A 57,671-nucleotide genomic window follows, 5' to 3' on the forward strand; every position below is an offset into this window, starting at 1 on the left:
GTTCTCCGCAGGCCGCAACCGCTAAATGACAGAAAAATGACTGACTGCTGCATTACACAGCAAAACCCCGTCTTATACCTTTTTACACACAGACTTATCCACAGACGCCCCTTAAATCCACTATACTAGCGACAAATATTCCCCCTGCAGGCTCCTCCCATGACCACACAACGTCTCACCCGTGACTGGCGCATCCCCACAGCAGGGCTGATGGTGCTGGTACTTCTCTTTGCAGGTTTTACGCTCCATACGCACTGGAATGCCTTTATTCAGTGGTGCCTCGCCACCCAGATCACCTTACATCGCTATCTGGTGATGTACTTGCTCCAGCTGAATAACCATCAGTACAGCGGCGGTCTGTGGCTACTCACCGGTGCCTTCCTTTATGGCGTACTTCACGCCATCGGACCGGGGCATGGCAAATTCATTGTCACCACCTATCTCAGTACAAATAAAGAAAGCGAATTGGCCGCCCGGGTTGTGCCGTTTCTCGGCAGCCTGATGCAGGGCGTCAGTGCCATACTCTTTGTCTTTATACTGGCGATAGGATTTAACCTCGCCTCGGGGGATATCAGCACCAGCCGATGGTATGTAGAGAAGGTCAGCGCCGTCCTTATTGGCGCATTCGGCGCATATATGATTTATCAGGCACTGAAAAGCCTGCGTCCGCGTCGAATGACAATCTCCTCGATCAAACCCTTCCACCAGCATGATGAGCATTGCGGTTGTGGTCATCATGGCGTAGGAGCCGAACTGACAAAAGGCGACTGGAAAACGCGTCTGGGCGTGGTAATGGCGATTGGCGCGCGCCCGTGCAGCGGCGCGATCATGATCCTGATGTTCTCGAATGCGCTCGGCATTGTCACCTGGGGGATCGCCGCGGTGATGACCATGTCACTGGGTACAGCGCTTTCTATTATGGGTCTCTCGCTGGCAGTACGTTATGCCCGTGAACGCACGGTGGCATATTTCGGCGGCGGGTCAACGCTGAGCTGGCTGGTCCCGGTCGTGAAAATATCGGGAGGGATCGTGCTGATTCTGTTCGCCACCGTCCTGTTCCTGACGGTAATCCCCATCAGCGCCAACGGCGACTACATTGCCGCCGGATGCTAATAAAAGAAAACCCGCCAGCGGCGGGTTTCATTATTACTCGTTAATCCGTGGATGTTGATCAACAAGGCGAGAGCGTTTCTTCTGCAGCTCTTCAATTTCTGCGTCAATATCCTCGATCTTCTGCTCTACGTTATCGTAGTGCTCACGCAGGATCTCTTTTGCTTCCTGAATATCGGATGCCGCAGGCGTCGCCCCTTTCAGAGGACGGTTCGCCGTCTCCTTCATGGTAAGACCGGTTGCCAGACCAATGACTGCAATAACCATCAGATAATAAGCAGGCATCATCAGGTTCTGCGTGCTTTCCACCAGAGAGGCGGCAAGCGTCGGCGTCAGGCCCGCAATCAGAACCGAGATGTTGAACGCCGCCGCCAGCGCACTATAACGAATGTGCGTCGGGAACATCGCAGGCAATGTTGACGCCATCACCCCGATAAAGCAGTTCAGGATCACCGCCAGCATCAGCAGGCCCGCGAAAATCAGACCCAGCACATTACTGTTAATCAGAATAAAGGCCGGGATCGCCAGCGCAAACAGCGCCACACTGCCGAGGATGATGAACGGTCGACGGCCAAAGCGGTCACTCAGCAGCCCCATAATCGGCTGCACAAACAGCATACCCACCATGATCGCGATAATAATCAGCACACCGTGATCTTCCGAGTAGTGCAGGTTATGCGACAGGTAGCTCGGCATGTAGGTCAGCAGCATGTAGTAGGTCACGTTGGTGGAAATCACCAGACCGATACAGGTCAGCAGGCTACGCCAGTGTTTGGTGGCAATCTCTTTGAACGATACTTTCGGGCCTTCCTGTAGCCCTTCTCGATCTCCCTGCTCCAGCTTTTCAACGTGCTGCTGGAACGCTGGCGTCTCTTCCAGCGCATGACGCAGGTAAAGACCGATGATGCCCAGCGGCAGCGCGATAAAGAACGGAATACGCCAGCCCCATTCGAGGAAGTTCTCTTCACCCACCACGGTTGAAATCAGCACCACGACACCTGCGCCCATCACAAACCCGGCAATCGAACCGAAGTCCAGCCAGCTGCCCATAAAGCCACGCTTACGGTCAGGTGAATACTCCGCAACGAAGATCGACGCACCGGTATACTCGCCCCCGACGGAGAAGCCCTGCGCCATTTTACAGAGCAGCAGCAAAATCGGTGCCCAGATGCCTATGGTGGCGTAGGACGGTATCAGGCCGATACAGAATGTACTGATCGACATAATAACAATGGTGATAGCGAGTATTTTCTGGCGACCGTATTTATCACCGAGCATACCGAAGAACAGACCACCCAGAGGGCGAATCAGAAAGGGAACGGAGAACGTACCCAGCGCGGCAATCATCTGCAGGCTTGGGTCGGCACCGGGGAAGAACACTTTACCTAATGCATAGGCAACAAAACCGTAGACACCAAAATCGAACCATTCCATCGCATTACCGAGCGAGGCGGCGGTGATCGCTTTACGCAGTTTTGCGTCATCGATAATCGTGACATCGCGAAGCGTAATGGGTTTAACCTTTTTCCTTCTTAGCATAGCTTTCCTCGTAGACTCAGCCCTGTCCGTTCCACAGCTAACTCGCGTTCTGTGAACCTGGGATTCGCTCCATGCGAATCGCCTTATTCAAGCGTAGCAGGTTTACTTACATTGACGTTTCACGTCGATACAACCGAACCTGTTGACGCCTGCCTGGGCAGTTAATGACCTTTTTACCCTACCAGTGTTTATATATGTGATCAACTTCACATATCTTTTTCCTGTTCGTCAAATGACGTCAGACTTTGTCAATTCCTGCGAATGCGTACTTACTCAAGCGGCCGAAAAAATATGCTTACGTACGTTATTATTCGGGTCTCAGCAAAAGATTAAGCCACAATCCTTCACATCAGATTTACATAAATTTTAATAATAAAATGCCGCATCCTTTGTTTACATTCATTATGTGATCGAGATAACTAAAACACTGTTTTATTTTCATTGAATCGCAATTCCAAAGATCGCATCATAAATCCGCAAACATCATCTTCAGTGCTTTCGAACAAAAGAAACGGAAGACACTCATTTAATTTTATTGCATGGATACCAAGTTAGCCCCTCAAAAAGGCCGGTAATTCATTGAATTTATTTATTTATTTTTTTGAAGCTTTCCGCCAGATACGCGGGGCGAGATGCGAGGGTTAAACATGAAGATTAAAGCCACAATAGAACGTATCCCCGGCGGAATGATGTTGGTTCCGCTGGTACTTGGTGCGATCTTAAATACACTGGCACCGAATACCGGTGCTTATTTTGGTGGATTCACAAAAGGCATGATTAGCGGAACGGTACCGATTCTGGCGGTATGGTTCTTTTGTATCGGCGCATCCATTAATTTACGTGCCACGGGGACGGTATTACGCAAATCAGGCACACTGGTTATCACAAAAATTGCCGTCGCCTGGGTTGTTGCAATGATCTGTGCGATGTTCATTCCGGAGAACGGCATTCAGACCGGATTCTTTGCCGGATTATCCGTGCTGGCCATCGTGTCAGCGATGGATATGACCAACGGTGGCCTGTATGCCAGCCTGATGAATCAGTACGGCACCAAGGAAGAATCCGGTGCGTTCGTGCTGATGTCGCTGGAGTCCGGCCCGCTGATGACCATGTTGATCCTGGGCTCTGCCGGTCTTGCCTCCTTTGAACCTCACCACTTTGTCGGTGCGATCCTGCCATTCCTGATCGGTTTTGCGCTGGGTAATCTGGATCACGATTTACGCGACTTCTTCAGCAAAGCTACGCCGGTGCTGATTCCGTTCTTTGGCTTCGCACTGGGTAACACGATCAACCTGAACGTGATCCTGGATACCGGCCTGCTGGGTATTGTGCTGGGTGTTGCCGTCATCATCATCACCGGTATTCCGCTGATTATTGCTGACCGCGTGATTGGGGGCGGAAATGGAACCGCGGGTGTCGCCGCGTCTTCGGCCGCCGGGGCTGCCGTCGCAAACCCGGTGATTATTGCCCAAATTAACCCAGCCTTCGAACCGGTCGCCGCGTCAGCCACAGCGCTGGTTGCCGCCAGCGTGATCGTCACCGCGATTCTGGTCCCCATCATCACGGCGCTGTATGCGAAACGCTACGGAAATGTGCAAGAGACCCAGCCTGAACCGAAACCAGTAGAAATGAATCATTAAACCGCACCACACCATCCCCTCTCCCCTGCGGGGAGAGGATTAGGGTGAGGGGGAAGGGATCAGCCAAAAATCTCTTCCACCATCCCCTCCACCAGCCGTTTTGCCGAACAGAGCCTTGGCATGCCCAGCGCGACAGTCTGCCAGCTCTGCGTCACCGACCAGCACACCGGATGTTTATCCGCCAGGCACCAGTCCCCCAACCAGCCCAGCATATCCTTGTAATCCATCAGACCGGGGGAGGCGGATGTTGTCAGCCATTGAGGGTAAAAGTGTCGAGTGGTGGGAGAGGCATTAATACCCTGAGCAAGATAATTCGCCGCCATGCTGCGCAGGTTATCCTTGAGCATGGCCGCCACATCGTCATTTGCCAGCCGGCACGCATCACCAAACGGCCCCCAGCGCAACTCTTCCAGAACAACGTAACAGCGGCCAGCCAAAGACCAACTGTCGTATTGACCGGCACGCCAGCGGGTAAAAATCTGCTCGCTATGCTCACCCGCCTGAACCGTGAGCCCACGCTGCGTCAGCGCTTTCTCTTTATAAGCCGCACGCTGGCTAAAGTGAGCGGTGAGTTCTTCATACTGCTGTATCAGACCAGGAGGCTGAACGGTGCGCGGGTTCGTCTGCTGCCGAAGCGCCAGCAATTTATCGGACATACGGGTCAGTGCCAGATGGCCAGGATCGAGCATTCCGGCCAGCTTCTCCGCCAGCCCCAGGCGCAATGCCGTATTTTCGGTGAACATTCCCGACATCGCCCACGGCCGTAGCCGGGTGTGCGTCATGATTTCCTGAGTCAAACGTTCACGAAACTGCAGCTGCTGCGGCCCCAGATGGGGATGACGCGCAGCGTCCACACCCTGAACCAGATCGACCATAAATTTGGGATGAATACACTCCAGCGTCCGCCCGGGACCGTCCAGTAGCTGTGTTGTCATGGTTGCTCTGCCGCGAATAGGGTTTGAATATCATCGCGTAACAGTCGGGTATCTTCCTGAATCCACGTTGCAGTCGTAAGACTTTGCTTCAGCATCTGGCTGAGCGCTCGTGTCGAATGCTCATTTTGCTGACGCACTGCGAGGCTATCACGCAAGCTTTCCTGTAACCCGGCCAGGCATAATGAAAATTCCGCAAAGAATGTCGCCATACCTGCCGTAACAGAAACATCGACCTGCGCGGCCAAAGCTTTACCTATTTGTTCACAAAACTGGTCGATATGTTGCTTAAATTTGTCATGAAGCTGCGCGATATCGATGACGTATCGTGTACGCGTCGCGACAGCGTCCTCCCAGCCCCAGCCCGGATTGTTCAACCAGCGCGAGACGGTTTCACGCATGCTGCCCGTCCCCGAGGTTCGCCCTGCCGGACGGCTATCCATCGCAATGGCATCGTTAAACAGCGCACGCGTGTTGAAGTTCAGCTGATTAGGCTGAAACGCAGGGAAACTGATCCGCGCCCGAAAACCCGCATGGCTCAGCTGCGCTTTAATCCGCGTCTCTATGGGGCGCATGGCCTCATTCAACGAGCGTGCCAGCGTGGATTCCAGCTGATCGAAGCGCAACGCCAGCTCTCGACAGATCTTATCCTGCGCATCCAGCATAATCAGTTCACATGAGGAGCTGATCTTACTCAGTACAATCTGCGCCTGTCCTTCGTCGTCCAGCACCAGATGATGTGCCTCTTCCACTGCGTCATTTCGCACATTCAGCGGATCGATACCGGCGACCCCCATGATATTGCCGTGACTAAAGACCTGCCCAATCGCCTGTTGCAGCGCGTGCTTTTGCCGCGCCATGAACTCATCTGTTGCGCTAAGCGCCTCTTCAACTTCGTGTTGCACTTCATCGCTGACCACGCTCTGGCGTGTTTTTATCAGCGCCATGTCGTCCTCGAGCCGGGCAATATTCAACTCCAGCTCGTCGAAGGCCACGGTCAGCCCCTGATAGCGAAAATCGAGATACTCCCGGGCATTCTGCGCATAGTTGAGGAGCTTGTGGGACGCCGAACGCAGGGCAAACAGCGAGGCGTTGGCATACGCGGCGTAAATCAGCTTACGGATGGGTTGTTCAAACAACGAGTCTTCCCACAGCAGGTCCGCGGCGTGACGGATATGGTCGATATCGTCCAGATCGGCTGTTCGCCAGCGACGTCCCAGCGCCGCCTCGGCAAAATCCTGCACCCAGCGCTGCGCCTGATGGTCAGGGAGCCGTCCGTTAGCAGCCATCTCATAGCGGGCACGATTGGCCAGGTAGGCCCACATCGAGGAAACCGGGTAAATCTGCCCAGGCGAAATATTCCCCTTCATTAATGTGCCGGAAATCAACGCCCGGACCTGTTCCTCGTCATCGCTGTTACGGTCTTTCTGATCGAACTTATTGACCAGCGCATACAGGGGGACCGATTTACCCGCCACCGAGATCGCCTGACGGACCTCTTCATCGGAAATCGATTTGAGCTGGGTGTAGTCCATCACCGCCAGGACAGCCGAGGCGCGAGCCAACTGCTCGCTGAGCATTTTTTGCAGATGCGGCTGTCCGGCTTCATTTGGCCCCGGTGTGTCGAGTAACGTCAGTTGACCCAGATGGGCATCCAGCCCTGCGAGATGGACAAACTCCACCTCAATGACCGGAATATGTTCAATGGCCGTGTATTCGGAAAACGGAAAATCCACGCCCAGCGCCAGAGAAAGGCGTACCAGGTCGTTAAGGCTTTTCAGACAATGGAATATCGGCTCTGCGCCCAGATGATGTTTTTCAAATGGCTCACCTTTTTCGATACGCTCCAGCAGGGTATTCATGTCTTTATCTATTTCCAGACGCTGGGCCAGCTTACCGCGATCGTCATCGCAGAGCTTTTTCTGCAATTGCAGAATCAACGCATCAATAGGAGAGACATGCGAGAAATGAAGTACAGGCTCCTTTTGACCCGGCGTATGGCGGATCAGCGTCGGGAGCGCGGTCATTGGCCGGTTGCGGTTCGGCAATACCTCGGTACCCACAATCGCATTAATGGTGGTTGATTTACCCGCCTTCATGGTCCCGACAATGGCCAATACCATTTCGAGACGGGTTATTTTGCGCAATTCATTATTTAGCATCGCCTGCTGAGCATCGACGCCACGGGCGCTGAAATGTAAAGGCAATACATTATTATTACCGCCTCTCAATGCGGCCGTCGCGCTATCCAGCATCGTACCTGGCATTGATTTCAACGTCTCAAGATTCTGTAGCGCGAGCTGTAACAGACGCTCAGCTTCCTGGCTTAATTCAAAAATGGTCTGTGTGTGCATGATAAAAGCCTTTCCTTAACGCAAATTTATTACTTTTATTAAGCCACTTTGTTTTGATTATGCTGTTTCGGCTTATATGATCACGTATGGAAAACATGTTCGCAAAATATAACCAATTGATGGCAATAAGAAATAAATAACCATCCTTGCAAGGCGCGTAAAACGGCCCCCTTGGCGGAAAGCCAAAAGATAAAAAGCGTAGCTCATTTTCAGGAAACATCAGGATATATCATTGCTATTTACCCACCTAAAAAGAGAGGTAATTCCCCGCCACCATGGGATGAATGGCGTTGGTGAACGTGGATAAATAACAACTTGTTGCTTAACCTTATCCGAAATGGAAGAGCGTAGCAATTTGATGCAATAAAATATTCGATATATTTAGCATCATTTCTTTCCATCGTCTTAATGCGTCAAGCATCGCTTAACTGACTGACAGCAAGTGTCACTCGCCACACAATTTTTGCCTTTTTTTTATTATGCAATAGCACCGACAAAAGTGTGGATTTGCGTTATACTTGCCGCCTTTTTCGGCACTCTGCCGTCATTTAGCTGGCACTTTCCAGCGTGTTAACACTTTTTTGAGGATACCGACATGCAACTCCCACACTGCCCGAAATGCAATTCTGAATACACTTACGAAGATAATGGCATGTTCATCTGCCCGGAATGCGCACATGAATGGAATGACGCAGAGCCGTCGCAGGACAGCGATACCCTCATCGTAAAAGATGCGAACGGCAACCTTCTGGCCGACGGCGACAGCGTCACCGTGGTGAAAGATCTGAAGGTGAAAGGCAGCTCTTCCATGCTGAAGATCGGCACCAAAGTGAAGAATATCCGTCTGGTTGAAGGCGACCACAACATCGATTGCAAAATTGACGGTTTCGGTCCAATGAAACTGAAATCTGAGTTCGTTAAAAAGAACTGATTTATCCGCCCGGTGGCGCTTCGCTTACCGGGCCTACAATAACTAAACTTAATGGGCTTCTCTTACCTGAGGTAATGATTATGCCGTTAAGTCCCTACATCTCTTTCGCCGGTAACTGTGCTGAGGCCACCGCCTTCTATCAGCAGGCCGTCGGCGCAGAACTCCTCTATAAAATCACCTTCGGCGAAATGCCAAAAGACGAAAACAGCGAAGAAGGCTGTCCGTCCGGCATGCAGTTTCCGGATTCCGCCATCGCTCACTCCAACGTTCGCATTGCGGGCAGCGATATCATGATGAGCGACGGGTTGCCGCCCGGCAGCAGCGCGCAGTACGCCGGGTTCACGCTGGTGCTCGACACCCAGGACGTGGCAGAAGGTAAGCGCTGGTTCGACAGTCTTGCCGCGGGCGGAAATGTCGAAATGGACTGGCAGGAAACCTTCTGGGCGCACGGCTTCGGTAAGGTCACCGATAAATACGGTGTGCCGTGGATGATTAACGTCGTTAAATCGTAGGTCGGATAAGCGCAGCGCATCCGGCAACAGCGCCCGGTGGCGCTGCGCTGACCGGGCCTACGGTGATTGTCATCAAACTCCCCTCAACTCTTCAAATTCCCGCAACCCAGACTTAACCCAAATGTCATATTGATGCGCCAGCATGAGGCCACATTTATTGTGAGGCCCAGCCCATGCAAACCGTCATCCGCGTCGAGAAACTGAGCAAGACCTTCCATCACAACAAGGCGCTGCATGCCGTTGATCTGACCGTCCAGCAGGGCGACATGGTGGCGCTTCTCGGGCCTTCTGGCTCAGGCAAATCCACCCTTCTGCGCCATTTAAGCGGCCTCATTACCTGCGATAAAACCCCGGAAAGTCACGTCGAACTGCTGGGTAACACCGTGCAGCGTGCAGGCCGTCTGGCGAGCGATATTCGCAAAAGCCGCGCCCAGACGGGCTACATCTTCCAGCAGTTCAACCTGGTGAACCGCCTGACGGTGCTGGAGAACGTGCTGATTGGCGCGCTCGGCAGCACCCCGTTCTGGCGCACCTGCCTGCGCTGGTTCTCCCCTTCTCAGAAACAAGAAGCGCTGCAGGCGCTAACGCGCGTCGGTATGGCGCATTTTGCCCACCAGCGCGTCTCCACCCTGTCCGGTGGACAACAACAGCGCGTCGCCATCGCCCGCGCGCTGATGCAGAAAGCCAAAATCATTCTTGCCGATGAACCCATCGCCTCGCTGGACCCGGAATCGGCGCGCATCGTGATGGAAACCCTGCGCGACATTAACCAGCACGACGGCATCACCGTGGTGGTGACGCTGCATCAGGTGGATTACGCACTGCGCTACTGCGAGCGCATCGTCGCCCTGCGACAGGGGCACGTGTTCTTTGATGGCGCAAGCCATCAGTTTGATAACGAACGTTTTGACCATCTCTACCGCAGCATTAATCGCGTCGAAGAGAACGCGCAGGCTGCTTAACGTCCCCATAACGAGGAATGGAAATGAGCTATAAAACGGTTGCCGCGCTGGCCTTCACCAGCATGTTCAGCATCAGCACTCTGTTAAGCCCGGCCTACGCCGAGGAGCAGGAAAAAGCGCTGAACTTTGGCATCATTTCGACGGAATCACAGCAGAACCTGAAACCCCAGTGGGAACCGTTCCTGAAAGATATGGAAACCAAACTGGGGATCAAAGTAAACGCCTTCTTCGCCCCGGACTACGCGGGCATCATCCAGGGGATGCGCTTTAATAAAGTGGACATCGCCTGGTACGGCAACCTCTCCGCCATGGAGGCAGTAGACCGCGCGAACGGACAGGTCTTCGCCCAGACCGTAGCAGCAGACGGTTCTCCGGGCTACTGGAGCGTGCTGATCGTGAACAAAGACAGCCCGATCAACAACCTCAACGACCTGCTCGCTAAACGCAAAGAGCTGACCTTCGGCAATGGCGATCCGAACTCCACCTCCGGCTTCCTCGTCCCGGGCTACTACGTCTTCGCCAAAAACAACGCCTCCGCCAGCGACTTCAAGCGCACCGTCAACGCCAGCCACGAAACCAACGCCCTCGCCGTGGCCAACAAGCAGGTGGACGTTGCCACTAACAACACCGAAAACCTCGACAAGCTGAAGACCTCCGCGCCGGACAAGCTGAAAGAGCTGAAGGTTATCTGGAAATCGCCGCTGATCCCGGGCGACCCGATCGTGTGGCGTAAAAACCTCACCGAAAGCACCAAGGAGAAGGTGTACGACTTCTTTATGAACTACGGCAAAACGCCGGAAGAGAAAGCGGTTCTTGAACATCTGGGCTGGGCACCGTTCCGCGCGTCAAGCGACCTGCAGCTGGTTCCGATTCGCCAGCTGGCGCTGTTCAAGCAGATGCAGGGCGTGAAGGACAACAAAGGCCTCAAGGAAGACGAGAAGACCAGCAAAGTCTCTGAAATTCAGGCCCAGCTGGACGATCTCGACCGCCTGACCGCCGCGCTCGGTGCAATGACCAGCGTGAATAAAGCGGTGCAGTAATGCTTTTCTCCCTCTCCCTGTGGGAGAGGGCCGGGGTGAGGGCATCAGCGCGCACATTTCCCCCTCACCCTAACCCTCTCCCTCAAGGGAGAGGGGACTAAACCTAAAGGAGCCAACATGCAAACCATCACCCTCCCACCGCCAAAGCGCAGCTGGTTCTCGCTCATCAGCTGGGCCATCCTGCTGGCGGTGCTGGTTATCTCCTGGAAGGGCGCGGAAATGGATCCGCTGCTGCTCTTCAAAGATTCCGGCAACATGGCCACCTTCGCCGCCGACTTCTTCCCGCCGGACTTCAGCCAGTGGCAGGACTACCTTGGCGAAATGGCGACCACCCTGCAAATCGCCGTCTGGGGCACCGCTCTTGCCGTCATTCTCTCCATTCCGTTTGGCCTGATGAGCGCCGAAAACATCGTGCCGTGGTGGATATACCAGCCGATGCGTCGCCTGATGGATGCCTGCCGCGCCATTAACGAAATGGTGTTCGCCATGCTGTTCGTGGTCGCCGTCGGCCTGGGTCCGTTCGCGGGCGTGATGGCGCTGTTCATCCACACCACAGGCGTGCTCTCCAAGCTGCTCTCCGAAGCGGTCGAAGCCATCGAGCCCGGTCCGGTAGAAGGCATTCGCGCAACGGGCGCCAACAAAATCGAAGAGATCCTTTACGGCGTCCTGCCTCAGGTGATGCCGCTGCTGATCTCCTACTCCCTGTACCGATTTGAGTCCAACGTCCGCTCCGCCACCGTGGTCGGCATGGTGGGCGCAGGCGGGATTGGCGTCACCCTGTGGGAAGCCATTCGCGGTTTCCAGTTCCAGCAAACCTGCGCCCTGATGGTGCTCATCATCGTCACCGTCAGCCTGCTGGATTTCCTCTCTCAACGTTTGCGTAAGCACTTCATCTGAGAAGCGAGGCTTTGTTTTCTATGCACTTATCCAGACATCCGACCAGTTACCCCACCCGCTGGCAAGAGATTGCGGCAAAGCTCGAAGTGGAGTTGCGCACGCACTACCGCTGTGGAGACTACCTGCCCGCCGAGCAGCAGCTTGCCGACCGCTATGAGGTGAACCGACACACCCTGCGCCGCGCCATTGACCAGCTGGTCGAGCGCGGCTGGGTCCAGCGCCGCCAGGGTGTGGGCGTGCTGGTACTGATGCGCCCATTCGACTACCCGCTAAACGCCCAGGCGCGCTTTAGCCAGAACCTGCTGGATCAGGGTAGCCATCCGACCAGCGAAAAGCTGCTCTCGGTATTGCGCCCGGCCTCCAGCCACGTGGCGGACGCGCTGGGCATTCAGGAGGGCGATAACGTCATTCACCTGCGCACCCTGCGCCGCGTTAACGGCGTGGCGGTGTGCCAGATCGACCACTACTTCGCGGACCTCGCCCTCTGGCCCGTGCTGCAAAACTTTGCCAGCGGTTCCCTGCACGACTTTCTTCAGGATGCGACCGGCATTGCGCTCAAGCGTACCCAGACGCGCATCAGCGCCCGCCGCGCGCAGGCGAAAGAGAGCAAGGTGCTCGAAATTCCCAACATGGCCCCGCTGCTCTGCGTACGCACCCTCAACCACCGTGACGGCGAGATCAACGCGACGGAATACTCCGTCAGCCTGACCCGCGCCGACATGATCGAATTCACCATGGAGCACTGAATGCACTTCGACATCTCCACCCGACAGCGCTGGATGCGCGTGCTGGCCCACAGCCAGCCTGCTGCGCTCTCTGCCCGCATGAGCGCCCTTAGCCTGGCACCTGATTACGACACCCTCCGCGCACCGGAGATTGGCCTGGTACAAATCCAGGCGCGGATGGGCGGCACCGGCGAGCGCTTCTTCGCCGGAGACGCCACCCTCACCCGCGCAGCAATCCGTCTGAACAGCGGCACGCTGGGCTACAGCTACGTGCTGGGGCGCGACAAAGCCCACGCCGAGCGTTGCGCGGTGATCGACGCGCTTTTACAGGAACAGCCGCATTTCCAGACGTTAATGGAAACCCTTATTGCCCCGCTGGAAGCCGACCGCGCCGCGCGCATTGCCGCACGTCAGGCCGAAGTGAACACCAGCCGGGTCGACTTCTTTACGCTCGTTCGCGGAGACAACGCATGACGCTTCAACCTGCTTTTACCCTGGCCGTCCAGGATGCCCAACACAGTTTTCGTCGCCTGCTGAAGGCGATGAGCGAGCCGGGCGTGATCGTCTCGCTGCACCAGCTTTCACAGGGCTGGCTGCCGCTGAACCTGGCGACCACCAGCGTGCTGCTGACCCTTGCCGACAACGACACGCCTGTTTGGCTTTCAGGCGCATTATCCAACGATATCGCCAGCCAGAACCTGCGTTTTCACACCAGTGCCCCGCTGGTCGATCAGCCCCAGCAGGCAATCTTTGCCGTGGCCGATGAACAAATCAGCCATGAGCAGCTTAACGCCCTGAGTGAAGGCAGCGCCGTTGCTCCGGAGACCAGCGCCACGCTGATCCTGCAGGTTTCCAGCCTGAGCGGCGGCCGCATGCTGCGCCTGACGGGCGCAGGCATCGCCGAAGAACGCATGGTCGCGCCGCAGCTGCCGGAGTGCATCATTCACGAGCTGACCGAACGCCCGCACCCGTTCCCGCTGGGCATTGACCTGATCCTGACCTGCGGCGAGCGCCTGCTGGCGATCCCGCGGACCACCCACGTGGAGGTGTGCTGATGTACGTTGCCGTCAAAGGGGGCGAAAAAGCGATCGCCGCCGCCCATGCGCTGCAGGCGCACAGACGACGGGGCGATGAACGGCTTCCCGAGCTGAGCGTCGCCCAGATTGAGCAGCAGTTAAACCTCGCCGTCGACCGCGTGATGACCGAGGGCGGCATCGCCGACCGCGAGCTGGCGGCGCTGGCCCTGAAGCAGGCCAGCGGCGATAACGTCGAAGCCATCTTCCTGCTGCGTGCCTACCGCACCACGCTTGCCAAACTGGCGGTGAGCGAGCCGGTCAACACGGCACAGATGCGCCTGGAGCGCCGCATTTCTGCCGTTTATAAAGACATTCCCGGCGGCCAGCTGCTTGGCCCCACCTACGACTACACCCATCGCCTGCTGGATTTTACCCTGCTGGCGAACGGCGAAGCACCGCAGCTCAGCACCTCTGACGCCGAACAAGAACCGTCTCCGCACGTCTTCAGCCTGCTGGCGAAACAGGGTCTGGCGAAGGCGGAAGAAGATTCTGGCGCGCAGCCGGATGACATCACCCGCACGCCGCCGGTTTACCCGTGCTCGCGCTCGTCCCGCTTGCAGCAGCTGATGCGCGGCGACGAAGGCTATCTGCTGGCGCTGGCCTACTCCACCCAGCGCGGCTACGGGCGCAACCACCCGTTTGCGGCCGAAATCCGCAGCGGCTACATCGACGTCGAAATCGTGCCGGAAGAACTGGGTTTTGCGGTGAACGTCGGTGAACTGCTGATGACCGAATGCGAAATGGTGAACGGTTTTGTCGCGCCCGAAAATGAAGACCCTCACTTTACCCGCGGCTACGGGCTGGTGTTCGGCCTCGGCGAGCGCAAAGCCATGGCAATGGCGCTGGTCGACCGCGCACTCCAGGCACCGGACTATGGCGAACACATTGCAGGCCCGGCGCAGGACGAAGAGTTCGTGCTGGCCCACGCGGATAACGTTGAGGCCGCCGGTTTTGTCTCGCACCTCAAGCTGCCGCACTACGTCGATTTCCAGGCTGAACTGGAACTGCTGAAACGCCTGCAACGGGAGCGCGCCAATGGCTAACTTAAGCGGCTACAACTTTGCCTATCTGGACGAGCAAACCAAACGCATGATCCGCCGCGCGATACTTAAAGCGGTGGCCATTCCGGGCTATCAGGTGCCGTTCGGCGGCCGCGAAATGCCGATGCCCTACGGCTGGGGCACGGGCGGTATTCAGATTACCGCCAGCGTGATCGGCGAGTCTGACGTGCTGAAGGTCATCGACCAGGGCGCCGACGACACCACCAACGCCGTGTCGATCCGCAGCTTCTTCCAGCGCGTAACCGGCGTAAACACCACTGAAAAAACCGAAGACGCGACGCTGATCCAGACCCGTCACCGCATCCCCGAAACCCCGCTGACGGAAGATCAGATTTTGATTTTCCAGGTGCCGATCCCGGAGCCGCTGCGCTTTATCGAGCCGCGCGAAACGGAAACCCGCACCATGCACGCGCTGGAAGAGTACGGGGTGATGCAGGTGAAGCTGTATGAGGATATCGCCCGCTTCGGCCATATCGCCACCACCTACGCCTACCCGGTGAAGGTGAATGGGCGCTACGTGATGGACCCGTCGCCGATCCCGAAATTCGATAACCCGAAGATGGACATGATGCCCGCCCTGCAGCTGTTCGGTGCCGGGCGCGAGAAACGCATCTACGCCGTCCCGCCTTACACCCGCGTGGAAAGTCTCGATTTCGACGATCACCCGTTTACGGTGCAGGAGTGGGACGAACCGTGCGCCATCTGCGGATCCAAACATAGCTATCTGGATGAAGTGGTGCTGGACGATACGGGCAAACGGATGTTTGTCTGCTCCGACACCGATTACTGCCGCCAACAGAGCGAGGCGAACGGCCAATGAAACCGCTGCTTTCGGTTAATCACCTGACTCACCTTTATGCGCCGGGCAAAGGCTTTAGCGACGTGTCGTTCGAGCTGTGGCCGGGCGAAGTGCTGGGGATCGTCGGCGAGTCCGGCTCCGGCAAAACGACGCTGCTGAAGTCCATCTCCGCGCGCCTCGCGCCGCAACACGGGGAGATCCTGTATCAGGGACGCTCCCTCTACGGCATAAGCGAGGCCGAGCGCCGCCGCCTGCTGCGCACCGAGTGGGGCGTGGTGCATCAGCACCCGATGGATGGCCTGCGCCGTCAGGTCTCTGCGGGAGGCAACATCGGCGAACGCCTGATGGCCACCGGCGCGCGCCATTACGGCGACATCCGCGCCACCGCCCAGCACTGGCTGGAGGAGGTGGAAATCCCCGCCTCACGCATCGACGACCTGCCGACAACCTTCTCCGGTGGAATGCAGCAGCGTCTACAGATCGCCCGCAACCTGGTCACCCACCCGAAGCTGGTGTTTATGGATGAACCCACCGGCGGGCTGGACGTCTCCGTGCAGGCCCGCCTGCTCGACCTGCTGCGCGGTCTGGTGGTGGAACTGAACCTGGCGGTGGTGATTGTCACCCATGATTTAGGCGTTGCGCGCCTTCTGGCGGACCGCCTGCTGGTGATGAAGCAGGGTCAGGTGGTGGAAAGTGGGCTAACCGACCGCGTGCTCGACGATCCTCACCATCCGTACACCCAGCTGCTGGTGTCGTCCGTGTTGCAGAACTGAGGGCGCCACCCCGGCAAAACGAACACCGCACCTTGTAGGCCGGGTAAGGCGAAGCCGCCACCCGGCAAAACGAATCGCGAGGCCAACATGATCCACGTACAAAACGTCAGTAAAACCTTTGTGCTCCACCAGCAAAACGGCGTGCGCCTGCCGGTGCTGCAAAACGCCTCGTTAGAGGTCAGCGGCGGCGAATGCGTGGTGCTGCACGGCCATTCCGGCAGCGGTAAATCCACCCTGCTGCGCTCCCTGTACGCTAACTACCTCCCGGACGAAGGCCATATCCGCATTCGCCACAACGATGAGTGGGTCGATCTGGTGCAGGCTCCGGCGCGCAAGGTGCTGGACGTGCGCCGCACGACGATCGGCTGGGTTAGCCAGTTTCTGCGGGTGATCCCGCGGATCTCCGCCCTGGACGTGGTGATGCAGCCGCTGCTGGATCTCGGCGTGCCGCGCGAAACCTGCGCCGCCAAAGCCGCCGGCCTGCTAACGCGCCTCAACGTGCCTGAACGCCTGTGGCACCTCGCCCCGTCGACCTTTTCCGGCGGCGAGCAGCAGCGCGTTAACATCGCGCGCGGGTTTATCGTTGACTACCCGATTTTGCTGCTGGATGAACCCACCGCCTCGCTCGACGATAAAAACAGCGCGGCAGTGGTTGAGCTGATCCAACAGGCCAAAGCGCGCGGGGCGGCGATCGTCGGGATCTTCCACGACGAAACCGTTCGCAGCCGCGTCGCAGACAGATTGCACCCGATGGGGACAAACGCATGATTATCAATAACGTCAGGCTGGTGCTGGAAAATGAAGTGGTTAGCGGCTCAATCGAGATCCAGGACGGCGTTATTCGCGCCTTTGCCGAAACCCAGAGCCGCTCACCGGAGGCTATGGACGGCGAAGGCGGTTGGCTGCTACCGGGGTTGATTGAGCTGCATACCGATAATCTGGACAAATTCTTCACCCCGCGCCCGAAGGTGGACTGGCCCGCCCATTCGGCGATGAGCAGCCACGACGCGCTGATGGTCGCCAGCGGCATCACCACCGTGCTCGACGCGGTGGCCATTGGCGACGTGCGCGACGGCGGCGATCGCCTGGAGAATCTGGAGAAGATGATCAACGCCGTGGAGGAGACGCAAAAACGCGGCCTCAACCGCGCCGAGCACCGTCTGCACCTGCGCTGCGAGCTGCCGCACCACACAACCCTGCCGCTGTTTGAAAAGCTGGTCGGGCGCGAGCCGGTCTCGCTGGTCTCCCTGATGGACCACTCGCCGGGGCAGCGCCAGTTCGCCAACATTGAAAAGTATCGCGAATACTATCAGGGCAAATATTCTCTCAACGATGCGGAGATGGCGCGCTACGAGGAAGAGCAGCTGGCACTTGCGGCACAGTGGTCGCAGCCTAACCGCCTTAAGATTGCCGCGATGTGCCGTGACCGCAACATCGCGCTGGCCAGCCATGACGACGCCACGCACGATCACGTGCGCGAATCCCACCAGCTTGGCAGCGTGATCGCCGAATTTCCCACCACGTTCGAAGCCGCGGAAGCCTCACGCAGGCACGGCATGAACGTGCTGATGGGCGCACCGAACATCGTGCGCGGCGGATCGCACTCCGGTAACGTGGCGGCAAGCAAGCTCGCCTCCCTCGGCCTGCTGGATATTCTCTCGTCCGACTACTACCCCGCCAGCCTGTTGGATGCGGCGTTCCGGGTGGCGGACGACGAAGGCAACAGCTTTACGCTGCCGCAGGCGATTCGCCTGGTGACGAAAAACCCGGCCACCGCGCTCAATCTTCACGATCGCGGGGAAATCGCCGAAGGTAAACGCGCGGATCTGGTGCTCGCCCACCGCAAGGGCGAACACGTTCATATCGACCACGTCTGGCGTCAGGGAAAAAGGGTGTTCTGATGGGAAGACTCATCTGGTTAATGGGGCCGTCCGGCTCCGGGAAAGACAGCCTGCTGTCGGCGCTGCGGCAGCAGGAACACACGCGACTGTTGGTCGCGCACAGGTACATCACCCGCGCGGCCAACGCCGGAAGCGAAAACCATATCGCCCTGAGCGAGCAGGAATTTTTTACCCGCGCCGGGCAAAATCTGCTGGCGCTGAGCTGGCACGCCAACGGCTTTTACTATGGCGTGGGCATCGAAATCGATCTCTGGCTGCACGCGGGTTTTGACGTGCTGGTTAACGGCTCGCGCGCGCATCTACCGCAGGCGCGTTCCCGATATGAAGCGGCGCTGCTGCCGGTCTGTTTAGAGGTGTCGCCGGAGATCTTGCGTAACCGCCTGCAAACTCGTGGCCGCGAAAGCGCAAAAGAGATAGACCAGCGCCTGGAGCGTGCGGCGCGCTACACCCCGTCGGGCTGTCACGTCCTCAATAACGACGGAAGTTTGCTACAGTCAGTCGAGACCTTTTTAACGCTGATCCGCCAGAAGGAGAAACAGCATGCCTGACTGCCAGCTTCGCCCCGCCACCGCCGACGATGCGCAGAGTGTTTACGCCCTCATCTGCGAACTTAAGCAGGCAGAATTCGATCATCAGGCGTTTCACGCGGGCTACCTTGCCAACCTGCAGGATCACAACATGCGCTACCAGCTTGCCGAATTGGACGGGCAGGTCATTGGCATGATCGGTCTGCACATGCAGTTTCACCTGCACCATGCGCGTTGGATCGGCGAGATCCAGGAGCTGGTGGTGATGCCGCAGGCGCGTGGGCACAAAGTGGGCAGCCAGCTTCTGGCATGGGCGGAAACGATCGCTCGCCAGGCGGGTGCTGAGCTAACGGAGCTCTCCACCAGCGTAAAGCGCACTGATGCCCACCGTTTTTACGTGCGTGAAGGATATACGCAGAGCCATTTCCGATTCACCAAACCGCTGTAGAGGTGCGTTATGAGTCTGACCATCACGTTGACGGGTACCGGTGGCGCCCAGCTGGTGCCGGTCTTTGGCTGCGACTGCGCGGCCTGCCGCCGGGCGCGCCTGCAGGTCAACTATCGCCGTCGCCCCTGCAGCGCGGCAGTCAAATTCAACGATGCAGTGACGCTGCTGGACGCGGGCATTCCGCACCTGATGGACGACTGGCCCGCGGGCAGCTTTCAGCAATTTTTACTCACGCACTACCATATGGATCACGTTCAGGGGCTGTTTCCCCTGCGCTGGGGCGTGGGCGCGACGATTCCGGTTTACGGTCCGCCGGACGAAGCGGGATGCGACGACCTGTTTAAACACCCGGGGATTCTGGATTTCAGCCACACGCTGGAGCCGTTTGTGATGTTTGAACTCCAGGGGCTGCGGGTCACACCGCTGCCGCTCAACCATTCCAGACTGACCTTCGGCTATCTGCTTGAATCGGCCCACAGCCGGGTGGCCTGGCTTTCCGACACCGCCGGACTGCCGGAGAAAACGGTGAAGTTCCTGCTCAACAACCCGCCGCAGGCGATGATTATCGACTGCAGCCATGAACCGCGCGAGGAAACGCCGCGCAACCATTGCGACTTAACTACCGTGATTGCGCTGAACGAGGTCATTGGCTGCCCGCAGGTGATCCTGACGCACATCAGCCATCAGTTTGACGTGTGGATGATGGATAACCCGCTGCCGCAGGGCATAGAAGCGGGCTATGACGGGATGGTTTTGGTACTCGACTGAGTTTTGCCGGGTGGCGGCTGCGCCTTACCCGGCCTACGGCCCAGGGTTTTGTAGGCCTGCGTAAGCGAAGCGCCACCAGGCTTTAGCCTCGATCGTAATCGTCTTCTAACCTGCGCTCATCTTCTTCTAACCGACGACGATCGTCATCCAACTGGCGCTGGCGCTCATCTAACCGACGACGCCTGTCCTCAAGCTGCCGACGGCGATCGTCGTACTGGCGGCTGTCGGTCTGGCGGCTGCGATCGTAACGATCGTCGTCGTCATCGCTGCTGCGACTGCTGCTGGGGTTATAAGCATCGTTGATCGCCTGTTGAATGTTGCCAATAGCATCATCAACAATATCGGCATGAGCCAGCTGGCTGGTGAGTGACAGCAGACCAAATAACAGAGCAGTTGAGTAACGTTTCATAAGGCCAGACTCGCAGGTGAACTGGCCTTACGATAATGAACGGTGGGGGGCCGGGGTAGCGGAGGAATCTCAAATTACCATGACCTTCCGCAGCGCCTGTGCCAGCTGCACACGTGTAAACGGCTTACGCAGTAACTGAACGTCGGGCAGCTGCGGATTATGCGTGGGTCGCAAATCCTGACCGCTGATCAGCAGAACCGGAAGCTGCGGATACTGGCTGCGCACCTGGTTTATCACCTCAGCGCCGCTCAGGCTTCCCGGCAACATCAGGTCGCTGATAAACATGCCAATATCCGGTGACGCCGCCAGCATGTTTAGCGCCTGCTCCCCGTTGTCCGCTTCGAGCGTCAGATAGCCGAGCTGATGCAGCTGCTCGCACAGGGTCTGGCGGACATCGGCTTCGTCCTCCAGCACCAGTACAAGCCGCTCGTTCTCAACGGTAGCGGTGGTTGAGAGCGCTTCATCCTCGGAAGCGGCGGGAAGCGTCGATCGCGGAAGGTGAAGCCGCACGGTGGTGCCCTGTCCCGGCGCGCTTTCAATCTCCACGCGACCGCCGGACTGACGCACAAATCCATAGACCATCGACAGGCCTAACCCGCTCCCGCTTCCGGTCTGCTTGGTGGTGAAGAACGGTTCAAAGACCCGGGATTTCACCTCCTGCGACATGCCGCTGCCGTGGTCAATGACCTCCAGCGCCACCATGTCCTGCCTGCGTCCGTCGCTGCGGGTCACGCGCTGGTTCCAGGTGCGAATTTTTATCACCCCGCTTTGCCCTTCCATCGCATCACGCGCGTTCATCACCAGGTTGATAATGGCGTTTTCAAGCTGGCTGACGTCTATCCACGCGGGCCACGCCGGGGTTTGTGCTTCAATCTCCAGGGTCAGGGTGGCAGGCAGTGAGTGACGCATCAGTTCCCGGAGGTTCTCCAGCAGCGGCAGCATCTCTACCCCATGCGGCGTCAGGGATTGCTTGCGGGAAAACGCCAGCAGGCGCTGGGTCAGCAGCGCGCCGCGTTCGGCCGCCTTCAGCGCCCGGGTAATGCGCGGCGCGTCTTTTGATTCGGTGTCGGTGAGCTCAAGGCTGCCGATGATCACCGCCAGCAGGTTGTTAAAATCATGCGCCAGCCCGCCGGTCAGCTGCCCGACCGCCTTCATCTTCTGGCTGTGCAGCAGCGCCTCTTCCAGCCCCTGACGCTCGATGCGGTCAATCTCCATCTGCATGGTTTTCTGTTTCAGCAGGCGCGTGGTGTGCTCAAGCGAGGCGGTGTTGCGGGCAAAAACGTTAAACGCGCGCGCCAGCTCGCCCAGCTCATCGCGCCGCTGCAGCGCGGGCACCGAAACATCCTGCTCGCCGTGCGCAAGGCGCGACATCGCTCTGGAGATAGCCGTCAGGTTAGAGCCCAGATTGCGGTAGATATACCAGCAGGCGCACCCGGTGATGATCAGCGCCAGCACGGCGAAAATGCTGATAAACACGCTGATCGAGCGCAGCTCCTGATGGCTCTGGGCAGTACGCAATGTGGAGGCGTTCGCCACCTGCTCGACGTACTGATTGATGTCGCTGTTGAGGATCGCCACCAGCGCCTTGATGTGGAACATATACCAGCTGATCGCCAGATCGCTCTCTTCCAGCTGCTTCGACAGAGGGGCGAGTTTATGCAGCTCGACGTTAAAATCAGGCAGAACCCTGTTCACGACAGGCTGGATGGCGCGCCGGGGAAGGGTTGCCGTCACGGCGTCAAGCTGCTGAACGGTCGCGCGCGGCGAAGGGGTGTCGATGGCGGCAGCGATCAGCCTGTCCATTTCCATCAGCTGCTGCGCGTCCGGTACGTTGCTGCTGTAGCGGCGGTTGATGTCCTGCAGATGACGCAGATAGCTCTGGCTTTGATATAGCGAGCTGAGCAGCGCGTTACGCTCCAGATGGCGTCGCTGCCCCCGCTCCAGCATCTCCGTTACGCTTTGCTGTAATTCATTGCTCCTGCGAATAATGCGCGCCACCAGCGCCGGCTCCTGCTGCGCCAGCGGCGCATCGGCAAGCTGTTCCAGCGAGTGTCGCAGCGCCATCTGGGTCTGCTTCAGCCGCTCGGCTTCGCCTTTGTACTCCAGCGCCCCGACGACCTGGGAGAGCCGCACCGCCGCCGTCGCCACGTTGGCGGTATCACGGGCCAGGTTCATGCTGCCGGTCATGTCATCCAGCGTTTGCTGCTGCACCTGCTCCTGGATCTGGCTGGCGTGACGAAAGCCGAGCACCGCCACGCCGCTTACCATCAGCGTTACCGCCACCACCAGCAGGTTAAATATCAGCAGGCGACCGCGGGCGCTGGTGAAGAACGGGGGGCGTGAAGACATGTTGACTCCGTAACTGTGATCCACATTCGCTATTCATAACTATGACAAATATGAACAGCTTCTGACATTTTGCATTTACGCACCTGTGATGAAGTGCAGATATCGACATTCGCAGGAGATCCGCCATGAGCAGAACCCCGGTTTTAGAGATGCGCAATATTGCCAAGACGTTTGGTAATTTCCACGCGCTCAAGGGTGTAGATTTGACGGTTTTCCCCGGTGAGATCCACGCGCTGATGGGAGAAAACGGCGCGGGAAAAAGCACGCTGATGAAAATCCTCGCGGGAGCCTATACCGCCACCAGCGGCGAAATCCTGATCGACGGCCAACCGTTTCATATCAAAGGCCCAAAAGATGCGCTGGCCGCAGGCATTACGCTGATTTATCAGGAGATGCAGCTCGCGCCCAATCTGACCGTTGCCGAAAATATCTTTCTCGGCAGCGAGCTGTCGCGCGGCGGGATGGTGCAGCGCAAAGAGATGGCCGCCCAGGCGCAGGCGGTGATTGACCGTCTCGGCGCGCAGTTCAGCGCCACCGACCTGGTGATGAAGCTGACCATCGCCGAGCAGCAGCAGGTGGAAATCGCCCGCGCGCTGCACCGCAACAGCCGCATTCTGGTGATGGACGAACCCACCGCCGCCCTCTCCTCGCGGGAAACGCACCGCCTGTTCGAACTGATTTTGCGCCTGCGCGACGAAGGGATGGCGATTATCTACATCAGCCACCGCATGGCGGAAGTGTATGAACTCTCTGACCGCGTCAGCGTCCTGCGCGACGGGCAGTACGTCGGCAGCCTGACGCGCGACAAGCTGAATGCCTCTGAGCTGGTGCGCATGATGGTCGGTCGCCCGTTAAGCGATCTGTTTAACAAAGAGCGCGACATCCCGTTAGGCAGCCCGCGTCTCAACGTCCACCACCTCACCGACGGCAAAAAAGTACAGCCGTGCAGTTTGCAGGTACGTTCCGGCGAAATCGTCGGGCTGGCGGGACTGGTCGGGGCCGGACGCTCCGAGCTGGCGCAGCTGATCTTCGGCGTGCGTAAAGCCACCGGCGGCATGATTGAGGTAGACGGCGAGCCGGTGGTGATCCACTCCCCGCGCGCGGCCATCGATAACGGTATCGGTTTTCTCACCGAAAACCGCAAGGAGCAGGGGCTGTTTCTGGAGCTGGCGGCGCAGGAGAACATCACCATGGCGACGCTGGAGCGCGACGCCACCTTCGGCATGCTAAACCGCAAAAAAGCCCAGTCCATTTCCGATGACGCGATTGCCCTGCTCAACATCCGCGTGCCGCATTCTCAGGTGCGCGCGGGCGGGTTGTCCGGCGGTAATCAGCAAAAGCTGCTGATCTCCCGCTGGGTGGCCATCGGCCCGCGCATTCTGATTCTGGACGAACCCACGCGCGGCGTGGACGTCGGCGCGAAAAGCGAGATCTACCGCATCATGAACCAGATGGCGCGCAAAGGGGTGGCGATTTTAATGATCTCCAGCGAGCTGCCGGAAGTGGTGGGCATGAGCGACCGGGTGTACGTGATGCGCGAAGGCAGCATCGCGGGTGAACTGCACGGGCGCGACATCTCTCAGGAAAACATTATGACGCTGGCAACCGGCGTGAACGACACTCATCATCAGGCGGTGCAATCATGACAACTCCTACCCATCCGCAGCAGGTGGCGAAATCCGCCTCCGCCAAAAAAATGCTGATGAGCGATCTGATGCAAACGGTCGGTATCCTGCCGATTCTTATCCTGATTGTGGCGGTATTTGGCTTTATCGCCCCTAACTTCTTCACCGAGAGCAACCTGCTTAATATTACCCGCCAGGCGTCGATCAACATCGTGCTGGCGGCGGGAATGACCTTCATCATTTTAACCGGCGGGATTGACCTCTCCGTGGGCTCGATTCTGGGTACTACGGCGGTTGCAGCGATGGTGGTCTCGCTTATCCCTGAATTTGCGATGCTCTCCATTCCGGCCGCGCTGATGCTCGGCATGGTGTTGGGCCTGTTCAACGGCGCGCTGGTGGCCTTTGCCGGACTGCCGCCCTTTATCGTGACGCTCGGCACCTATACGGCACTGCGCGGCGCGGCCTACCTGCTGGCGGACGGCACGACGGTGATTAACTCCAACATCAGCTTCGAGTGGATCGGCAATAACTACCTCGGCCCGATTCCGTGGCTGGTGGTGATCGCCCTGGCGGTCATTGCTGTCTGCTGGTTCATCCTGCGCCGCACTACGCTGGGCGTCCACATCTACGCGGTGGGCGGCAACATGCAGGCGGCGCGCCTGACCGGCATCAAGGTCTGGCTGGTGCTGCTGTTTGTTTACGGCATGAGCGGCCTACTCTCCGGGCTTGGCGGGGTGATGAGCGCCTCGCGCCTCTACAGCGCCAACGGCAACCTCGGTATGGGTTATGAGCTTGACGCGATTGCGGCAGTGATCCTCGGCGGGACCAGCTTCGTCGGCGGGATCGGCACGATCACCGGCACGCTGGTGGGTGCATTGATCATCGCCACCCTCAATAACGGCATGACGCTAATGGGCGTCTCCTACTTCTGGCAGCTGGTGATCAAAGGGGCGGTGATCATCATAGCGGTGCTGATCGACAAATACCGTACCCGACACCATCAAAGTGCATAACAACAAAACCCTACAGCTTCGAGGAAAACAATATGCGTTTGAAACCGTTAGTGACCGCGCTCTGTGCTGGCGCACTGCTTGCCGCAACGCCGTTTGCGCAGGCGAAAGATCTGAAGTCCATCGGCGTGACGGTGGGCGACCTGGCCAACCCGTTCTTCGTGCAGATCACCAAAGGTGCCGAGCTGGAAGCGCGCAAGCTGGCGGGCGATAACGTCAAGGTGACGCTGGTTTCCAGCGGTTACGATCTGGGCCAGCAGGTGGCGCAGATCGATAACTTCATCGCCGCTAAGGTGGACATGATCATCCTCAACGCCGCAGATTCCAAAGGGATCGGCCCGGCGGTGAAGCGCGCGAAGGACGCCGGGATCGTGGTCGTGGCGGTTGACGTGGCGGCGGAAGGGGCTGATGCCACCATCACCTCCGATAACACCCAGGCGGGCGAAATGGCCTGTAAGTACATTACCGACCGCCTGAAAGGCAAAGGCAATGTGGTGATCATCAACGGGCCACCGGTCTCTGCGGTGCAGAACCGCGTGGAAGGTTGCCAGACGGAATTCAAAAAACATCCGGATATCAAGGTGCTCTCGGATAACCAGAACGCCAAGGGCAGCCGTGAAGGCGGTCTGGAAGTCATGACCTCCCTGCTGGCGGCCAATCCGAAGATCGACGGCGTGTTTGCGATTAACGATCCGACCGCGATCGGTGCCGATCTGGCGGCGAAACAGGCGCAGCGCAACGAGTTCTTTATCGTCGGCGTGGATGGTTCCCCGGACGGTGAGGAAGCGCTGAAGCGCGAAAACTCCCTGTTTGTGGCGACCCCAGCGCAGGATCCGCAGGTGATGGCGGCAAAAGCGGTGGAGATCGGCTATGACATTCTACAGGGCAAACCTGCGCCGAAAGCGCCTGTGCTGATCCCGGTGACGATGATCGATAAAAAGAACGTCGGGACCTATAAGGGGTGGACGGTTAAGTAAACCCGGTGCGGCCTGATGCCCTCACCCTAACCCTCTCCCACAGGGAGAGGGAACTTACTCCCCCTCTCCCTTGAGGGAGAGGGCCGGGGTGAGGGGGTGGCATAAAACTCAAGGAGTCACCATGAAACGCTCCGACATCAACGAAATCCTCGGCCACACGCGACAGTTTTTTTCCATGCACGACGTGCATCTCCCGCCTTTTGCCAGCTTTCCACCCACAAAATGGCAGCAGCTTGACCAGGCCGCATGGCAGGAAGTGTTCGATCTCAAGCTCGGCTGGGACGTGACGGCGTTCGGCGGCAATAACTTTGCCGCTGAGGGCCTGACGCTGTTTACCCTGCGCAACGGCTCGCCCAACGGCGTGCCTTATGAAAAAGGCTATGCCGAAAAAATCATGCACGTGCGGGACGGCCAGGTCACGCCGATGCATTTTCACTGGCGCAAGCGAGAAGACATCATCAACCGGGGCGGCGGGAACCTGATTGTAGAATTGTGGAATGCCGGTGCACATGAAGAGACGGAAAACACCGACGTGACGGTCACCGTCGACGGCTGCCGTCAGACCCACGCGCCCGGCAGCCAGCTGCGCCTGCTGCCCGGAGAAAGCATCTGTCTGACGCCCGGTCTGTACCACAGTTTCTGGGGCGAACGTGGCTTCGGAGACGTGCTGGGCGGCGAAGTGTCATCGGTAAACGACGACGAGCACGATAACCACTTTTTGCAGCCCGTTGCCCGCTATAACAACATCGAAGAAGACGAACCGGCAGTGCTGGTGCTATGCAACGAGTACAACCTGTTTCGGATATAAGGAGTGAATGATGCCATTGATTTCTCTTGCCGACGGTCTTGAGCACGCCAGGGCGCATCGCTATGCGCTGGGCGCGTTTAACGTGCTCGACTCCCACTTCCTGCGCGCGCTGTTCGCCGCCGCGAAGCAGGAACGCTCGCCGTTTATCATCAACATCGCCGAAGTGCATTTTAAGTACGTGTCTCTGGAGTCGCTTGTCGAGGCGGTTAAGTTCGAAGCCGCTCGTCACGACATTCCCGTGGTGCTTAACCTCGACCACGGGCTGCATTTTGAGGCCGTCGTACGCGCCCTGCGCTTAGGGTTCAGCTCGGTGATGTTCGACGGCTCGACGCTAAGCTACGAGGAAAACATTCGCCAGACGCGGGAAGTGGTGAAGATGTGCCATGCGGTGGGCGTGTCGGTGGAGGCGGAGCTGGGCGCGGTCGGTGGTGATGAAGGCGGCGCGCTTTACGGGCATGCGGACGAAGCGTTCTTTACCGACCCGCAGCTGGCGCGCGAATTTGTCGATTCAACCGGCATTGACGCGCTGGCGGTTGCTATCGGCAACGCGCACGGCAAATACAAAGGCGAGCCGAAACTCGATTTCCCGCGTCTGGACGCCATTCGCCAGCAGACGGGGCTGCCGCTGGTTTTACACGGCGGCTCAGGGATTAGCGATGCCGACTTCCGCCGCGCCATCGAGCTGGGCATTCATAAAATCAACTTTTATACCGGCATGTCGCAGGCCGCGCTTGCCGCCGTTGAGCAGCGCATGGCAAACCGCCAGCCGCTGTACGATGAATTTGCCGAGCTGCTGCTGGGGATAGAAGAGGCAATTACGGATACGGTCGCCGAACAGATGCGCATCTTCGGCAGCGCGGGGCAGGCATAATGGAACGCAAAGGCATCATCGCCGCAGGCAATATGCTGGTGGATCACGTGCACCAGATCGTGCAGTGGCCGGAGCGCGGCTGGCTGGCGGAAATCACCCACAGCGAACGCTCAACCGGCGGCGCGCCGCTCAACGTGCTGCTGACGCTGGCGAAAATGCACGTTGGCCTGCCGCTGCAGGCGGTGGGGCTGATTGGCGAAGACGGCGACGGGGATTACATTCTGGCGATGCTCGACCAGTACCACGTCAACCGCCAGCGCGTGCAGCGCACCACCTTTGCCCCGACCTCCATGTCGCAGGTCATGACCGATCCCAGCGGACAGCGCACCTTCTTCCACTCGCCGGGCGCCAACCGCCTGCTGGATCTTCCCGCCTTCGATCGCTTAGACGAATCGATGAAGATCTTCCATCTCGGCTACCTGCTACTGCTCGACAGCCTGGATATGCCGGATGACGAGTTCGGCACCCGCAGCGCGCGGCTGCTGGCGCAGATGCGCGACCAGGGGTATGAAACCTCGCTCGACCTGGTGTCCCGCAAGGGCGACCCGCGCTACCAGCCGCTGGTGCTCCCTGCCCTGCGCCATCTTGATTATCTGGTCATTAACGAGCTGGAAGCCGGGGAGTTTAGCGGGCTGGAGATGCGTGACGGCAGCGACGCGCTGAACACAGCCCATATTGCTGAAGCCGCCGCGCAGCTACTGGCGGCAGGCGTTCGTCAGCGGGTGGTGATCCACTGCCCAGAAGGAGCATGGGGAGAAGCACACGGTGAGCAAGGCCGCTGGATCCCGTCGTGGATGCTGGAGCAGGAGGAGATTATCGGCAGCGTCGGTGCGGGTGATGCGTTTTGCGCGGGCTTTTTATACGGCTGCCATGAATCGCTGTCGCTTACCGAGAGTATTTATCTGGCGCACGCCTGCGCGCGGGCAAGCCTGCTGGCCGCCAACGCAATTGACGGCGCGAAAACGCTGGAGGAGCTGCAGCTGTTTATCAAAGAGAATACCTAGGCCGCTTTCTCGCTATGGGATACATCGGTGGCAAACACGTAACCTAACCCACGGATGGTTTTGATGAGCGCTGGCTGATGCGGGTTAGCCTCGATCTTCCGGCGCAGGCGCATGATCAGCACGTCAATCGTACGGTCGAACACCTCGGTACTTTCACTGTGGGTGAGTTCAAGCAGCTGCTCGCGGCTGAGTACCCGGCGGGCATTTTGCGTGAGCGCCAGCAGCAGGCCGTACTCGCCCTGCGTTAAAGGGACGGTGTTACGCTGCGGATCGCTCAGCTCGCAGCGGGTGGTATCCAGCGTCCAGCCGTTGAAAGCAACGCCCGCCGCACGCGGCGCGGGGGCTTCTGCTGCCAGCACGCCCGTCCGGCGCAGTACCGCTTTCACGCGGGCAACTACCACGCGCGGGTTAAACGGCTTGCCGATGTAATCGTCGGCGCCCATCTCCAGACCCACGACCACGTCTGATTCACTGCCCAGCCCCGTCAACATGACCACCGGTAGTTCTGGCCGCTGCTTTTGCAACTGGAGTAAGACCTGCAGGCCGTTGATATCCGGCAGCATCATGTCCAGCAGCACGAGTGCGATACCCGGTTCCTGATGTACCCGGTTCAGCGCGTCCTGTCCGTTATGGCAGACGAGCACGGTAAAGACGTGCTCGCTGAGCACGTCCTGCAGCAATTCACACACTGCCGTATCGTCATCAACCACCAGAATCGCCGGTTTCATCGTATGCTTCCGTCAGGGGATTATGTTAAGTCTGAACCATTCTGCCGTCGGCTCCAGCCAAATTGTTTTTTACGTGACGGAATTTCAACCCATGTCACATCCGTAACCCTTTCGACACGTCAATTTTGACGATTGCCTGTTTTTCGTCAGGGTTTTGCGCGCATATCAGCCGTACAGTTTGAATATACCCACATTAAAAACATGGCATAGAAGCTGCATAGTGGGTGCGAAAGATTCGATTAACTGGAGCAGACTGATGAAAAAAGTCGTCACGGTTTGCCCTTATTGTGCCTCAGGTTGCAAGATCCACCTGGTGGTCGATAACGGCAAAATCGTCCGGGCAGAGGCCGCACAGGGGAAAACCAACCAGGGCACGCTGTGCCTGAAAGGTTACTACGGCTGGGATTTTATTAACGATACCCAAATCCTCACCCCGCGCCTGAAAACCCCTATGATCCGCCGCGAGCGCGGCGGCAAGCTGGAAGCCGTCACCTGGAGCGAGGCGCTCGATTACGTCGCCACGCGCCTCAGCGCCATCAAGGCCAAGTATGGCCCGGATGCGATTCAGACCACCGGCTCCTCACGCGGGACGGGGAATGAAACCAACTATGTGATGCAAAAATTCGCACGCGCCGTTATTGGTACCAATAACGTCGACTGCTGCGCTCGCGTCTGACACGGCCCATCGGTTGCAGGTCTGCACCAGTCGGTCGGTAACGGCGCAATGAGTAATGCCATCAACGAGATAGATAATACCGATCTCGTGTTTATTTTCGGCTATAACCCGGCGGATTCTCACCCTATCGTCGCGAACCACGTTATTCGCGCTAAGCAGAATGGGGCGAAAATCATCGTCTGCGATCCGCGCAAAATTGAAACCGCGCGCATTGCGGATATGCACATCGCGTTAAAAAACGGCTCGAACATCGCGCTGTTGAACGCAATGGGGCACGTCATTATTGAGGAGAACCTGTACGACCAGGCGTTTGTCGCAAGCCGTACGGAAGGCTTTGAAGAGTATCGGAAAATCGTCGAAGGCTATACGCCAGAGTCGGTTGAAACGATAACCGGTGTGAGCGCGCAGGAGATCCGCCAGGCGGCACGCATGTACGCGGCAGCGAAAACCGCGGCCATTCTGTGGGGCATGGGCGTCACCCAGTTCTACCAGGGCGTAGAAACCGTACGTTCCCTGACCAGCCTCGCGATGCTGACGGGCAATCTGGGCAAGGCGCACGTCGGCGTGAACCCGGTGCGCGGTCAGAATAACGTCCAGGGTGCCTGCGATATGGGCGCGCTGCCGGACACCTATCCGGGCTATCAGTACGTCAAGTTCCCGGAAAATCGCGAGAAATTCGCGAAGGCCTGGGGCGTGGAAAGTCTGCCTGAGCACACCGGGTATCGCATCAGCGAGCTGCCGCACCGCGCGGCGCACGGCGAAGTGCGTGCGGCCTACATCATGGGTGAAGATCCGCTCCAGACGGACGCCGAGCTGTCTGCGGTGCGCAAAGGGTTTGAGGATCTGGAGCTGGTGATTGTCCAGGATATCTTTATGACCAAAACCGCAGCGGCGGCGGATGTGATTTTACCGTCGACCTCCTGGGGCGAGCATGAAGGTGTCTACACCGCGGCGGACCGCGGCTTCCAGCGCTTCTTTAAGGCGGTCGAACCGAAGTGGGATCTGAAAACCGACTGGCAGATTATCAGTGAAATTGCCACCCGCATGGGCTACCCGATGCACTACAACAACACTCAGGAGATCTGGGACGAGTTGCGCAGTCTGTGTCCGGATTTTTATGGGGCAACCTATGAAAAAATGGGTGAGCTGGGCTACATCCAGTGGCCGTGTCGCGATGAGTCCGAAGCTGACCAGGGAACGTCGTACCTCTTCAAAGAGAAATTCGACACCCCGAACGGGCTGGCGCAGTTCTTCACCTGCGACTGGGTCGCACCTATCGATAAACTCACCGATGAGTATCCGATGGTGCTCTCCACCGTGCGTGAAGTGGGCCACTACTCCTGCCGTTCGATGACCGGAAACTGCGCCGCGCTGGCGGCGTTGGCGGACGAACCGGGATACGCACAAATCAACACCGCCGACGCGGAGCGCCTCGGCATTGAGGATGAAGCGCTGGTGTGGGTGAACTCGCGTAAGGGCCGCATCATCACCCGTGCGCAGGTCAGCGATCGTCCGAACAAAGGGGCGGTCTATATGACCTACCAGTGGTGGATTGGTGCCTGTAACGAGCTGGTGACGGAGAACTTAAGCCCGATAACCAAAACGCCGGAGTATAAATACTGCGCCGTAAACGTGGAGCCGATTGCGGATCAGCACGCTGCGGAACAGTATGTGATCGACGAATATAACAAGCTGAAAGCCCGACTGCGCGAAAGCGCAATGGGTTGATGCCGTTAATTAAACGATGAATAAAGGGAGTGAGATATTCACTCCCTTTTTATTTCCGCTTAACCCATTAAAAATATCAATTGTTATTCTGGAAAGCGGCTCGCAGAAATAATGTAATTCGTGCGAAAAAAAATTACATCTTTGCATTTTAATTCAGAGGGATAAGATGTGCGGCGGGTGCTTAAGACTTTCTGTCTTGAGCATTGTTGAGGGACAGAAAGTGGAAAGCCCCGGGAAATTTGCATTCACCCGAGGCTACTCTTCCTCAACTCCCAACAAGTTGAGAGTAGCCTCTTATTCTTTTTTACACAAGGAGTAAAAGGCATGACGCCATTAAAAACTGCGTTAGGCATCGTCTTTATTATTTGCCTGACGATAGTGATCTTTACCTTTATTACTCGCGGCAGGCTCTGCGAGTTTTCAATAAAGAGTGAACATCAGGAGGTGGCGGCGAAATTAGCCTGCAACGCAGGCTAACCTCTACGGGCGGAACGACGGTTCCGCCCGGCTTGTAGGATGCTGAGGTCTTAATGCACCCATTTTTTTCTTCTGTCGCCGCGATTATACTGCGCGGCATGTACCCAGATGATAAGAACCCATGAAACATATTTTTCTGTTGTTGTTACTTTTTACATCGCTTGTCCGTGCCGATGAGATTGGCAGCCAGTACAAGGAACAGGCTGAAGCGGGTGACGCCCGTGCCCAGTATTATTTGGCCGATACGTACTTTAGCTCCGGCGACAGCAAGCAAGCGGCGCTGTGGGCTGAGAAAGCCGCAAAAGGTGGCGATGTTGACGCCATGGGGCTGCTCTCGCAAATCCTCTTTACCCAGGGAAATTATGCGCAAGCTAAGGCACTGGCGCAGCAGGCAACCATCGCGGGCAGCAAGCGTGGCGCAATCATGCTGGCGCGCGTGCTGGTGAACACCCAGGCGGGGAAAACTGACTATCCGCAGGCGATCAAACTGCTGCAAACGGCTACCGAGGATATCGACAACGACTCCGCGGTTGATGCGCAACTGCTGCTGGGGCTGATTTATGCCAACGGCGTGGAAGTGGTGCAGGATGACGCTCAGGCAGCAGCGTGGTTTAAGCGCAGTTCGTCTCTTTCACGTACGGGCTACGCAGAATATTGGGCTGGGATGCTGTTCCAGCAGGGCGAGAAAGGCTTTATCACGCCAAATAAACAGAAAGCGCTCTACTGGTTGAACCTGAGCTGTACGGAAGGATTTGATACGGGATGTGAAGAGTTTGATGCGTTGAGCGGAGAATAAACCCTTGCCCGGTGGCGCTGCGCTTACCGGGCCTACGGCTTGTGTAGGTCGGGTAAGGCGAAGCCGCCACCCGGCTTTTTACATTACTGATCAGCCGTCTTATCAAAACGACCCAGCACCTCGCGTTCATACGCCAGCGCTTTTTTGCGGTCGAATTTGTGTTCCCACTTGGCGATAACCAGCACCGCCAGGGCATTCCCCACCACGTTCAGCGCGGTACGCGCCATGTCGAGGATACGGTCAACACCGGCGATAAACGCCAGACCTTCCAGCGGAATACCGACGCTGCCAAGCGTTGCCAGCAGCACCACGAAGGAGACGCCCGGAACGCCTGCAATACCTTTGGACGTCACCATCAGCGTCAGCACCAGTACGATCTCCTGCCACAGCGACAGGTCAATGCCGTACAGCTGCGCAATAAAGATAGCGGCGATACTCTGGTACAACGTTGAACCGTCCAGGTTAAAGGAGTAGCCGGTCGGTACCACGAAGCTGGTAATAGAGGCAGGCGCGCCGTAGGCTTCCATCTTCTCAATGATACGCGGCAGCACGCTCTCAGAGCTTGCCGTGGAGTACGCCAGTATCAATTCATCCTTCAGGATACGGATCAGGATCCAGATGCTCAGCCCGCACAGGCGCGCCACAATGCCTAACACCACCAGCGCGAAGAACAGGATGGCGAAGTGCACCAGGATCACCAGCTTCGCCAGCGGCCACAGGGAGGCAAAACCGAAGTTCGCCACGGTGACGGCAATAAGCGCGAACACCCCGACCGGCGCGTAACGCATCACCATGTGGGTCACTTTAAACATGGTTTCAGAGATAGAACGGAACACGGTGACCAGCGGCTCACGGTGCGTCGCCGGCAGGGAAGAAAGCCCCAGACCAAACAGCACTGAGAAGAAGATGATCGGCAGCATCTCGCCCTTCGCCATTGATGCCACGATGTTGGTTGGCACCAGCGAAAGAATAGTCCCCATCAGGCCGTGCGCGTGGCTCTGGACGTCAGCGGTCGTGCTTTGATATTTCGAAATATCCACCGTCGCCAGCTGCGACATATCGATCCCGGCACCTGGCTGGAACACGTTCGCCAGCGTAATACCGAGGATAATCGCAACCGTAGTGATCACTTCGAAATAAAGAATGGTCTTCACACCGATGCGGCCTAACTGCTTCGCATCACCGACACCCGCAATACCGACCACCAGCGTTGAGATCACAATCGGTACCACAATCATCTTAATCAGATGAATAAAGATATCCCCTGCAGGTGAAAGCAGGTTCGCAATCAGCCATTCGCGGCTGTCGCTATGATAATGCAGGTAACTGCCCAGCAAGATGCCCAGCACAAGGGCGATTAAGATCTGCCAGGCAAGGCTGACTTTAACGTTTTTCATAGAAACTGACTTCCTCAATGAAGCGCCTTATTCACTCAAACTGCATGAATATGGGGACATACTGAAAGGGTATGAATTGTGTTGCGTTGGTTTATGGGATTTTTTAACGCGGCGTATGAGTATCATTTGCGCGGCCTGTTGCGCAAGCCTTAAAGAACGACGCATTTCACTCGAAAAAGCGGGGATGACGGGAGTTTGTCCTAATTCTGATAAATAACCTTTTGTTATAAAAAAGCTTTTTTAAACATAAATGTGAATAATCGTTAGCGTAAATTATTTCCCTTCAAAGTTTCATTCGCTCATTTTTCAGCCTATTCAAACAATGCGTGATCTGCCGCCCAAATACTAAACAAAGCTTGTAAAGCCCCTACAATTAACGTTTTTGCGACATATTATTAACATCTTACACGGAGAAAAAAAGCCATGAGCCAAATCCATAAACACGACATTCCCGCAAATATTGCGGACCGTTGCCTGATAAACCCGGAGCAGTACCACGAGAAGTATCAGCAATCCCTCTCCAGCCCTGACCTCTTCTGGGGTGAGCAGGGCCATATCCTTGACTGGATCAAACCGTATCAGAAGGTGAAGAACACCTCCTTTGCACCGGGTAACGTCTCCATTAAATGGTATGAAGACGGCACGCTGAATCTGGCGGCGAACTGCCTTGACCGCCACCTCGCCGAGCGCGGCAACGAAACGGCCATTATCTGGGAAGGCGATGATGCCTCGCAGAGTAAACATATCACCTATAACGAACTCCATCGCGATGTCTGCCGCTTCGCCAACGTATTGCTGGAACAGGGTATTAAAAAAGGCGACGTTGTTGCTATTTATATGCCGATGGTACCGGAAGCGGCGGTTGCCATGCTGGCCTGCGCGCGCATCGGTGCGATCCACTCCGTTATCTTCGGCGGCTTCTCACCGGAGGCGGTTGCCGGGCGTATCGTTGACTCTAACTCGAAGCTGGTGATCACCGCTGACGAAGGCGTGCGCGCCGGTCGCGGTATTCCCCTGAAGAAAAACGTCGACGAAGCGCTGAAAAACCCCAATGTGAAAACCATCAGCAACGTCATCGTGCTCAAGCGTACCGGCGGCAAGATCGACTGGAATGAAGGGCGCGACCTCTGGTGGAGCGACCTGATTGAAAAAGCGAGCGACCAGCATCAGCCGGAAGAGATGAATGCGGAAGACCCGCTGTTTATCCTTTATACCTCCGGCTCAACCGGCAAACCGAAAGGTGTGCTGCACACCACCGGCGGCTATCTGGTCTATGCGGCCACCACCTTCAAATACGTCTTCGACTACCATCCGGGCGACATCTACTGGTGCACCGCCGACGTGGGCTGGGTTACCGGACACAGCTATCTGCTGTACGGCCCGCTGGCCTGCGGCGCAACGACGCTGATGTTTGAGGGCGTACCAAACTGGCCGACCCCGGCGCGTATGTGTCAGGTGGTCGACAAACACCAGGTCAACATTCTCTACACCGCGCCAACGGCGATCCGCGCGTTAATGGCGGAAGGCGACAAAGCCATCGAAGGCACCGACCGCTCATCATTGCGCATCCTCGGTTCCGTGGGTGAGCCCATCAACCCGGAAGCCTGGGAGTGGTACTGGAAGAAAATCGGCAACGAGAAATGCCCGGTGATGGACACCTGGTGGCAGACCGAAACCGGCGGTTTTATGATCACCCCGATGCCGGGCGCCACCCAGCTGAAAGCGGGTTCCGCAACCCGTCCGTTCTTCGGCGTGCAGCCCGCGCTGGTGGATAACGAAGGCAATCCGCAGGAAGGGGCCACCGAAGGCAACCTGGTGATCGTCGACTCCTGGCCGGGTCAGGCGCGCACGTTGTTTGGCGACCACGAGCGCTTCGAGCAGACCTACTTCTCGACCTTTAAAAACATGTACTTCAGCGGCGACGGCGCGCGTCGTGATGAAGACGGCTATTACTGGATAACCGGACGCGTGGACGACGTGCTGAACGTCTCCGGCCACCGTCTCGGCACCGCGGAGATTGAGTCGGCGCTGGTGTCGCATCCGAAAATTGCCGAAGCCGCCGTTGTTGGTATTCCGCACAACATCAAAGGCCAGGCGATCTATGCCTACGTCACCCTGAACCACGGCGAAGAGCCGTCGCCAGAGCTGTATACCGAGGTGCGCAACTGGGTGCGTAAAGAGATTGGCCCGCTGGCGACGCCGGACGTGCTGCACTGGACCGACTCGCTGCCGAAAACTCGCTCCGGCAAGATTATGCGCCGTATTTTGCGCAAAATCGCGGCTGGAGACACCAGCAACCTCGGCGATACCTCAACGCTCGCGGATCCTGGCGTGGTGGACAAACTGCTCGAAGAGAAGCAGGCCATCGCAATGCCTTCCTAGTGTTTTCTCCCTCTCCCCGTGGGAGAGGGCCGGGGTGAGGGCATCAGACCGCACCTTCCTCCCCTCACCCTAACCCTCTCCCCATAGGGGAGAGGGGATAAAAACAAACCAACCTTACCTCTGGAGACTCTGTGATGAATGACCATATTTGTCAGCAGATAGAAAATAGTGCGCACTACAGGGAGCTCGTCGATAAGCGGCAACGGTTTGCCTTCTTACTTTCCATCATCATGCTGGTTATTTACGTCGGCTTTATTCTGCTCATCGCCTTCGCCCCGCACTGGCTGGGCACCCCGCTGCACGCGGGTACCAGCGTCACGCGCGGTATTCCCATCGGCATCGGCGTGATTGTGATTTCGTTTGTGCTGACCGGCGTATACGTCTGGCGTGCGAACGGTGAATTCGATCGTCTTAACAAAGCGGTTCTGCATGAGGTAAAAGCATCATGAAGCGAGTCCTGACGGCGCTTGCCGCCACACTTCCCTTTGCTGCCCATGCGGCAGATGCCATTACCGGCGAGGTCCAGCGTCAGCCAACCAACTGGCAGGCGATTGTGATGTTCCTGATTTTCGTCCTGTTGACGCTGTATATCACCTACTGGGCGTCGAAGCGCGTGCGTTCCCGTAACGATTACTACACGGCGGGCGGCAACATTACCGGCTTCCAGAACGGGCTGGCGATTGCGGGTGACTTTATGTCCGCCGCCTCGTTCCTCGGGATCTCCGCGCTGGTGTACACCTCCGGCTATGACGGCCTGATCTACTCCCTCGGCTTCCTCGTCGGCTGGCCGATCATTCTGTTCCTGATTGCCGAACGCTTGCGCAACCTGGGACGTTACACCTTCGCTGACGTGGCATCCTATCGCCTGAAGCAGGGGCCGATTCGTACCCTCTCCGCCTGCGGCTCGCTGGTGGTGGTGGCGCTGTATCTGATCGCCCAGATGGTGGGCGCGGGCAAGCTTATCGAACTGCTGTTTGGCCTGAACTACCACGTCGCGGTGGTGCTGGTCGGCGTGCTGATGGTGATGTACGTCCTGTTCGGCGGCATGCTGGCGACGACGTGGGTGCAGATCATCAAAGCCGTCCTGCTGCTGTTCGGTGCCAGCTTTATGGCCTTTATGGTGATGAAGCACGTCGGCTTCAGCTTCAATAACCTGTTTACCGAAGCGATGGCGGTCCACCCGAAAGGGGAAGCGATCATGAGCCCGGGCGGGCTGGTGAAAGATCCGATATCCGCGCTCTCTCTCGGTCTCGGCCTGATGTTCGGCACCGCGGGTTTACCGCATATCCTGATGCGCTTCTTTACCGTGAGCGATGCGCGTGAAGCACGTAAAAGCGTCTTCTATGCCACCGGCTTTATGGGTTACTTCTACATTCTGACCTTTATCATCGGCTTTGGCGCGATCATGCTGGTGGGGGCGAACCCGGCGTTTAAAGACGCGGCGGGCGCGTTGATTGGCGGTAACAACATGGCGGCGGTGCACCTGGCCGACGCGGTTGGCGGTAACCTGTTCCTCGGCTTCATCTCCGCCGTGGCCTTCGCCACCATCCTCGCGGTGGTTGCAGGGCTGACGCTGGCAGGCGCGTCTGCGGTGTCGCATGACCTCTACGCCAACGTCATCCGCAAAGGCGCGAGCGAGCGCGATGAGCTGAAGGTCTCGAAAATCACCGTGCTGGTGCTGGGCGTGGTGGCGATCCTGCTGGGTATCCTGTTCGAGAAGCAGAACATCGCCTTTATGGTGGGGCTGGCCTTCTCGATTGCGGCAAGCTGTAACTTCCCGATCATCCTGCTCTCCATGTATTGGTCAAAACTGACCACCCGTGGGGCGATGATTGGCGGCTGGCTGGGTCTGCTGACGGCTGTGATCCTGATGGTTCTCGGTCCAACCATCTGGGTGCAGATCCTCGGTCACGCAAGCGCCATCTTCCCGTATGAATACCCGGCGCTGTTCTCCATTGCCGTGGCGTTTATCGGGATCTGGTTCTTCTCGGCCACCGACAATTCGCCGGAGGGTAACCTGGAGCGCGAGAAATTCCGCGCCCAGTTTATCCGCTCACAAACCGGTCTCGGCGTCGAGCAGGGCCGCGCGCACTAAGCCTTTCTCCCCGGTCATTCTGGCCGGGGAAATTAAAACATCACCCACGCCACCAGCGGCGCAATCAGTACCATTACCACGCCCGAAAGCATCATCACCAGGCTCGCGACCACGCCCTCCTGCTGACCCAGCTCATACGAACGCGCCGTTCCCGCGCCGTGCGACGCCGCGCCAAACCCTGCCCCTTTCGCCATACCTTCGCGAATGGAAAGCCGCAGGAACAGCACATCGCCCACCGCCATGCCGAACACGCCCGTCACCACCACAAACAGCGCCACCAGATCCGGCTGCCCGCCGAGCGGCTTGGCTGCCGCCAGCGCAAACGGCGTGGTCACCGAGCGCACGGCGAGGCTGCGCTGAATTTCATCGGACAAGGTAAACAGCCGCGCCAGCCAGACGGAGCTGCACACTGCGACCACCGTGGCGGTGATCACACCTGCGCTGAGCGACATCCAGTGACGTTTGATAATCGCCAGGTTGTCGTAAACGGGGACGGCAAAAGCGATGGTCGCCGGGCCAAGCAGCCACAACAGCCAGTGGGATTCACCAATGTAGTTCTGCCAGGAGATATGGCCGAAGACCAGCATCAGTACCAGCAGGATCGGCGTGAAGACCAGCGGCATCAGCGGCAGGGCGTGAAAGCGGCGGTACAGTCGCTTATTGGCAAAGTAGATAATTAGCGTGGCGACCAGGCACAGCACGCTAATCTGAAAGTTAGTCATGCTTCTGCCTGCTGATTTCAAAGCGATACACTTTATCCACCACCCAGGCGGTCGCCCCCAGCACCATCAGCGTGCTTAACGCGATGACCGCAAAGATGCGCCATCCGTCGACCATCAGCAGCTGCGCGTAGTTCACTACCGCTACTACGGCAGGGACAAAGAACAGCAACATCTCCGCCAGCAGCCAGCGCGCCCCGGCGCGTACCCAGTTAAGGGGGATCACGCGACAGAGAATAAGCGTCAGCATCAGCAGCATACCGACAAGATTCGCAGGCAGCGGCAGATGCAGCCAGCCGACGAGATATTCAGCGAAAACAAACAGTCCCGCGTAGAGCAGTACCTGAACCGGTACCTGGAGTCGTTGCACAACGGCAGGCGTAACACGGCTTAACGCCACGGCCATGGAGGGTTTCCTCAAAAATGAGACGAGGCGCCAGTATAGAGACCGCACGGTGTGGACTGAAATGAATTAAAATCATCGAAGGCATAGTTTCGAGGAATAATCATGGACATAAGAACGCTGCGCTATTTTATCGAAGTGGTTCGCCAGCAAAGTTTTACCCGCGCAGCGGAGAAGTTGTTCGTTACCCAGCCTACCATCAGCAAGATGCTGAAAAACCTCGAAGACGAGCTGAACTGTACTCTGCTGATCCGCGACGGGCGCAAGCTGTTGCTGACCGACACCGGACGCGTGGTGTTCGAGCGCGGGCTGGCGATTCTGGCCGAGTTCCGCCAGCTGGAGGCGGAGCTGGGCGACATCAACCACCTGACGAAAGGGGTGCTGCGCCTCGGCATTCCACCGATGGTGGGGATGATGATGGCCGGGCCGATTAGCCTGTTTCGCCAGCGTTATCCCGGCGTTGAGCTGAAAATTTCAGAATTTGGCGGCTTAACCGTTCAGCAGGCGGTCACCAACGGCGATCTGGACGTGGCGATGACCGCCCTTCCCGTTGAGGAGGAGAGCGGACTGGCGACGCTGCCGCTCTTTAGCCATCCGCTGTGCGTGCTGGTGCCCCGCTCCGGTGAATGGCTGAAGATAGACTCGGTGAAGCCCGAACTGCTCGGCGAGCACCCTCTGCTGATTTACAACGAAGATTTCGCCCTCAGCCGCCAGCTGATGGCGCTGTTTAATCAACACAACGTCAAGCCCCGCATTGCGGTGCGCAGCGGCCAGTGGGATTTCCTGGCGGCGATGGTACAGGCAGGCGTGGGGATTGCCATTCTGCCGCAGCCTATCTGCGAGCGGCTGGATAAAAACACGCTACGCTGGATCCCGCTGGAGAGCGACCTGCACTGGCAGCTAGGGATGATCTGGCGAGAAGGGGTGTATCTGTCGCACAGCGCGCAGGCGTGGTTGCAGTGTTGTGAGGGGTTTTGGGTTTCCCCCTCACCCCAACCCCTCTCCCCATAGGGGCGAGGGGCTCGATCGGTTCCCTCTCCCACAGGGAGAGGGTTAGGGTGAGGGGCAACAGCGTGCTACTGATTCTCTATCAACAGCGCTTCCAGCAGGTCCAGATCGTGCAGCAGCTTTTGCAGCGTTTCGTTGCTGATCTGCCGCGTGGCGCGCAGGTGATAAAGCTCGGCACGCTCTGAGCGCAGCGCCGCCAGGCGGAACCGGCGCTCCAGGTTCTCCTCCTGCAGCGAGCTTTCCACGTCGTTACGCCCGTCGGCCCGACGACGCAGGTTACCAATCACGCGGGAACTCACTTCCGTCAGCAGCTGATTATCGATGTTCTCTTCCGCATCCGCGGCCAGGCGTTCTTCCATTTTCTGGATGGCGACAATTGCCACTTCAGCGGTAGCCGCCCGCGCAATACGTTCTTCTTTATGCTGCTGGGTCGAATCGCCGACATCAATATGCTGGAGTAAAATCGGCAGCATAATCACGCCGACAAACAGTGAGAACAGAATGACGCCTGCTGCCAGGAATACCAGCTCGTAGCGTGCCGGGAAGACATCTCCCGTCGGTAACAGCAGTGGAATAGAGAGCACACCAGCAAGGGTGATCGCCCCGCGCACGCCCGCAAACGAGGCAATCAGCAGCTCACGCGTTGACCATGAACCGAACTCCATCGGCTTTTTGGTCAGGAAGCGCACGCTGAACTTCTTCATCGTCCACAGCCAGCCAAAACGCACCAGCATCAGCGCCATGTAGATCAGCACGATATCGGTGAACAGCAGCCAGGTTTCAACGTTAGGATCGGCCTCAGCCGCCACCAGCGAGGTCTCCAGAATGCCGGGCAACTGCAGACCCAACAGCAGAAATACCATGCCGTTAAATACGAATTCGAGCATCGCCCAGGTGCTGTTGGCGCGCAGGCGCATCGCCAGCGGCGCGCGGCGCATCACGCCGGAGCGGGTGATGGTCATCCCTGCCGCCACTGCCGCCAGAATGCCCGACACGCCGATGTGTTCAGCAATCAGGTAGGAAGCAAACGGCAGCAGGAACAGCAGAACGATTTGCGTTGCAGGTTCATCACCGCCCCAGCGGCTGAGGAAGCGCAACGAGCGACCGTACAGCCAGCTCACCACGAAACCAGCCAGAATACCGCCAATCGCCACCTTAAAGAACTCCAGGGTCGCACCGCCAACGGTAAAGACCATGGTGCCCATGGCTACCGCCACGGCAAACTTCAGGGCCACCAGGCCGGAGGCGTCGTTCATCAGCGCCTCGCCCTGCAAAATGCCCATGATTTTCTTCGGAATACGGCCTTCGCCCACAATGCCGGAAAGCGCCACGGCATCGGTTGGCGACAGCACGGCGGCCAGCGCAAAGGCAGGGATTAACGGAATGCCCGGCACCATCCAGTAGATCAGGAAACCAATCCCGACCACGGTAACGACCACCAGCGCCAGCGCCAGACCGAAGATCTCTCGCCCGTGTTCGAGGAATTCGCGCGTGGGGGTTTTCCAGCCATCGGCGAACAGCAGCGGCGGGATAAACAGCACGAGGAACAGTTCCGGATCGAACTCAACGTGCAGGCCAAACGTCGGCCACGCCAGCAGCGCACCGATGGCAATTTGCATTAATGGCAGGGGAATTTGAAAGGGTAGTACGCGTGTAACCACCCCGGATAGCGAGACCACAAGGGTCATGATGAGTATTGTGAAGAAGATTTCCATGCGTTCCCTGTTTGCTGTGTTGCTTATAAGCCAAACCTAAGGCGTCGTGCCTTTTATTCTATCTTCTCCAGAGTAACGCAAAAGGCAACGGGATGAGTCCTGAAAATAAAAACGGGCGGCCTGAGCCACCCGTTTTCGCATCAATGGATAACTTAGATTGCCCAGCCGCCCGCGTAGAACGCCACCAGTGCGATAGCGATAACGACGGTGCCGATGTTCAGCTTGCGCCATTCACCCGAGACCAGACGACCAATCACCAGCGAAGCGAAACCGATCATAATGCCGGTCACGATGTTGCAGGTCAGCACGATAAAGACCGCGGTGATCAGGCCGGACATCGCGTCCACGAAGTCCGCAAAATCGATTTTCGCCACGTTGCTCAGCATCAGCAGGCCGACGTACATCAGCGCAGGTGCGGTCGCATAAGCCGGGACCAGATAAGAGAGCGGAGAGAGGAACAGGATCAGCAGGAACAGCACGCCGACGGTGATTGCCGTCAGACCGGTTTTACCGCCTGCTGCCGTACCCGCTGCGGACTCGATGTACACCGCCGCAGGCGCCGCGCCCACCAGACCAGAGAAAACGCTGCTCAGGGAGTCGGTCGTCAGCGCTTTGCCACCGTCGATAATCTGACCGTCTTTATCCAGCAGGTTTGCCTGACCGGCCACCGCGCGGATGGTACCGGTCGCGTCAAACACGGCGGTCATCACCAGCGCCAGCACGCTTGGCAGGATCACCGGGTTCAGCGCGCCGACAATATCCAGGCTGCCAATCAGGGAGTTGCCTTTGTCATCGCTCAGGGACGGCATGGCGAAGATACCGGAGAAGTGCACGGTCGGGTCGAAGATCAGGCCAACAATAGAAACGCCGATAATGGTCAGCAGAATGCCACCCGGCACTTTCAGTTTTTCCAGACCAATAATTACCGCCAGACCAATCAGGGACATGATCACCGGGAAGCTGGCGAAGTGACCCAGCGCCACCGGCAGGCCGTCCAGCGGGTTCTTGATCACCAGGCCCACGCCGTTCGCGGCGATCAGCAGCAGGAACAGGCCGATACCGATACCCGTACCGTGCGCCACGCCCTGCGGCAGGTTGCGCAAAATCCAGCTACGGATGCCGGTTGCGGAAATCACGGTAAACAGCACGCCCATCAGGAACACGGCACCGAGCGCAACGGGCACGCTGATGTGCTGACCCAGCACGAGGCTGAACGCGGTAAACGCGGTCAGAGAGATGGCACAGCCGATTGCCAGCGGCAGGTTCGCCCACAGGCCCATCACGATAGAGCCAACACCGGCCACGAGACAGGTGGCAACAAAGACAGCCGCAGGCGGGAAGCCCGCTTTGCCCAACATGCCCGGTACAACGATGACGGAGTACACCATCGCCAGAAACGTCGTCAGACCCGCAACGACTTCCTGGCGCACGGTGCTGCCGCGAGCAGAAATTTTAAAGATGGCGTCAAGCGAACCGCCGGTACGCGCAGATGGCGTAGACATAGAAAACATCCCCTGAGAGTTTTTATAGAACGTCCATAAGCGTGGTGGAGACGCCACTGCCAGCTATAACGTCAAATCCATATCTTGCGTTTGCGACAAAAGGGGCGTCACAAAAAAAGCAAACGTTTAGCTCCGCGCTTACGAAACGGGTGGTCAAATTAAGGCAAACGATTATCTAGCCTAATCCCCGCCCTTTTCAACTGAACTTTCTCGTTTTTCGCTAAAATTCCCTTATGACGATGAAGAAATAAACAGACGATGCGCAAACGTTATCGTCTATGCGCAATTTAGTTACATTTCACCCTTCGCCAGGGATAGTGAGCGGCCCGCCCTGTTCCAGTGTTTTTTGCCAGCCGGGACGATTTTCGACCTTTTTCTTCCAGGCATGGGTATGCGGGAGGTTGTCGACGCCACCGCGCGCCAGCAGGGCAAAGATCGGGAAACTCATCTGAATATCGGCCATGCTGAGCGTGTCACCGGCAAACCAACTGTTCTCTGAAAGGTGCGATTCGATATAACGCGCATGGGTTTCCAGCTGGCGGTTGAGGTAAGCTTTTTGTACTCCCTGCCCCAGCGCTTTCCCCAGCGTGCGCATCCCAAACGGCACGGGGGGTTTGCCCAGGCTGTTAAAAACCAGCTTCATTAACAGCAATGGCATAAGCGAACCTTCTGCGTAGTGCAGCCAGAAACGATATTGCACCTTGTGAGCAGGATCCCGCGGTTTAAGGTGCGATTCTGCGTCGTAGGTTTCCTGGAGATATTCCAGAATGGCACCGGACTCGGCAAGGATCAGCCCGTTGTCTTCAATGACCGGTGATTTGCCCAGCGGATGCACTTTTTTGAGAGACTCAGGCGCCAGCATGGTTTTTTCACGCTGGTAATGAACAATCTCATAAGGCAGGGCAAGTTCTTCCAGCGCCCAGATCACGCGGTGCGAGCGTGACTGGTTAAGGTGATGTACCGTGAGCATGATTGTCTCCTGTAATTCATACTTTCTAACTATAGAAAATCGAACAACATCGCGAAAAAATTTTGGCTAAAAAGAAACCCTCCACGCTGGCGAAAATCGGGGTCTTGCATAGAATTAAAGTGTCAGCACAAACCGGAACCTCCCCAACTTGCTCGACATGAGGGGTGCTGATGTCGGGGGAAACCCTCCCGTGAACCAGCGGGATAGAGAGAAAGACAAAGACCGGGAAAAACTAAAGCGCCCTTTGTGGCGCTTTAGTTCTTTATTATGCTTTTTGCCGGGTGACGCTTCGCTTACCCGGCCTACGTTCTCGGTTTTGTAGGCCGGGTAAGGCGCAGCCGCCACCCGGCAAACCGGCCGCACATACTCAATCCTCCTCCAGCAACCGCGCGCCCGTTCCCTGCTCGCCCAGCCTGTCGCCGGGGTTACGCAACGGGCAGTCGCTGCGAGATAAACACCCACAGCCAATACAGCCATCCAGTTCGTCACGCAGCACGACCAGTGTGTGAATGCGTCGGTCCAGCTCTTCACGCCACTGGGACGACAGCTCTTTCCACTCTTTCGGGCTAAGCGTGTGTCCTTCCGGCAGCACGCCGAACGCATCGCCGATGGTGGCCAGGGGGATTCCGATTCGTTGCGCAATTTTGATAATCGCCACATAGCGGAGCACGTCGCGGGTGTAACGCCGCTGGTTTCCGGCATTACGGATACTCTTAATTAACCCTTTGCTTTCATAGAAGTGGAGCGCCGACACCGCAACGCCGCTGCGCTTTGCCACTTCACCGGGGGTTAAGAGCGCTTTAATTCGCGGCAATCTCTTTTCCATAAAACCTCTTTACCTCAAGTTAACTTGAGGAATTATACTCCCCCGCAGAGAAAACGACGAATCCACCAGGATAGATGTATCTACAGAGGGGCAACCTTATGTCGCATCAGCAAATTATTCAGACGCTTATTGAATGGATTGATGAACATATCGACCAACCGTTGAACATTGATGTGGTCGCTAAAAAATCGGGCTATTCGAAATGGTATTTACAGAGAATGTTCCGCACCGTCATGCATCAGACGCTGGGTGAGTACATTCGCCAGCGCAGACTGCTGCTGGCAGCGCAGGCGCTACGTTCGACGCAGCGGCCTATTTTTGATATCGCGATGGATCTGGGTTATGTCTCGCAACAAACCTTTTCCCGCGTGTTTCGCCGTGAATTTGACCGCACGCCGAGCGATTACCGCCACCAGTTGAATTAATGTGTATCAGTGCAAAGGTTGCTGCTGCCAGGCCATAAATTCCTGGGGCGGCATCGCTTTCGCGAAGTGCCATCCCTGACAATACTGCACGCCACGCTTCAACAGCCAGCTGACCTGCTCTGCCGTTTCCACACCTTCCGCAATCGTTTTAAGACGCAAACTTTGCGCCATCTCAATGATGTGCTCAGCAATCAGGTGGCTGGTGCTGTTGGTGGTTAAGGTATCGATAAAGGATTTATCGATTTTCAGGATATCGACGTTCAGCGAATAAAGGTTATGCAGGTTGGAGTAACCGGTCCCGAAATCATCGATGGCCACTTCATAGCCCGCCTGACGGAAAGCCTGAATAACGGGTGTGGTTTTAGGAACATCGATAAACCCGCGTTCCGTCACTTCAATCTTTATCTGCTGCGCGCGCACGGCATAGTGTCTGGCCTTGTCTGAGATCATCGCAATCAGGCGCGAAGAGTGGAAATCAGTCGCCGACAGGTTAATGGAAATATAGAGATCGGGATGCGTCGCCAGGAAATGCCCCAGATCGCTGAACACCTCTTCGACGACGTAATCCGTAATACGTTCGCTCATGCCCTCTTTTTCCGCCAGCGGGATAAATTCCACCGGACTCATCACCTGTCCGTTAAAGCCAGGCCAGCGCAGTAACGCTTCTGCCCCCACGCACCGATTATTTTTAATATCAATAATTGGCTGATAATGGACGCAAAGCTGGCGCTTATTCAGCGCACGATGCAGCAAACGGCCTGGGGAGTTGAGTTCACGGTGGGTGCGTGACCACACCAGCAGAATAATAATGCTGCAGATCATCCCCAGCGGCAGCGTCAGTGTGGCCTGATGATAAAGCGTTTCATAAAAGCGTGTATTCGATGTGGAAACGATGGCTGCGATAGGACGTTTATCGGATTTAACGATGGTATAAAAACGGTCATCTTTTTGAAATGTCGATTCCTTATCCCGGATTAGCGCATTCAATAATGTAATATTGGCCTGCTGGCTGACGGAAAAGAATGCATTAGTTACCGTGTCGTATACCCCCCACGACAGAGAATGATCGGCTGACATCACTTCACTGTAAGAAAGCGGATTGACCACCACAACATAATTTCCGCGCTGCATATATGTCATTTTATAGCCAGTAAAAAATGGCGTATCGCGATAATAATAGATGGCAATGTCGGGTTTACGTTTGTAATTGGCGACAGAAATCAGATAGGGCTGGTCGGGGGTAAAAACGGTTGAACAAAGAAAACGTTGGCCTTGTGCATAAATTAAATCGGCGACGAAAAGACGACCACGAACCACATTCAACATATATTGCCGGTGCTCAGGTGTACACAGTTTACCCTGATATTGTTCAGCGCCATCGCGTGCTAAATCAACCTGTTGAATGACAAGTTCTGTTTTGTCTAACGCAAGTCCAGCAAATGTGCGTAGTTGGGCGCTTGTTTCCGACACGGCTCTGAGCTGGGCAAACCATAGCGCAAGCATCACCGGTAGCATAACTACCATGATGATCCCTACCACCCTGAGCATCTTGCGCCGCGCGCTACGATTCATTTCCCGCCCTATATCCCTGCATGTTGTACGCCTGTAGTAATGAAGGCCGGATGCTTTGATAAACAGATGATTACGTTGCATGAATCATGCGAAGTTAGCAACCGACTTTTAGTATTAAAAATCTTAAAATTGCTTATGACGATAATATTTTCCCGTAAGCTAAACTGAAAGTATTCGTTCCGTTTCAATTAAGGAAAATAATTATCCACTACAGACGGGTAGTTTTAGATAGCACAACAGCGGATAGCTGATTAAACCAAAATTCTGGCCGCACGAAAAAAGAACAAGATGAACATGAAATTTCGTGATAATTGTTCCCCTCTGCTTTGTCGTTTGATTTATTAATAATCAAACGCAACCAGCATATTTTTATGACGGGCGTAAAAATAACGCTTCACTTCGCCAGTAAAATGGCTGACCAGACATGTCTCTTGCCCGAGCCACGCTCTCGCCGCACTTGCCCAGGCAGCCGTTGCGTTGAGGCGTCAGCCTCGCTGACAGAGATATATTCTCCATGGTGATAAATCGCCCATTTTTCCACGCCGTGAGACTGGCGAATAAAACAGCAAATGTGATATAGTTCACACATCCTGTGTAACGAGAAACATTGTTTCATTTCAGTTCGTCTGTTTTGTCGAGGATGGGTTTATGGCGACCATTACCACCAGCATGGTTCTCCTTCGCTGGCCATTGTTAAGTGCGGTTTTGATGTTTTTAGCCAGCACGCTGAACATTCAGTTTCGTAAATCTGACTACGCTGGCCTTGCGGTGATCAGCACCCTGCTGGGGCTGGGTGCAGCCTGCTGGTTTGCAACGGGCCTGCTTGGCATTACCCTGGTGGATATCGCTGCCGTTTGGGAAAATATAAAAGTGGTGATGGTGGAAGCCATGAGCCACACGCCACCAGACTGGCCGATGGTGATTACCTGATCCCTTCAACAATAAAAAAACCCAGACGATGTCTGGGTTTTTTGTTTTCGCATCCGTTGATCAGAATGGAATGTCGTCGTCGAAATCCATTGGCGGTTCGTTAGACGGGGCCGGAGCAGACTGCTGCTGCGGACGAGACTGCGCGCCGCCGCTGAACTGGTTGCCGCCCTGCGGCTGCTGAGGCTGACCCCAACCGCCCTGCTGCTGGCTCTGTCCGCCACCTGCCGGTGCGCCACCGCCCTGACGGCCACCCAGCATCTGCATGGTGCCGCCCACGTTCACCACGACTTCCGTGGTGTACTTCTCAGCGCCGGACTGATCGGTCCATTTGCGGGTACGCAGCTGGCCTTCGATATAGACCTGAGAACCTTTACGCAGATACTCACCGGCCACTTCGGCCAGTTTGCCAAACAGCACAACGCGGTGCCATTCGGTCTGCTCTTTCATCTCACCGGTCGCTTTATCACGCCAGGATTCGGAAGTAGCCAGCGTAATGTTGGCAACTGCGCCACCACTCGGCATGTAGCGTACTTCCGGGTCCTGGCCCAGATTACCGACGAGAATCACCTTGTTTACGCCTCTGCTGGCCATGTTCGTGTCTCCTGAATACGTTTCTTAATAGTGTAAACGCGCGAGTGTACCATTTCCACGCGGCAATTTGCATAGTTGCGTAGTTGGTTCAGAAATCTCTCGCGAACTCGACATTGTTACACAGCCAATCAGAAAATGCATTCCAATACTGTATATTCAAACAGGTTAAATTGTGTCATAATTAGCCGTTTCTGACAGCCGTTTGTCCTTCAAACAAATCAGGCAATCCGTGTTCCAACCGGGAAAGGTGAATGGATAAGATCGAAGTTCGGGGCGCCCGCACCCACAATCTCAAGAATATCAACCTCATAATCCCTCGCGACAAACTCATCGTCGTGACCGGGCTTTCGGGGTCTGGCAAATCCTCACTGGCTTTCGACACTTTGTATGCCGAAGGACAGCGTCGTTACGTTGAATCACTCTCCGCGTACGCGCGTCAGTTCCTGTCGCTGATGGAAAAACCGGATGTCGACCATATTGAAGGGTTGTCCCCTGCTATCTCTATTGAGCAGAAGTCCACCTCGCACAACCCGCGTTCTACGGTCGGTACCATTACCGAAATTCACGACTACCTGCGTCTGCTGTATGCCCGCGTAGGCGAGCCGCGCTGCCCGGACCACGACGTCCCGCTGGCGGCCCAGACCGTGAGCCAGATGGTGGATAACGTGCTGTCGCAGCCGGAAGGCAAACGCCTGATGCTGCTGGCACCGATCATTAAAGAGCGTAAGGGCGAGCACACCAAAACGCTGGAAAACCTGGCAAGCCAGGGCTATATCCGCGCCCGTATCGACGGCGAAGTGTGTGACCTGTCCGATCCGCCAAAGCTGGAACTGCAGAAGAAGCACACCATCGAAGTGGTCATTGATCGCTTTAAGGTGCGTGACGATCTCGCTACGCGTCTCGCGGAGTCCTTTGAAACGGCGCTGGAACTCTCTGGCGGCACGGCCGTGGTCTCCGACATGGACGACCCGAAAGCGGAAGAGCTGCTCTTCTCCGCCAACTTTGCCTGCCCGATTTGCGGCTACAGCATGCGCGAGCTGGAACCGCGTCTGTTCTCCTTCAACAACCCGGCCGGTGCCTGCCCGACGTGTGACGGCCTGGGCGTACAGCAGTATTTCGACCCGGACCGCGTGATCCAAAACCCGGAGCTGTCGCTGGCGGGCGGTGCCATTCGCGGCTGGGACAAGCGTAACTTCTACTACTTCCAGATGCTGAAATCGCTGGCAGAGCACTACAAGTTCGACGTTGAAGCGCCGTGGGCGAGCCTGAGCCCGAACGTGCACAAAGTGATCCTTTTCGGTTCCGGTAAAGAGAACATCGAGTTCAAGTACATGAACGATCGCGGCGATACCTCCGTGCGTCGCCATCCGTTCGAAGGGGTGCTGCACAATATGGAGCGCCGCTACAAAGAGACCGAATCCAGCGCGGTACGTGAAGAGCTGGCGAAGTTCATCAGCAACCGCTCCTGCGCCACCTGTGAGGGCACACGTCTGCGTCGCGAAGCACGCCACGTGTTTGTTGAAAACACGGCGCTGCCGACCATCTCAGACATGAGCATCGGCCACGCGATGGACTTCTTCAACAACCTGAAGCTCTCCGGCCAGCGTGCGAAAATTGCCGAAAAAGTGCTGAAAGAGATTGGCGATCGCCTGAAGTTCCTCGTGAACGTCGGCCTGAACTACCTGACGCTTTCCCGCTCGGCAGAAACGCTCTCCGGCGGGGAAGCCCAGCGTATCCGTCTGGCTAGCCAGATTGGCGCCGGTCTGGTAGGCGTGATGTACGTGCTGGATGAGCCGTCCATCGGCCTTCACCAGCGCGACAACGAGCGTCTGCTCGGCACGCTGGTTCACCTGCGCAACCTCGGCAACACGGTCATCGTGGTCGAGCACGACGAAGATGCGATCCGCGCGGCTGATCACGTCATCGACATCGGCCCAGGCGCTGGCGTGCACGGCGGCCAGGTCGTTGCTGAAGGGACGCTGAAAGACATTATGGCGGTGCCCGAGTCGCTGACTGGCCAGTTCATGAGCGGCAAGCGCAAAATTGAAGTGCCGAAACAGCGCGTAGCGGCAGATCCGGAAAAAGTGCTGAAGCTGACCGGCGCGCGCGGTAACAACCTGAAAGACGTCACCCTGACGCTACCGGTTGGCCTGTTTACCTGTATCACCGGCGTGTCCGGTTCCGGTAAATCGACGCTGATCAACGATACGCTGTTCCCGATTGCGCAGACGGCGCTGAACGGCGCGACGCTGGCCGAGCCTGCGCCGTACCGCGACATTCAGGGGCTGGAGCATTTCGATAAGGTTATCGACATCGACCAGAGCCCGATTGGCCGTACCCCGCGCTCTAACCCGGCGACCTATACCGGCGTCTTTACGCCCGTACGTGAACTCTTCGCGGGCGTACCGGAATCACGTTCGCGCGGGTATACGCCAGGACGTTTCAGCTTTAACGTGCGCGGCGGTCGCTGTGAAGCGTGCCAGGGCGATGGCGTGATCAAGGTTGAGATGCACTTCCTGCCGGATATCTACGTGCCGTGCGACCAGTGCAAAGGCAAACGCTATAACCGCGAAACGCTGGAGATTAAGTACAAAGGCAAGACCATTCACGAAGTGCTGGACATGACCATCGAAGAGGCGCGCGAGTTCTTTGACGCCGTCCCTGCGCTGGCGCGTAAGCTGCAAACGCTGATGGACGTAGGCCTGACCTACATTCGTCTGGGACAGTCGGCGACAACGCTTTCCGGTGGTGAAGCGCAGCGCGTGAAGTTGGCGCGTGAGCTGTCAAAACGCGGCACCGGTCAGACGCTGTACATTCTTGATGAGCCGACTACCGGTCTGCACTTTGCCGACATCCAGCAGCTGCTCGAGGTGCTGCATCAGTTGCGCGATCAGGGCAACACTATCGTGGTGATTGAGCACAACCTGGACGTGATTAAAACCGCGGACTGGATTGTCGATCTCGGCCCGGAAGGCGGCAGCGGCGGCGGTGAAATTCTCGTCTCCGGCACGCCAGAGACCGTTGCAGAGTGCGAAGCCTCGCACACCGCACGCTTCCTTAAACCGTTGCTGTAATCGTCACACGGAGAGCTGCTGTCGGGTCGTTTCCGGCAGCAGCTCAACCGCCTGCTGATAGGACGCGTCCACCAGGTAGTAAATTTGCGACCCGGGAATGGAACCGTCGAGATACACCGTGCTCCAGTGCGCTTTATTCAGATGCTTGCTTGGTCTGACATCATCGTGCTGCTGACGCAATAAATCGGCCAGCTCCGGGCTGGTTTTCAGCGACGCCGCCGGACGGCCTTCCACCTCTTTCACCATCGCAAACAGCACATCACCCACCTTAATCTGCGTGGCTTTCCAGTCGCTGTGGACGCTTTGCTCCGCGCCCGGCTTGCTCATGCAGTACTGAAGTATCTCCGAAATTGTCATCTTTGCTCCCCTGTGAATGGGTTAAACGCGAATTGAGTATCTGCCTCTTTAAGTGTGTAGCAAGACGACAAAAGGTAAACCCGGCAGGCCTGATTTGTTCAAAAAACCAGCATAACTCAGTATTCGGAATTAACAATCACCTCTTCGCCAAATTTCCCGGCCATCGGCAGCGGTCGATAGGTCGAGTTAGAGGCGCGTAATACCCTGATCCCTCTGGCTCCTGCGTCGTGCGCGGCGGTGATGTCGTTATCTGAATCGCCGTAGAACACTTTGATATTTTTCTGTTCCAGCCACTGGGTTTTGGTGTTTTGCCCTTCTTTATCACCCGCAAAAATAACCGGGTTCATGCTAGCAGCCGGGATCAGGAAATCATCCTGCAGCGTCTTTGAAACAGTTTCCGTTTTGGTCTGGCTCCGTCCGGTGACAAAGTAAATGCTGTCGCCGCGCTTCACGTGCATGGCGATCAGCGCGCGTGCCACCTCTTTCGGGATGCTGAATTCGTCCCAGCCGTTGTTCATTTTTTCCCAGAACTCCGGGTTCTTCAGATACGCTTCGCTGTCTGGCGACCAGGTTTTTTTGCCTCGCCAGAAGCCCGGACTCGAGAAGAGGACGGTATCGTCAATGTCGAAGCCAACGGCCATCGGCGGACGGCCTACCAGACTGTTTTCGATTTGTGCCACAGAGACCCAGTGAATGGGTGCCTGCTCGGCAAGAATGGCGGCGGTGGTACCGGTGTAAAGTGGCGTCGGTGCAGAAGCACGCGCGACGACGGCGCTATTAAGCGAGAACAATAAGCAGGCGGCGCTGAGCGCCAGTGTGATCTTGCGCATATTTTCCCCTGAATATTCAGTTTGTTATCGTTTTAATTTGAGCGGATGGTCAAAAAACTATCCGACCATAACCCCAGCGGGAAGTGAAGGGAAGGAGTTTTTGCTTATGAGGCTGAATAAAAAGAAGACGATCACAAAGCGCGGAAGTGGCGTGTAGGCCCGGTAAGCGAAGCGCCACCGGGCAATGATTGGCACCGGCGCAAACAAAAAAGCCGGGTGGCGGCTGCGCCTTACCCGGCCTACATATAGCATTAAAGTAAGTGAATACTCACATCACAGCAGCAAACGCCTGCGCTACGCGCTGAACGTTACTGGCATTCAGTCCTGCCACGCACATACGACCGCTGGCAATCAGGTAGACGCCGAACTCTTCGCGCAGGCGATCGACCTGCGCCGCGCTCAGTCCGGTGTAGCTGAACATTCCGCGCTGCTTGAGCAGATAGTCGAAGTTATGCCCCGGCACGGCCTCTTTCAGGACGTTAACCAGCTCCTGACGCATCGACAGAATGCGCTTACGCATTGCTTCCACTTCAGCAAGCCACGACGCTTTCAGCTTTTCGTCACCGAGAACCGTCGCCACCACCTGCGCACCAAAGTTTGGCGGGCTGGAGTAGATGCGGCGCACCGTTGCTTTAAGCTGACCCAGCACGCGACCCGCCGCTTCGGCGTCTTCACACACCACGGACAGACCGCCCACGCGCTCGCCGTAAAGCGAGAAGATTTTGGAGAAGGAGTTGCTGACCAGCGCTGGCAGCCCGGCGCTGGCCACGGCGCGGATGGCGTAAGCATCGTCTTCCATGCCCGCACCAAAGCCCTGATAGGCAATGTCGAGGAACGGAATCAGGTTGCGGGCTTTCAGTACCTCAATGACCGCATCCCACTGGGCATGGGTGAGATCCGCCCCGGTCGGGTTATGGCAGCACGGATGCAACAGCACAATACTGCGCTCAGGCAGCGTGTTCAGTTTTTCCAGCAGCGCTTCAACGCGCACGCCGTTGGTTTCGCTGTCGAACCATGGATAGGTCGCCACTTTGAAGCCTGCGCCCTCGAAGATCGCGACGTGGTTTTCCCACGTCGGGTCACTGACCCATACGCCTGAATCCGGGAAATATTTTTTCAGGAAGTCGGCCCCCACCTTCAGCGCACCCGAGCCGCCCAGCGTCTGGATGGTCGCCACGCGTTTTTGCGCGAGCACCGCGTGATCGGCACCAAACAGCAGCGGCGCGATGGTATTGCGGTAGGCATTTAGCCCTTCCATCGGCAGATAAAGAGAGGCACCGTGCGGAACAGCGTTCAGACGCGCTTCCGCTTCAGCAACGGCCTTCAACTGAGGGATAATGCCATCCTCGTTGTAATACAGACCAATACTGAGGTTCACTTTGTCGCTGCGAGGATCTTCTTTGAAACGCTCCATTAAGGAGAGAATAGGGTCGCCGGCATAGGCGTCAACTGTCTGAAACACGCGATGGTTCTCCGGAATTCGATGAGGCAGGAATTTCAACAATAAACCGGAAGTGGGAGAAGGTCGAGAGGATGTTAATAAAGTTGGAGTGAGGTTAAATCCCTCACTCCACTAGCGGTTCAATCAATGTACTTCATCGCTACCCTTGACGTCAGGCGCGTGATAAGTTCGTAAGCACTCACTTTCGTTAATTCAGCAATGCGTTCAACGGGCAAACCGTCCCCCCACATCACCACTGCATCGCCTGCTTTGTCCTGCGCTTCCGGCCCGAGGTCAACACAGATCATGTCCATCGCGACGCGACCAACAATTTTCACTTCACGACCATTGACCAGAACCGGCGTACCCGTCGGGGCGGCACGCGGATAACCGTCACCATACCCCATCGCCACTACGCCCAGGCGCGTATCGCGTTCACTGGTCCATGTGCCACCGTAACCCACCGGCTCACCGGCTTTATGCTCGCGCACGGCGATCAGGTTAGAGACAAGGGACATCACCGGCTGGAAACCGAAATCTGGCCCCCAGGGTTTGCCCTCCAGCGGCGACACACCGTAAAGGATAATGCCCGGGCGAGCCCAGTCGAAATGCGACTGCGGCCACAGCAGAATGCCGCCGGATGCCGCAATGGAACGCATCCCCGGTTTGCCTTCGCAGAAGGTGTTGAAGATATCGAGTTGCTTCTCTGTCGCACCACACTCCGGTTCATCGGCGCGAGCAAAATGGCTGACGATATTCACCGGCTGGCGCACGTTTTTGCACTGACACAGGCGATGATAAAACGCTTCTGCGTTTTCCGGGCGCACGCCCAGACGGTGCATGCCCGTGTCGAGCTTCATCCACACGGTCACCGGCTCGCTCAGCTCGGCGGTTTCGAGTGCCGCAAGCTGTTCTTCATTGTGTACCGCCGTGTGCAGATGCTGGTCGGCAATGGTTGGCAGGTCCGATGCTTCAAAAAAGCCTTCGAGGAGCAGAATCGGTTGGGTAATGCCGCCCGCGCGCAGGCGGAGAGCTTCTTCAAGACGGGCGACGCCAAAGGCGTCGGCATCGGGAAGCGTTCGCGCGGTCTCGAGAAGACCGTGTCCGTAAGCGTTCGCTTTCACGACTGCAACGAGCTTGCTGGCGGGTGCCAGTTCGCGCAGACGTTGCAGGTTGTGTCGCAGAGCGCGGCGGTTAATCACTACAGTTGCCGCTTGCATGTAAAATCCTTATTCGTCGTCGTACTGCGGTCCCGCATAGTTATCAAAGCGCGACCATTGTCCGTTAAAGGTCAGACGTACCGTACCGATGGGGCCGTTACGTTGCTTACCAATGATAATTTCAGCAATCCCTTTCAGGTCACTGTTCTCGTGATAAACCTCATCACGGTAGATGAACATGATTAAGTCGGCATCCTGCTCGATGGAGCCGGATTCACGCAGGTCGGAGTTGACCGGGCGCTTGTCGGCACGTTGTTCCAGCGAGCGGTTAAGCTGCGACAGCGCCACCACCGGCACGTGCAGCTCTTTGGCTAACGCCTTGAGCGAGCGGGAAATCTCTGCAATTTCCAGCGTACGGTTGTCGGAGAGCGACGGGACGCGCATCAGCTGAAGGTAGTCGATCATGATAAGGCCGATGCCGCCGTGTTCGCGGGCGATACGACGGGCGCGGGAGCGCACTTCCGTCGGCGTCAGGCCAGAGGAATCATCGATATAGATGTTCCGTTTTTCCAGCAGAATGCCCATGGTGCCGGAAATCCGCGCCCAGTCCTCATCGTCGAGCTGACCGGTACGAATGCGGGTCTGATCCACGCGCGACAGCGACGCCAGGGAACGCATCATGATCTGTTCGGAGGGCATTTCAAGACTGAAGATCAGCACCGGCTTATCCTGCAACATCGCCGCGTTTTCAACGAGGTTCATTGCAAAAGTGGTTTTACCCATCGACGGACGCGCGGCGACGATAATCAAATCCGACGGCT

Annotated in this window: 54 protein-coding genes (1 of these 54 running past the window's edge); 34 read left to right on the forward strand and 20 right to left on the reverse strand. The window is 57.1% G+C overall.

Annotated features, from left to right (window positions below):
• Nucleotides 1–159 precede the first annotated feature (159 nt).
• Complete coding sequence (locus HV355_RS10215; protein ID WP_182401807.1) at nt 160–1,113, forward strand: nickel/cobalt transporter; 954 nt, start codon at nt 160–162, stop codon at nt 1,111–1,113.
• A 33-nt stretch (nt 1,114–1,146) separates the two neighbouring features.
• Here the strand turns inward: HV355_RS10215 and proP are convergent, their stop codons facing one another.
• Nucleotides 1,147–2,649, reverse strand: a complete 1,503-nt coding sequence (gene proP, locus HV355_RS10220; RefSeq protein ID WP_089598654.1) for a glycine betaine/L-proline transporter ProP — start codon at nt 2,647–2,649, stop codon at nt 1,147–1,149.
• Nucleotides 2,650–3,296: 647 nt separating this feature from the next.
• Here proP and kdgT point away from each other — a divergent pair.
• On the forward strand, nt 3,297–4,289 hold the full coding sequence (gene kdgT / locus HV355_RS10225; RefSeq protein ID WP_042719120.1) for a 2-keto-3-deoxygluconate transporter: 993 nt from the start codon (nt 3,297–3,299) through the stop codon (nt 4,287–4,289).
• A gap of 59 nt (nt 4,290–4,348) precedes the next feature.
• Here kdgT and HV355_RS10230 read toward each other — a convergent pair whose 3' ends face one another.
• Nucleotides 4,349–5,224 carry a diguanylate cyclase regulator RdcB family protein gene (locus HV355_RS10230; protein WP_182401809.1) on the reverse strand — a complete coding sequence of 292 codons (876 nt, stop codon included), beginning with the start codon at nt 5,222–5,224 and terminating at the stop codon, nt 4,349–4,351.
• Entirely contained in the window at nt 5,221–7,575 is a 2,355-nt protein-coding gene (gene crfC / locus HV355_RS10235) for a clamp-binding protein CrfC (protein WP_182401811.1), read from the reverse strand. The genes HV355_RS10230 and crfC overlap by 4 nt, the downstream gene beginning before the upstream one ends.
• 595 nt (nt 7,576–8,170) lie before the next feature.
• Here crfC and HV355_RS10240 point away from each other — a divergent pair.
• The 16 genes from HV355_RS10240 (at nt 8,171) to phnP (ending at nt 19,995) form a co-directional block, all read left to right on the forward strand.
• On the forward strand, nt 8,171–8,506 hold the full coding sequence (locus HV355_RS10240; RefSeq protein WP_042719123.1) for a zinc ribbon domain-containing protein YjdM: 336 nt from the start codon (nt 8,171–8,173) through the stop codon (nt 8,504–8,506).
• Between the two features lie 80 nt (nt 8,507–8,586).
• Nucleotides 8,587–9,018, forward strand: a complete 432-nt coding sequence (gene yjdN, locus HV355_RS10245; protein WP_182401813.1) for a VOC family metalloprotein YjdN — start codon at nt 8,587–8,589, stop codon at nt 9,016–9,018.
• A 173-nt stretch (nt 9,019–9,191) separates the two neighbouring features.
• A complete protein-coding gene (gene phnC / locus HV355_RS10250) occupies nt 9,192–9,980 on the forward strand; it encodes a phosphonate ABC transporter ATP-binding protein (protein WP_089598650.1) in 789 nt (262 codons plus the stop codon).
• Nucleotides 9,981–10,003: 23 nt separating this feature from the next.
• A complete protein-coding gene (phnD, locus tag HV355_RS10255) occupies nt 10,004–11,020 on the forward strand; it encodes a phosphonate ABC transporter substrate-binding protein (RefSeq protein WP_042719126.1) in 1,017 nt (338 codons plus the stop codon).
• 117 nt (nt 11,021–11,137) lie between these two features.
• Nucleotides 11,138–11,917: a phosphonate ABC transporter, permease protein PhnE gene (phnE, locus tag HV355_RS10260; RefSeq protein ID WP_182401815.1), complete on the forward strand. Its 780-nt coding sequence runs from the start codon at nt 11,138–11,140 to the stop codon at nt 11,915–11,917.
• A gap of 20 nt (nt 11,918–11,937) precedes the next feature.
• On the forward strand, nt 11,938–12,663 hold the full coding sequence (gene phnF, locus HV355_RS10265; protein ID WP_061099518.1) for a phosphonate metabolism transcriptional regulator PhnF: 726 nt from the start codon (nt 11,938–11,940) through the stop codon (nt 12,661–12,663).
• Nucleotides 12,664–13,116: a phosphonate C-P lyase system protein PhnG gene (gene phnG, locus HV355_RS10270; RefSeq protein ID WP_108418067.1), complete on the forward strand. Its 453-nt coding sequence runs from the start codon at nt 12,664–12,666 to the stop codon at nt 13,114–13,116.
• Nucleotides 13,113–13,697: a phosphonate C-P lyase system protein PhnH gene (gene phnH / locus HV355_RS10275; RefSeq protein ID WP_089598645.1), complete on the forward strand. Its 585-nt coding sequence runs from the start codon at nt 13,113–13,115 to the stop codon at nt 13,695–13,697. Before phnG ends, phnH begins: the two co-directional genes overlap by 4 nt.
• The gene (locus tag HV355_RS10280; RefSeq protein ID WP_089598644.1) at nt 13,697–14,761 is read left to right on the forward strand and encodes a carbon-phosphorus lyase complex subunit PhnI; all 1,065 of its coding nucleotides are present in this window, start codon (nt 13,697–13,699) and stop codon (nt 14,759–14,761) included. The genes phnH and HV355_RS10280 overlap by 1 nt, the downstream gene beginning before the upstream one ends.
• The gene (phnJ, locus tag HV355_RS10285; protein WP_029740231.1) at nt 14,754–15,599 is read left to right on the forward strand and encodes an alpha-D-ribose 1-methylphosphonate 5-phosphate C-P-lyase PhnJ; all 846 of its coding nucleotides are present in this window, start codon (nt 14,754–14,756) and stop codon (nt 15,597–15,599) included. Before HV355_RS10280 ends, phnJ begins: the two co-directional genes overlap by 8 nt.
• A complete protein-coding gene (gene phnK / locus HV355_RS10290; protein ID WP_182401817.1) occupies nt 15,596–16,351 on the forward strand; it encodes a phosphonate C-P lyase system protein PhnK in 756 nt (251 codons plus the stop codon). Before phnJ ends, phnK begins: the two co-directional genes overlap by 4 nt.
• An 87-nt stretch (nt 16,352–16,438) precedes the next feature.
• Nucleotides 16,439–17,119: a phosphonate C-P lyase system protein PhnL gene (phnL, locus tag HV355_RS10295; RefSeq protein WP_148401234.1), complete on the forward strand. Its 681-nt coding sequence runs from the start codon at nt 16,439–16,441 to the stop codon at nt 17,117–17,119.
• Complete coding sequence (phnM, locus tag HV355_RS10300; protein ID WP_148401235.1) at nt 17,116–18,252, forward strand: alpha-D-ribose 1-methylphosphonate 5-triphosphate diphosphatase; 1,137 nt, start codon at nt 17,116–17,118, stop codon at nt 18,250–18,252. The genes phnL and phnM overlap by 4 nt, the downstream gene beginning before the upstream one ends.
• Complete coding sequence (gene phnN, locus HV355_RS10305; protein ID WP_182402144.1) at nt 18,249–18,800, forward strand: ribose 1,5-bisphosphokinase; 552 nt, start codon at nt 18,249–18,251, stop codon at nt 18,798–18,800. Before phnM ends, phnN begins: the two co-directional genes overlap by 4 nt.
• On the forward strand, nt 18,793–19,227 hold the full coding sequence (phnO, locus tag HV355_RS10310) for an aminoalkylphosphonate N-acetyltransferase (protein WP_182401819.1): 435 nt from the start codon (nt 18,793–18,795) through the stop codon (nt 19,225–19,227). The genes phnN and phnO overlap by 8 nt, the downstream gene beginning before the upstream one ends.
• Nucleotides 19,228–19,236: 9 nt before the next feature.
• Nucleotides 19,237–19,995 carry a phosphonate metabolism protein PhnP gene (phnP, locus tag HV355_RS10315; RefSeq protein ID WP_182401821.1) on the forward strand — a complete coding sequence of 253 codons (759 nt, stop codon included), beginning with the start codon at nt 19,237–19,239 and terminating at the stop codon, nt 19,993–19,995.
• A gap of 82 nt (nt 19,996–20,077) precedes the next feature.
• Here phnP and yjdP read toward each other — a convergent pair whose 3' ends face one another.
• Nucleotides 20,078–20,404: a DDRRRQL repeat protein YjdP gene (gene yjdP, locus HV355_RS10320; protein ID WP_182401823.1), complete on the reverse strand. Its 327-nt coding sequence runs from the start codon at nt 20,402–20,404 to the stop codon at nt 20,078–20,080.
• A gap of 69 nt (nt 20,405–20,473) precedes the next feature.
• Nucleotides 20,474–22,753 (reverse strand): ATP-binding protein, encoded by a 2,280-nt coding sequence (locus tag HV355_RS10325; RefSeq protein ID WP_182401825.1) that lies wholly within the window; start codon nt 22,751–22,753, stop codon nt 20,474–20,476.
• Between the two features lie 125 nt (nt 22,754–22,878).
• Here HV355_RS10325 and HV355_RS10330 point away from each other — a divergent pair, with 125 nt between their 5' ends.
• The 6 genes from HV355_RS10330 (at nt 22,879) to HV355_RS10355 (ending at nt 29,048) form a co-directional block, all read left to right on the forward strand.
• A complete protein-coding gene (locus HV355_RS10330) occupies nt 22,879–24,399 on the forward strand; it encodes a sugar ABC transporter ATP-binding protein (RefSeq protein WP_120159824.1) in 1,521 nt (506 codons plus the stop codon).
• A complete protein-coding gene (locus HV355_RS10335) occupies nt 24,396–25,391 on the forward strand; it encodes a ribose ABC transporter permease (protein WP_148401238.1) in 996 nt (331 codons plus the stop codon). Before HV355_RS10330 ends, HV355_RS10335 begins: the two co-directional genes overlap by 4 nt.
• A gap of 32 nt (nt 25,392–25,423) precedes the next feature.
• Nucleotides 25,424–26,365, forward strand: coding sequence for an ABC transporter substrate-binding protein (locus HV355_RS10340; RefSeq protein ID WP_021242935.1), 942 nt, complete (start codon nt 25,424–25,426; stop codon nt 26,363–26,365).
• A 121-nt stretch (nt 26,366–26,486) separates the two neighbouring features.
• Nucleotides 26,487–27,173, forward strand: coding sequence for a D-lyxose/D-mannose family sugar isomerase (locus HV355_RS10345; protein WP_182401827.1), 687 nt, complete (start codon nt 26,487–26,489; stop codon nt 27,171–27,173).
• A 10-nt stretch (nt 27,174–27,183) separates the two neighbouring features.
• Nucleotides 27,184–28,044: a ketose 1,6-bisphosphate aldolase gene (locus tag HV355_RS10350; protein ID WP_182402146.1), complete on the forward strand. Its 861-nt coding sequence runs from the start codon at nt 27,184–27,186 to the stop codon at nt 28,042–28,044.
• Nucleotides 28,044–29,048 (forward strand): carbohydrate kinase family protein, encoded by a 1,005-nt coding sequence (locus tag HV355_RS10355; RefSeq protein WP_182401829.1) that lies wholly within the window; start codon nt 28,044–28,046, stop codon nt 29,046–29,048. Before HV355_RS10350 ends, HV355_RS10355 begins: the two co-directional genes overlap by 1 nt.
• Here HV355_RS10355 and HV355_RS10360 read toward each other — a convergent pair.
• The gene (locus HV355_RS10360; RefSeq protein WP_042719155.1) at nt 29,045–29,776 is read right to left on the reverse strand and encodes a response regulator transcription factor; all 732 of its coding nucleotides are present in this window, start codon (nt 29,774–29,776) and stop codon (nt 29,045–29,047) included. The two genes, HV355_RS10355 and HV355_RS10360, sit on opposite strands and share 4 nt — an antisense overlap.
• Before the next feature lie 256 nt (nt 29,777–30,032).
• Here HV355_RS10360 and fdhF point away from each other — a divergent pair, with 256 nt between their 5' ends.
• From fdhF to HV355_RS10375, 3 genes are all read left to right on the forward strand, one after another.
• On the forward strand, nt 30,033–32,180 hold the full coding sequence (gene fdhF, locus HV355_RS10365) for a formate dehydrogenase subunit alpha (RefSeq protein ID WP_108418082.1): 2,148 nt from the start codon (nt 30,033–30,035) through the stop codon (nt 32,178–32,180).
• Between the two features lie 324 nt (nt 32,181–32,504).
• Nucleotides 32,505–32,657 carry a Hok/Gef family protein gene (locus HV355_RS10370; protein ID WP_042719158.1) on the forward strand — a complete coding sequence of 51 codons (153 nt, stop codon included), beginning with the start codon at nt 32,505–32,507 and terminating at the stop codon, nt 32,655–32,657.
• Nucleotides 32,658–32,778: 121 nt separating this feature from the next.
• Nucleotides 32,779–33,453, forward strand: coding sequence for a tetratricopeptide repeat protein (locus HV355_RS10375; protein WP_182401831.1), 675 nt, complete (start codon nt 32,779–32,781; stop codon nt 33,451–33,453).
• A gap of 83 nt (nt 33,454–33,536) precedes the next feature.
• Here the strand turns inward: HV355_RS10375 and gltP are convergent, their stop codons facing one another.
• On the reverse strand, nt 33,537–34,850 hold the full coding sequence (gene gltP, locus HV355_RS10380; RefSeq protein WP_174340402.1) for a glutamate/aspartate:proton symporter GltP: 1,314 nt from the start codon (nt 34,848–34,850) through the stop codon (nt 33,537–33,539).
• Between the two features lie 423 nt (nt 34,851–35,273).
• Here gltP and acs point away from each other — a divergent pair, with 423 nt between their 5' ends.
• The 3 genes from acs (at nt 35,274) to actP (ending at nt 39,327) form a co-directional block, all read left to right on the forward strand.
• A complete protein-coding gene (acs, locus tag HV355_RS10385) occupies nt 35,274–37,232 on the forward strand; it encodes an acetate--CoA ligase (RefSeq protein ID WP_120159817.1) in 1,959 nt (652 codons plus the stop codon).
• Between the two features lie 134 nt (nt 37,233–37,366).
• Nucleotides 37,367–37,681, forward strand: coding sequence for a DUF485 domain-containing protein (locus HV355_RS10390; protein WP_120159816.1), 315 nt, complete (start codon nt 37,367–37,369; stop codon nt 37,679–37,681).
• A complete protein-coding gene (actP, locus tag HV355_RS10395; RefSeq protein ID WP_063624406.1) occupies nt 37,678–39,327 on the forward strand; it encodes a cation/acetate symporter ActP in 1,650 nt (549 codons plus the stop codon). Before HV355_RS10390 ends, actP begins: the two co-directional genes overlap by 4 nt.
• A 32-nt stretch (nt 39,328–39,359) precedes the next feature.
• Here the strand turns inward: actP and HV355_RS10400 are convergent, their stop codons facing one another.
• Together HV355_RS10400 and HV355_RS10405 are read right to left on the reverse strand one after the other, a co-directional pair.
• Nucleotides 39,360–40,049 (reverse strand): LrgB family protein, encoded by a 690-nt coding sequence (locus HV355_RS10400; protein WP_108418085.1) that lies wholly within the window; start codon nt 40,047–40,049, stop codon nt 39,360–39,362.
• Nucleotides 40,042–40,452: a CidA/LrgA family protein gene (locus tag HV355_RS10405; RefSeq protein ID WP_059312929.1), complete on the reverse strand. Its 411-nt coding sequence runs from the start codon at nt 40,450–40,452 to the stop codon at nt 40,042–40,044. Before HV355_RS10405 ends, HV355_RS10400 begins: the two co-directional genes overlap by 8 nt.
• 102 nt (nt 40,453–40,554) lie before the next feature.
• On the opposite strand from HV355_RS10405, the gene HV355_RS10410 reads away from it, so the two are divergent.
• On the forward strand, nt 40,555–41,460 hold the full coding sequence (locus tag HV355_RS10410; RefSeq protein ID WP_182401833.1) for a LysR family transcriptional regulator: 906 nt from the start codon (nt 40,555–40,557) through the stop codon (nt 41,458–41,460).
• Between the two features lie 65 nt (nt 41,461–41,525).
• Here the strand turns inward: HV355_RS10410 and HV355_RS10415 are convergent, their stop codons facing one another.
• From HV355_RS10415 to soxR, 4 genes are all read right to left on the reverse strand, one after another.
• Nucleotides 41,526–43,172: a Na+/H+ antiporter gene (locus tag HV355_RS10415; RefSeq protein ID WP_042719168.1), complete on the reverse strand. Its 1,647-nt coding sequence runs from the start codon at nt 43,170–43,172 to the stop codon at nt 41,526–41,528.
• Nucleotides 43,173–43,324: 152 nt separating this feature from the next.
• Nucleotides 43,325–44,674, reverse strand: coding sequence for a guanine/hypoxanthine transporter GhxP (gene ghxP, locus HV355_RS10420; protein ID WP_042719170.1), 1,350 nt, complete (start codon nt 44,672–44,674; stop codon nt 43,325–43,327).
• A gap of 298 nt (nt 44,675–44,972) precedes the next feature.
• Complete coding sequence (locus HV355_RS10425; protein ID WP_109492559.1) at nt 44,973–45,644, reverse strand: glutathione S-transferase; 672 nt, start codon at nt 45,642–45,644, stop codon at nt 44,973–44,975.
• A gap of 367 nt (nt 45,645–46,011) precedes the next feature.
• Entirely contained in the window at nt 46,012–46,470 is a 459-nt protein-coding gene (gene soxR / locus HV355_RS10430) for a redox-sensitive transcriptional activator SoxR (protein WP_089598624.1), read from the reverse strand.
• Nucleotides 46,471–46,568: 98 nt separating this feature from the next.
• Between soxR and soxS the strand changes: the two genes are divergently transcribed.
• Nucleotides 46,569–46,895: a superoxide response transcriptional regulator SoxS gene (gene soxS, locus HV355_RS10435; RefSeq protein ID WP_013095071.1), complete on the forward strand. Its 327-nt coding sequence runs from the start codon at nt 46,569–46,571 to the stop codon at nt 46,893–46,895.
• Between the two features lie 6 nt (nt 46,896–46,901).
• Here the strand turns inward: soxS and HV355_RS10440 are convergent, their stop codons facing one another.
• Entirely contained in the window at nt 46,902–48,467 is a 1,566-nt protein-coding gene (locus tag HV355_RS10440) for an EAL domain-containing protein (protein ID WP_100167220.1), read from the reverse strand.
• Nucleotides 48,468–49,115: 648 nt separating this feature from the next.
• Here HV355_RS10440 and HV355_RS10445 point away from each other — a divergent pair.
• Nucleotides 49,116–49,397, forward strand: a complete 282-nt coding sequence (locus HV355_RS10445; RefSeq protein ID WP_003860282.1) for a YjcB family protein — start codon at nt 49,116–49,118, stop codon at nt 49,395–49,397.
• Nucleotides 49,398–49,457: 60 nt separating this feature from the next.
• Here HV355_RS10445 and ssb1 read toward each other — a convergent pair whose 3' ends face one another.
• Complete coding sequence (ssb1, locus tag HV355_RS10450) at nt 49,458–49,988, reverse strand: single-stranded DNA-binding protein SSB1 (RefSeq protein ID WP_023310055.1); 531 nt, start codon at nt 49,986–49,988, stop codon at nt 49,458–49,460.
• 251 nt (nt 49,989–50,239) lie between these two features.
• Here ssb1 and uvrA point away from each other — a divergent pair, with 251 nt between their 5' ends.
• Entirely contained in the window at nt 50,240–53,062 is a 2,823-nt protein-coding gene (gene uvrA / locus HV355_RS10455; RefSeq protein ID WP_108418088.1) for an excinuclease ABC subunit UvrA, read from the forward strand.
• Between the two features lie 3 nt (nt 53,063–53,065).
• Here uvrA and HV355_RS10460 read toward each other — a convergent pair whose 3' ends face one another.
• The 5 genes from HV355_RS10460 to dnaB form a co-directional block, all read right to left on the reverse strand.
• Entirely contained in the window at nt 53,066–53,419 is a 354-nt protein-coding gene (locus HV355_RS10460) for an MmcQ/YjbR family DNA-binding protein (protein WP_023310053.1), read from the reverse strand.
• 116 nt (nt 53,420–53,535) lie between these two features.
• A complete protein-coding gene (aphA, locus tag HV355_RS10465; protein ID WP_172701648.1) occupies nt 53,536–54,249 on the reverse strand; it encodes an acid phosphatase AphA in 714 nt (237 codons plus the stop codon).
• Nucleotides 54,250–54,517: 268 nt separating this feature from the next.
• Nucleotides 54,518–55,711, reverse strand: a complete 1,194-nt coding sequence (gene tyrB, locus HV355_RS10470; RefSeq protein ID WP_042718380.1) for an aromatic amino acid transaminase — start codon at nt 55,709–55,711, stop codon at nt 54,518–54,520.
• Nucleotides 55,712–55,830: 119 nt separating this feature from the next.
• A complete protein-coding gene (alr, locus tag HV355_RS10475; protein WP_108418091.1) occupies nt 55,831–56,910 on the reverse strand; it encodes an alanine racemase in 1,080 nt (359 codons plus the stop codon).
• 9 nt (nt 56,911–56,919) lie between these two features.
• Nucleotides 56,920–57,671 carry the 3' portion of a replicative DNA helicase gene (gene dnaB, locus HV355_RS10480; protein ID WP_042718383.1) on the reverse strand. It continues 661 nt past the right edge of the window, so 752 of the gene's 1,413 nt are visible here — the last part of the coding sequence; the start codon falls outside the window, past its right edge — the gene reads right to left on this strand; the stop codon is at nt 56,920–56,922.

It is taken from the genome of Enterobacter sp. RHBSTW-01064, assembly GCF_014103035.1.
GTDB classification, from domain to species: Bacteria; Pseudomonadota; Gammaproteobacteria; order Enterobacterales; family Enterobacteriaceae; genus Enterobacter; species Enterobacter mori.

Excerpts from the sequence above, each read along its gene's own strand:
- HV355_RS10215 (WP_182401807.1), top strand. The coding sequence starts at position 160 with ATGACCACACAACGTCTCACCCGTGACTGGCGCATCCCCACAGCAGGG.
- proP (WP_089598654.1), bottom strand. The coding sequence starts at position 2,649 with ATGCTAAGAAGGAAAAAGGTTAAACCCATTACGCTTCGCGATGTCACG.
- kdgT (WP_042719120.1), top strand. The coding sequence starts at position 3,297 with ATGAAGATTAAAGCCACAATAGAACGTATCCCCGGCGGAATGATGTTG.
- HV355_RS10230 (WP_182401809.1), bottom strand. The coding sequence starts at position 5,224 with ATGACAACACAGCTACTGGACGGTCCCGGGCGGACGCTGGAGTGTATT.
- crfC (WP_182401811.1), bottom strand. The coding sequence starts at position 7,575 with ATGCACACACAGACCATTTTTGAATTAAGCCAGGAAGCTGAGCGTCTG.
- HV355_RS10240 (WP_042719123.1), top strand. The coding sequence starts at position 8,171 with ATGCAACTCCCACACTGCCCGAAATGCAATTCTGAATACACTTACGAA.
- yjdN (WP_182401813.1), top strand. The coding sequence starts at position 8,587 with ATGCCGTTAAGTCCCTACATCTCTTTCGCCGGTAACTGTGCTGAGGCC.
- phnC (WP_089598650.1), top strand. The coding sequence starts at position 9,192 with ATGCAAACCGTCATCCGCGTCGAGAAACTGAGCAAGACCTTCCATCAC.
- phnD (WP_042719126.1), top strand. The coding sequence starts at position 10,004 with ATGAGCTATAAAACGGTTGCCGCGCTGGCCTTCACCAGCATGTTCAGC.
- phnE (WP_182401815.1), top strand. The coding sequence starts at position 11,138 with ATGCAAACCATCACCCTCCCACCGCCAAAGCGCAGCTGGTTCTCGCTC.
- phnF (WP_061099518.1), top strand. The coding sequence starts at position 11,938 with ATGCACTTATCCAGACATCCGACCAGTTACCCCACCCGCTGGCAAGAG.
- phnG (WP_108418067.1), top strand. The coding sequence starts at position 12,664 with ATGCACTTCGACATCTCCACCCGACAGCGCTGGATGCGCGTGCTGGCC.
- phnH (WP_089598645.1), top strand. The coding sequence starts at position 13,113 with ATGACGCTTCAACCTGCTTTTACCCTGGCCGTCCAGGATGCCCAACAC.
- HV355_RS10280 (WP_089598644.1), top strand. The coding sequence starts at position 13,697 with ATGTACGTTGCCGTCAAAGGGGGCGAAAAAGCGATCGCCGCCGCCCAT.
- phnJ (WP_029740231.1), top strand. The coding sequence starts at position 14,754 with ATGGCTAACTTAAGCGGCTACAACTTTGCCTATCTGGACGAGCAAACC.
- phnK (WP_182401817.1), top strand. The coding sequence starts at position 15,596 with ATGAAACCGCTGCTTTCGGTTAATCACCTGACTCACCTTTATGCGCCG.
- phnL (WP_148401234.1), top strand. The coding sequence starts at position 16,439 with ATGATCCACGTACAAAACGTCAGTAAAACCTTTGTGCTCCACCAGCAA.
- phnM (WP_148401235.1), top strand. The coding sequence starts at position 17,116 with ATGATTATCAATAACGTCAGGCTGGTGCTGGAAAATGAAGTGGTTAGC.
- phnO (WP_182401819.1), top strand. The coding sequence starts at position 18,793 with ATGCCTGACTGCCAGCTTCGCCCCGCCACCGCCGACGATGCGCAGAGT.
- phnP (WP_182401821.1), top strand. The coding sequence starts at position 19,237 with ATGAGTCTGACCATCACGTTGACGGGTACCGGTGGCGCCCAGCTGGTG.
- yjdP (WP_182401823.1), bottom strand. The coding sequence starts at position 20,404 with ATGAAACGTTACTCAACTGCTCTGTTATTTGGTCTGCTGTCACTCACC.
- HV355_RS10325 (WP_182401825.1), bottom strand. The coding sequence starts at position 22,753 with ATGTCTTCACGCCCCCCGTTCTTCACCAGCGCCCGCGGTCGCCTGCTG.
- HV355_RS10330 (WP_120159824.1), top strand. The coding sequence starts at position 22,879 with ATGAGCAGAACCCCGGTTTTAGAGATGCGCAATATTGCCAAGACGTTT.
- HV355_RS10335 (WP_148401238.1), top strand. The coding sequence starts at position 24,396 with ATGACAACTCCTACCCATCCGCAGCAGGTGGCGAAATCCGCCTCCGCC.
- HV355_RS10340 (WP_021242935.1), top strand. The coding sequence starts at position 25,424 with ATGCGTTTGAAACCGTTAGTGACCGCGCTCTGTGCTGGCGCACTGCTT.
- HV355_RS10345 (WP_182401827.1), top strand. The coding sequence starts at position 26,487 with ATGAAACGCTCCGACATCAACGAAATCCTCGGCCACACGCGACAGTTT.
- HV355_RS10350 (WP_182402146.1), top strand. The coding sequence starts at position 27,184 with ATGCCATTGATTTCTCTTGCCGACGGTCTTGAGCACGCCAGGGCGCAT.
- HV355_RS10355 (WP_182401829.1), top strand. The coding sequence starts at position 28,044 with ATGGAACGCAAAGGCATCATCGCCGCAGGCAATATGCTGGTGGATCAC.
- HV355_RS10360 (WP_042719155.1), bottom strand. The coding sequence starts at position 29,776 with ATGAAACCGGCGATTCTGGTGGTTGATGACGATACGGCAGTGTGTGAA.
- HV355_RS10370 (WP_042719158.1), top strand. The coding sequence starts at position 32,505 with ATGACGCCATTAAAAACTGCGTTAGGCATCGTCTTTATTATTTGCCTG.
- HV355_RS10375 (WP_182401831.1), top strand. The coding sequence starts at position 32,779 with ATGAAACATATTTTTCTGTTGTTGTTACTTTTTACATCGCTTGTCCGT.
- gltP (WP_174340402.1), bottom strand. The coding sequence starts at position 34,850 with ATGAAAAACGTTAAAGTCAGCCTTGCCTGGCAGATCTTAATCGCCCTT.
- acs (WP_120159817.1), top strand. The coding sequence starts at position 35,274 with ATGAGCCAAATCCATAAACACGACATTCCCGCAAATATTGCGGACCGT.
- HV355_RS10390 (WP_120159816.1), top strand. The coding sequence starts at position 37,367 with ATGAATGACCATATTTGTCAGCAGATAGAAAATAGTGCGCACTACAGG.
- actP (WP_063624406.1), top strand. The coding sequence starts at position 37,678 with ATGAAGCGAGTCCTGACGGCGCTTGCCGCCACACTTCCCTTTGCTGCC.
- HV355_RS10400 (WP_108418085.1), bottom strand. The coding sequence starts at position 40,049 with ATGACTAACTTTCAGATTAGCGTGCTGTGCCTGGTCGCCACGCTAATT.
- HV355_RS10405 (WP_059312929.1), bottom strand. The coding sequence starts at position 40,452 with ATGGCCGTGGCGTTAAGCCGTGTTACGCCTGCCGTTGTGCAACGACTC.
- HV355_RS10410 (WP_182401833.1), top strand. The coding sequence starts at position 40,555 with ATGGACATAAGAACGCTGCGCTATTTTATCGAAGTGGTTCGCCAGCAA.
- HV355_RS10415 (WP_042719168.1), bottom strand. The coding sequence starts at position 43,172 with ATGGAAATCTTCTTCACAATACTCATCATGACCCTTGTGGTCTCGCTA.
- ghxP (WP_042719170.1), bottom strand. The coding sequence starts at position 44,674 with ATGTCTACGCCATCTGCGCGTACCGGCGGTTCGCTTGACGCCATCTTT.
- HV355_RS10425 (WP_109492559.1), bottom strand. The coding sequence starts at position 45,644 with ATGCTCACGGTACATCACCTTAACCAGTCACGCTCGCACCGCGTGATC.
- soxR (WP_089598624.1), bottom strand. The coding sequence starts at position 46,470 with ATGGAAAAGAGATTGCCGCGAATTAAAGCGCTCTTAACCCCCGGTGAA.
- soxS (WP_013095071.1), top strand. The coding sequence starts at position 46,569 with ATGTCGCATCAGCAAATTATTCAGACGCTTATTGAATGGATTGATGAA.
- HV355_RS10440 (WP_100167220.1), bottom strand. The coding sequence starts at position 48,467 with ATGAATCGTAGCGCGCGGCGCAAGATGCTCAGGGTGGTAGGGATCATC.
- HV355_RS10445 (WP_003860282.1), top strand. The coding sequence starts at position 49,116 with ATGGCGACCATTACCACCAGCATGGTTCTCCTTCGCTGGCCATTGTTA.
- ssb1 (WP_023310055.1), bottom strand. The coding sequence starts at position 49,988 with ATGGCCAGCAGAGGCGTAAACAAGGTGATTCTCGTCGGTAATCTGGGC.
- uvrA (WP_108418088.1), top strand. The coding sequence starts at position 50,240 with ATGGATAAGATCGAAGTTCGGGGCGCCCGCACCCACAATCTCAAGAAT.
- HV355_RS10460 (WP_023310053.1), bottom strand. The coding sequence starts at position 53,419 with ATGACAATTTCGGAGATACTTCAGTACTGCATGAGCAAGCCGGGCGCG.
- aphA (WP_172701648.1), bottom strand. The coding sequence starts at position 54,249 with ATGCGCAAGATCACACTGGCGCTCAGCGCCGCCTGCTTATTGTTCTCG.
- alr (WP_108418091.1), bottom strand. The coding sequence starts at position 56,910 with ATGCAAGCGGCAACTGTAGTGATTAACCGCCGCGCTCTGCGACACAAC.